The organism is Kitasatospora sp. NPDC008115 (genome assembly GCF_042957205.1).
Classification (GTDB): domain Bacteria; phylum Actinomycetota; class Actinomycetes; order Streptomycetales; family Streptomycetaceae; genus Kitasatospora.
Genome location: NZ_JBIBHU010000028.1, coordinates 42337 through 98730, shown reverse-complemented (window position 1 = coordinate 98730; position 56394 = coordinate 42337). Strand labels below are relative to the sequence as shown.

Below are 56394 nucleotides of genomic sequence, written 5' to 3'. Positions count from 1 at the left end.
CGGGGCCGGGCCAGCTTAGTCATGACCCGCCGGTCAGTGGGCGCCCAGCCCGGTGAGTGAGCGGACCTCCAGTTCAGCGTACTTCGCCGGGTCGGCCTCGTGGCGGGAGAGCACGGTGCCGACCCAGCCGGCCAGGAAGCCGACCGGGATGGAGACCAGGCCGGGGTTCTCCAGCGGGAACCAGTGGAAGTCGGAGTGCGGGAAGAGCGAGTTCTTCGCGCCCGAGACGACCGGGGAGAAGACCACCAGCAGCACCGAGGAGAGCAGTCCGGCGTAGACGGAGCTGACGGCGCCGGTAGTGGTGAACCGCTTCCAGAACAGGGAGTACAGCAGGGTGGGCAGGTTCGCCGAGGCGGCCACCGCGAAGGCCAGGGCGACCAGGGCGGCGGCGTTGAGCTTGTCGGCGAACAGGCTGAGCACGATCGCGACCGCGCCGATCCCGGCGGCGGCCCACTTGGCGACGTGCACCTCCTCGCGCTCGGAGACCTTGCCGCGCCGGATGACGTTGGCGTAGAGGTCATGGGCGAAGGAGGCCGAGGAGGCCAGGGTGAGCCCGGCGACGACGGCGAGGATGGTGGCGAAGGCGACCGCGGAGATCACCGCGAGCAGCACCGCCCCGCCGGTGGTGCCCGGGCCGCCGCCGAGCTGCTCGGCGAGCTGCGGGGCGGCGGTGTTGCCGGCCGCGTTGGCGGCCTTGATCGCCTTGGGGCCGACCAGGGCGGCGGCGCCGAAGCCGAGCGCCAGGGTCATCAGGTAGAAGCCGCCGATGATGCCGATCGCCCAGAGCACCGACTTCCGGGCGGCCTTGGCGGTGGGCACCGTGTAGAAGCGGACCAGGATGTGCGGCAGGCCGGCGGTGCCGAGCACCAGGGCGAGGCCGAGGCTGAGGAAGTCGAGTTTGCTGGTGCCGGTGATCCCGTACTTCAGGCCCGGTTCGAGGAAGGCGTTGGCCTTGCCGCTGGCGTCGGCGGCGGCCCCGAGCAGCGTGGAGAGGTTGAAGTGGTACTTGGCCAGCACCAGTACGGTCATCAGCGCGGTGCCGGCGATCAGCAGCACGGCCTTGACGATCTGCACCCAGGTGGTGCCCTTCATGCCCCCTATGGCGACGTAGAGGACCATCAGCGCGCCGACCGCGACGATGGTCCACCGCTTGGCGGCGTCGCCGCTGACCCCGAGGAGCAGGGCGACCAGGCTGCCGGCGCCGACCATCTGGGCGAGCAGGTAGAAGATCGACACCACGATGGTGGAGATGCCGGCGGCGGTGCGCACCGGGCGCTGGCGCATCCGGAAGGCCAGCACGTCGGCCATGGTGTAGCGGCCGGAGTTGCGCAGCGGTTCGGCGACCAGCAGCAGCGCGACCAGCCAGGCGACCAGGAAGCCGATGGAGTAGAGGAAGCCGTCGTAGCCGAAGAGCGCGATGGCGCCGGCGATGCCGAGGAAGGACGCGGCGGACATGTAGTCGCCGGAGATGGCGAGGCCGTTCTGGAAGCCGGAGAAGGCGCGCCCGCCGGCGTAGAAGTCGGCGGCGTCCTTGGTCTGCCGGCCGGCCCAGACGGTGATGCCGAGGGTGGCGAGCACGAAGACCCCGAACAGGGTCATGGTGAGGCCGCGGTGGTCGGTGGCGGAGCTGGCGAGCAGGTTCATTCGGTGGCCTCCCGGGGACCGTGGACGACCGCACCGCGCGCCTCGCGGATCGCGGCCGCGCTCGGGTCGATCCTCCGGTCGGCGTAGCGCGCGTACCAGGCGGCGATGGCGAAGGTGGTGAGGAACTGCAGCAGCCCGAGCACCAGGGCGACGTTGATGTGCCCGACGACCTTGGTGCCCATCAGCGCGGGCGCGTAGCCGGAGAGCAGCACGTAGAGCAGGTACCAGAGCACGAAGCCGATGGTGACCGGGAACGCGAAGTTCCGGAACGAGCGCCGGAGGGTGCGGAACTCCGCGCTCTCCTCGATGAGTTGGTTTTCGCTGGGGGTGGTGGTGATCGGCGGCGATTCCACTCTGACTCCTCACTCCTTCGGCGTAGCGGTCGCACCAGTGGAAACGATCGGACGTGAGCGAAGTCACAAGCCCGATGCGCGCCGCGCCATGCTAGGAGGGCCTCGCTTCACCCGAAAGGGTTTGACCGTGATCAGCCAAACCTTCACCCCTTCGCCGCAACCGAGTGACCGAAAACCACCTGTCCGGGCACACTTGAGGGGTGGCCCGGCGAGCCGGACCACCCCTGGCGGTGCGTCAACAGCGGTACGTCAGAAAGCGATCCGCACCTTCAGGGCCGAACGGTCGTCCATCGCCCGGTAGCCGTCCGGGACGCCGTCCAGGTCCACCACGCGGTCGAAGACCAGGCCCGGCTCGATGGCGCCGGACAGGACGTCCGGCAGCAGCTCGGGGATGTAGGCGCGGGCCGGCGCCACACCGCCGCCCAGCGAGACGTTCCGGCCGAACATCTGACCGATGTCGACGCCCGCACTGCCGCCGTGCGGCACGCCCACGTAGCCGACCGCACCGCCGTCCCGGGCGATCGACACGGCGGTGCGCATCGACTCCTCGGTGCCGACCGCCTCCAGCACGGAGTGCGCGCCCAGTCCGCCGGTCAGTTCCCGGACCGCCTCGACCGCCGCCTCGCCGCGCTCGGCCACCACGTCGGTCGCGCCGAACCGGCGGGCCAGGTCGGTGCGGGCGGCGTGCCGGCCCAGCGCGATGATCCGGCCGGCGCCCAGCCGGTTCGCGGCCAGCACCCCGCACAGGCCCACCGCCCCGTCGCCGACCACCGCCACCGTGCCGCCCGGCCGTACCCGCGCCGAGACCGCCGCGTGGTGCCCGGTCGCCATCACGTCGGAGAGCGCCAGCAGGCCCGGCAGCAGCTTCTCGTCGCCCTGCGCCTCCTTGGGCAGCTTCACCAGGGTGCCGTCCGCGAACGGCACACGCACCGCCTCGCCCTGCCCGCCGTCCGAGCCGACCTGCCCCCAGAAGCCGCCGTGCGGGCAGGAGGTCTGCAGGCCCTCGCGACAGAAATCACATGTGCCGTCGGACCAGACGAACGGCGCCACCACCAGGTCGCCCCGCCGCACGCCGCGCACCTCGGCGCCGGTCTCCTCCACCACCCCGAGGAACTCGTGTCCGATCCGCTGCCCGGCCACCCGCGACGCGACGCCGCGGTACGCCCACAGGTCGCTGCCGCAGATGCAGGCGTTCACCACCCGCACCACCGCGTCGGTCGGTTGCCGCACGACCGGGTCCGGCACCTCCTCGATCCGGATGTCGCTGGGACCGTGGATGACGGTGGCGCGCATGAGGGTTCGTCCTTCGCAGAGGTGCCCGCCGGGGTGCCGCGGGCGACCGGAGAACAATCGACCAGGTGTACGACGACTGCACCGTCCACTCTATTCCGGGCGGCCCCGGCCAACCTTCCGGACGACCCCGGACCTCGGCGAACCGCCGTCCGCGGTCGGCGGAGGGCCTTATTCTGTTGGACCATGTACGCGATCCAGCCCGAGACCCCCGGCGCGGCCCCGCGGAGCACCGCGGTCCCGGCCCAGCGCTCCGCCGCCCCCGCCGGCGGTTTCGCGGTGGTCGACGTCGAGACCACCGGCCTCGGCCGCACGGACCGCGTCATCTCGGCGGGCGTCTACCGGCTGGACGAGGACGGCGACGTCGTCGACCACTGGTACACCCTGGTCAACCCGGAGCGCGATCCCGGCCCGGTCTGGATCCACGGCCTCACCGGCGACCAGCTGGCCGACGCGCCCACCTTCCCGCAGATCGCCGGCGAGTTCGCCGAGCGGCTGCGCGGCCGGGTGATGGTCGCCCACAACGCGCTCTTCGACTGGAACATGATCTCCCGCGAGTTCTCCCGGGCCGGTCTGCACGCCCCGGTCGAGCAGCGGCTCTGCACCATGGTGCTGGCCCGCGACCTGCGGCTGCCGCTGCCCAACGGCAAGCTGTCCTCGCTCGCCGAGTACTTCGGCGTCCACCAGCGCCAGGCGCACAACGCGCTGGACGACGCCCGGGTGCTCGCCGAGGCGTTCCGCCCCAGCCTGGCGCTGGCCCGCTCGGGAGGCGTCCCGCTGCCGTTGCAGGCCTGCGTGGCCGTCACCGACCTCGGCGAGGACGCGCCCGCCTCCCCCGCCCGCGCCTCCTGGACCGGCGCCGCCTACCGGCAGGCCAGGAAGCGCCCGCCGTGCCCGTACCCGAACCCCGGGCGCTGGCAGGACGGCAGGCCGCTCGTCCAGGGCATGCGGGTGGCCATCACCGGCGACACCGCCACCGACCGCGAGCTGCTGGAGGACCGCGCCGTCGAGGCCGGCCTGCACATCGCCACCTCGGTGAGCCGGCTCACCAGCCTGCTGGTCACCAACGAGCCGGACAGCTGGAGCGGCAAGGCCCGCAAGGCCCGCGAGGTCGGCACCCCGGTGGTCGGCGAGGACGCCTTCCTCCAGCTGCTGCGCGAGGTCGCCCCGCACCCCGGTGCGTGAGGCGGTTGTGAGCAGGGCGTACCGTGCCCATGTGTACCGTTTTCTGCTCTCCCGGCGCTGGCTGATCGCCCTGCTGATCGCCCTGCTGCTGATCCCCACCACCATCCGTCTGGGGTTCTGGCAGCTGCACCGCCACGAGGCGCGGGTGGACCGCAACGAACTGGTCGCCCGGTCCCTCGCCGCCGAACCCGTGCCGTACGACACCCTGTCGGCCGCGCCCGGGTCCGCCGTGCCCAAGGACCTCACCTGGCGCCCCGTGACGGCCACCGGACAGTACGACCCGGCGCACGAGTTCGTGGTCCGCAAGCGGACCGACTCCAGCGGGGACAAGATCGGCTACTTCGTGGTCACCCCGCTGGTGCTCGCCGACGGTGGGGGGACCGTCCTGGTCAACCGCGGCTGGGTGCCCTCCGGCACCTCCGCCGCCGACTACCCGGCCGTCCCCGCCGCACCGGCCGGCCAGGTCACCCTGACCGGCCGGCTGCGCGCCGACGAGACCGCCACCGGCAGCCTCAAGGACCGGGCCGGCCTGCCGGACCGGCAGTTCAACCTGATCAGCACCGCCCAGCAGACCAAGGAGAGCGGCGCCGCGCTGCTCGGCGGCTACCTGGAGCTCACCGCCACCGAGCCGGCCCCCGCCGACCAGCCCGAGCTGCTGCCCGAGCCCAACCACTCCGACATCGGCCCGCACATGGCGTACGCGATCCAGTGGTGGCTGTTCACCGCGATGATCCCGGTCGGGTTCGTGGTGATGGCGCGGCGCGAGGCCAAGGACCGCCGCCAGGAGGCCGCCGGGGCCGAGGGCCCCGCGGTCGCCGTCCCCGCCTGAGCCGGGTCAGCCTGCGCCGTCCCCGGCTGAGCCGGCCGGCCTGAGCCGCGCCCGGCCGATCGGCGTAGGCGTCAGAGCACGTCGTCCAGCTCGCGCAGCAGCCGGGCCTTGGCCCGGGCGCCGACCACCGACTTCACCGGCTCGCCGCCGCGGAAGACCATCAGCGTCGGCATCGACAGCACCCCGTACGCCGCCTGGGTCTGCGGGTTGTGGTCGACGTCCAGGCTGACCACGGTCAGCCGGTGCGCCTCATCCCGGGCGATCTCCGCCAGCACCGGCACCATCTGGCGGCACGGCGGGCACCAGTCGGCCGTGAAGTCCACCAGCACCGGCCCCTCGGCCGCCAGCACCTCCGCGGCGAACGTCTCGTCCGTCACCGCCGCCACCCCTGCGATCCGCACCATGGTCTACCTCTTCTCCCACTCGTCCCGGTCGAGGGCCGCCGGTGCGGCGGCCCATTCGCACTGCGGCGGCTCCGCGGCGGCCCCCGCGGCGAGCGCGTCGCGCTCCCGCTCGGCCCGGGCGTACTGCTCGGACACCCGGGTACGGACCTCCTGGAGCCGGGCGATGCACTCGTCCAGCTCGGACAGCTTCTTCCGGTAGACCTCCAGCGAGGCCGGGCAGGAGTCGCCGTGCGGATGGCCCGCTTGCAGGCACTCGACGAACGGCCTGGTCTCCTCCAGGCCGAAGCCGGAGTCCTGCAAGGCGCGGATCTGCCGCAGCAGCCGCAGGTCCTCCTCGCCGTACGCGCGGTAGCCGTTGCCGGCCCGGCGGGCCGGGAGCAGCCCGAGCTGCTCGTAGTACCGCAACGCCCTGGTGGTGGTCCCCGCCCGCTTCGCCAGTTCACCGATCCGCATGTCCGGACCCTGCCCTTCCGGCAGCCGTTCGAACGCCGCCGGGAACGACGGTAGACCTTGACGCGGGCGTCAACGCCAGCGCCGGAGCGGCGGAGGGGTCAGTGCCGGCTGTTGTGGAAGCCGATCAGCACCGCGCCCCACCATCCGGTCTGCGAGACCAGCGCGGAGGCCGCGCCCCGGGCGAGCAGCCCGGCCGGCGGGCGGCGCTCCCCGTACGCGGCGAGCCGGCGGTGCAGGGTGCCGGCGTACACGCCGTTCAGCGCGATCACCAGCACCAGGACCAGCTTCAGCCGGGTCAGCCCCGCGTCCAGGTGCGGCTCCAGCAGGGCGCCGGTGAGCGTCAGCCCGAGCAACCCGCCCCAGACCGGCACGTGCAGCGGTGAGGTGAAGTCCACCACCTCGCGCAGCGGGCGGCGGCCCAGCAGCCAGAGCAGCCCGTAGTAGTCGATCGCCAGCACCGCGCCGAAGCCGACCACCAGCGCGGCCAGGTGGCCGAAGAGCGCGACGGTGTGCAGCGTCGGGTCGGTGTGCAGGTGGCCTGCCGTCCAGGCGCCGGCCGCCCAGAGCAGGCAGACGGCGGCGGCCGCTCCGGCGACGGATCGTCATGATTCGGCCACGGACCACCCGGCCGGCGTCGCCGGGTCCCGTTTCCCGCCCTCCGGGCCGACCCGGCAGGATGGCTCCATGGATCTTGGACTGCAGAACAAGGTGTACGTGGTCACCGGCGCGACCCGGGGCCTGGGCCTGGCCACCGCCCGCGAGCTCGCCGCCGACGGCGCCCGGGTGCTGGTCACCGGCCGGAGCCGGGAGTCCGTCGACGCGGCGGTCGCCGGACTCGCCGCCCTCGGCGGGGAGCCGGACGCGGTGCACGGGCTGGTGGCCGACAACGCCGACCCGGCGACCGCCGAGCGGCTGGTCACGGCGGCCGTCGAGCGCTTCGGCCGGCTGGACGGCGTGCTGATCAGCGTCGGCGGACCGCAGGCCGGCCCGGTCGCCACCGCCCCCGAGGAGGCCTGGCGGGGCGCCTTCGAGTCGGTCTTCCTCGGCGCCCTGCGGATCGCCCGCGCCGCCGCCGGGACCCTCGGCGAGGGCGGGGTGATCGGCTTCGTGCTCTCCGGCTCCGTCCGCCAGCCCATCGCGGGCCTCGGCATCTCCAACGGTCTGCGCCCGGGCCTGGCGATGGCCGCCAAGTCGCTCGCCGACGAACTCGGCCCGCGCGGCATCCGGGTGGTCGGCCTGCTCCCGGCCCGCATCGACACCGACCGGGTGCGCGAACTCGACGCCCTGGGCGGCGACGCCGAGGCCGCCCGCGCCCGCAACAGCGCCGACATCCCGCTCGGCCGCTACGGCACCCCCGAGGAGTTCGGCAAGGTCGCCGCCTTCGTGCTCTCCCCCGCCGCCTCCTACCTCACCGGTGTGATGATCCCGGTCGACGGCGGCGCGCTGCGCGGCCTCTGAGCACCGCCGGCGAGCACTGCCCGTGAGCACCCGCCGGGCGGCGTCACACCACCCGCGGCCTCCCGCCGCGGTGGCGGTGGCGCCGCCCGGTGACCTCCGGCCGGGCCGCGACCACCCGGATCCGCAGGTCCGCGGGCAGCTCCGGCAGACCCATGCTGGCCAGCACCCCGGTGCGCGGGCCGGTCTCGAAGTGCTCGGCGAGCGCGGCCGGATCACCGCCCGGCGTCATCCGGACGGCCGCCCGCAACCGCTGCCGCCCGGACCCGCGCACCAGCCGCACCCCCACCCGCTCGACCTCCGGCAGCGCGACCGCCTCGGTCTCCACCGCCTCCTCCAGCGCCCTGGTCCGCAGCCGCAGCCGCAGTCCCGACGCGCCGGGCGTCGGCAGTACGACGGTCGTCGGGCCGCTGCGGCGCAGCTGCGCCAGCAGCCACCAGGCGGTGCCCGCCACCACCACGGCCAGCCCGGCGATCACCACCGGCCACCACCAGGACTCGCCCGTCCACCGGGTGCGCGAGCCCGCGCTCACCACCGGCTGGTCGGGCGAGGTGAGCGGCCACCAGGACGGCGGGTCGACGCCGAGGTGCCCGTACAGGTCCAGCCCGCCGGCCAGCACCAGCACCCCGGCCGCCAGCAGCGCCGCCCCGGCCACGGCCAGCAGCAGCCGGTTGACGGTTCCCCGGTTCACTCGGCGCCACCGCCCGCCTCGATGTCCTCCGCCTTCCCGGCCCGCTTGCGACGGCCCGCCGTCCGCACGTCCAGCCGCAGCGGCCGGGCCAGCGTGACCGCCGCCAGCTCCTCCCGCAGCCGGCGCTCCACCGAGGCCGGGTCGGCCGGGCCGGAGAGCGCGATCCGCACCCGGCGCCGGCCGACCCGCACCCGCAGGTGCTCGACGCCCGGGAGCCCGGCGGCCCGGTCGGCCAGCAGCGCGGCCACCCCGGAGCGGTCGATGACCACGGCGGTCTCCCCGTGCGGGCGCAGCGGCAGCCACCGCCGCAGACCGGGCGCGAGGGCCAGCCAGAGCAGCCAGCCGCCGATCAGCACCCCGGCACCCGCACCGATCAGCACGGCCGGATCGTCCAGGTGCCGAGTGGCCAGCTCATCGGCCAACTCCGCCCGCCACCGCCGCGCCTGATGCCCGGTCCGAACGGCGACCACGTCGTACAGCAGCCCCCCGGCCACCACCAGCAACACGGTCGCCACCACCGCCGCGGCCACCGTACGCGGAGCCCGCAACCGCCGCACCTTCACCTGCCCGCCCCCATCAACGCCCCGCCCGCCCCCACCCCCCACCTCCACCGGCGCCCTCACCGGACCACCTCCACAACCCGCACTCCGCCGGTCGACGAGTGGCCCCCGAAACGGCCGCCGAACGCAGGGCGCGGCCCGACAACGACTGCCGCCCCCACCCACGCGCTCACCCGGTCACCTCCACAGCCGCCGGCCTCCGGCCGCGCTCCGGAAATCACCGGGCGGCCCCCGGAGCCGCCGCCGAACGCAGGGCGCGACACGGCGACGACCGCCGCCGCCCGCCGCACGCTCACCCGGTCAGCTCCGCGACCAACCGCCCAACCCCTGGATGCCGGGCGCGGCCCGACCGCATCCGCCGCCCGGCCACCTCCACGGGCTCCGGCGATCATCGGGCGGCGACCGGGTACAGGTACCCGACCACCAGCACCCCCAGATGCCGGGCATGGTCCGGCCGCATCCACCACCGGGCCACCTCCACGGGCTCCGGCAGTCATCGGGCAGCCACCGAAAGCAGGCACCCGGCCGCCACAGCCACCTGGCCCCGGGCGCGACACGGCGACGACCACCGCCCCCACCCGCGCCCTCACCGGACCACCTCCACGGCCAAGGCCTCCAGCCGCGCTCCGGCAATCATCGGGCGGCCACCGGAAACCGGCACCCGACCACGACGGCCGCCACTCGGCCGCGTCCGCCGCCCGGCCACCTCCACGGGCTCCGGCGATCATCGCGCGGGCCCCGGACACAGGCACCCGGCCACCACAGCCACCTGGCCCCGGGCGCGGCACGGCGACGACCACCGCCCCCACCCACACCCTCACCGGACCACCTCCACCTCCACGGCCGCCGGCCTCAGACCGCGCTCCGGCGGTCATCGGGCGGGCTCCGGGAGCAGGTGCTCGATCACGACGACGACTTCGGCCACTCGGGTGCCGGTCAGGGTGCGGGTGTCGGTGGTGATGCGGTCGCGGACGGCGCGGCCGAGGGTGGCGAGGTCGGACGGGAAGGGGAGGTCGACGGAGACGCGGACGGTGATCGGGGCGCCGGGGTGGGCGGGGCCGCCGACCGAGACCTTCGGCGGGCCGCCGCGCGCGGTGCGGCCGTGCCAGGCGTCGGCGAGTGCCTCGCGGGCGGCGCGGGCGGCGATCCGGGCGTAGACGCGGTCGGCTATCCGCAACCGGCCGCGGTCGCCGGGTTCCCGGTGGGCGGGGACCGGCGCCAGGGCCGCCATCAGCGGCGCCGGTCGCGGCCGCGCAGCAGGTCGCCGAGCTCGCCGGGTTCGATGTCCCCCTCCAGCAGGCGGCCGACCACGAAGCCGGCCGCCCCGAGCACCGCCACCAGCAGGAAGGCCGCGAAGCCGCCGAAGTATCCGGCGAAGCCGAGGGCCATTCCCACCACCAGGCCGACGATGGCCAGGTTCATCCGTTCCACCTCGTCTTACGGTCTTGCGCCGGGTACCGCTACGGACTACTTCAGCTTGGGCCGCTGCCCGGAGGAGGGTTCCTCCTCTTCCTCCTCCTCGACGTCGGGCTCGTCGGGCAGGTGGACGTCGTTGACGGCGATGTTGACCTCGACGACTTCCAGCCCGGTCATCCGCTCGACCGCGTCGATGATGTTCTCCCGCACCTGGCGGGCGAGTTCGGGGATGACGACGCCGTACTCGACGACCAGCGCGATGTCGATGGCGGTCTGCTTCTCCCCCACCTCGGCCTTGATGCCGCGCCCGACGCTGCCGCGCCCGCCCGGGACCCGGTCGCGCATCGCGCCGAAGGTGCGGGCGAGGCCGGAGCCGAGGGCGTGGATGCCGCCGATCTCGCGCGCGGCCATCCCGGCGATCTTCTCGACCACGCCGACGGCCAGCGCGGTGCGGCCGCGCTCGCCGACTCTGGCGGCCTCCGTGCTCGCCGCCGACGCGGCGGAGGCGGCGGCGGAGGCGGTGGGCGTGGCGGCGCCGTGCGGGGCGTTCTTGTGCAGGGTGGCGGGCGTCGGAGTGTCAGGCATGGCTCATCTCCCGTCGTGCGGCTCCAGCTATATCGCAAATCGCTCCAACTCTGGCATTTCGCCACGAATCCCGCCCCCGGAGCAGCCGGAAGGCCCGAACGCCGGGAGGCCCGGCCCCGCGGGTCGTCCCACGGGGCCGGGCCTCCCGGCGCGGTCGCGGCCGGTCAGTCGCCGATGCCGGCGAGGTCGCGCAGCCGGCGGGCCTGGGCCGCCCGTTCGGCCGAACGCTGCTCGTCGTAGGTGCGGTCGGCGGCGCCCTGGAGCAGGGCCTTGGTCTCGATGACCGCGTTGCGCGGGGCGGCGAGCAGGGCGGCGGCGAGGTCACGGGCGGCGGCGTCCAGCTCGGCGGCCGGGACGGCGAGGTTGGCGAGGCCGATCGCGGCGGCCTCGGCCGCGCCGACCCAGCGGCCGGTGGCGCAGATCTCCAGGGCCCGGGCGTAGCCGACCAGTTCGGTCAGCGGCTTGGTGCCGGCCAGGTCGGGGACCAGCCCGAGCGAGGTCTCCTTCATGGAGAACTGAACGTCCTCGGCGACCACCCGCAGGTCGCAGCCGAGGGCGAGCTGGAAGCCGGCACCGACGGCGTGGCCCTGGACGGCGACGACGGTGACCAGGTCGGGGCGGCGCCACCAGGTGAAGGCCTCCTGGTAGCCGGCGATGGTCTCGTCCAGCTCCTCGTCCCCGGCGGCGGCCAGCTGGAGGAAGCTCGGCTCGCCGGGGATGCCCTCGGGGGTGAACATCGCGCGGTCGAGACCGGCGGAGAAGGAGACGCCCTCGGCGCGCAGCAGCACCACCCGGACGGTCCCGGGCAGCTCGCGGCCGATGGCGGTGAGGGCTCGCCAGAGGGCGGGCGACTGGGCGTTGCGCCGCTTGGGCTGACAGAGGGTGACGACGGCGAGTTCACCGTCGATCTCCAGGCGGACGCCGTCCTGCTCCCGGTGCGGGGTCTGCGGATCGGTGGCGGGAGCGGTCATGCGGGGACCTCCGGTGGCGAGGGTGCTTGGCTACCGGAGAGTAACAAAACTGGCGGCGCGACGGCAGGGGCAGGCCCGCGGACGCCTCCCGACGGCGGACGACGGAGCCGGCGCGCGGCCCCGGCATGACGATCGGCGGCCGGTTCGCCCTGGCCGGGGGCGGACGATCAACGGTCGTCCCCCCGGACGGCGCCCTGCCGCCGAGTCATCCGTCCAGTGAATTGACGGGGCGTCAGGAACCAGCTCCAGCAGTAGCTTTGTTCTTGCCCCGCGTGGCACCGCCGCGGCCCCGGAGAATCACCCCGGACTCGCTCAGCATGCGGTGCACGAAGCCGTACGAGCGACCGGTCTCCTCCGCGAGGGCGCGAATGCTCGCCCCGGAGTCGTACTTCCTCTTGAGATCGGCCGCGAGCTTCTCACGCGCGGCACCGGTCACCCGGCTGCCCTTTTTCAGAGTCTCGGCCACCCGTGCCTCCTCGTAGCGTTGCTCGGTCAGATTCCCATGATCACCCATCCACCGCGTCCTGGCCACCCATTCGACAAGGTCCATGTCCGCAACGGGCGGTCCTGCGGTGGTGATCCGAGCGCACAAGGGCGCTCACGCTGAGTGCACGCCCCCGGGGGCGTACCGCCGTTCGATGCGAAAGGGCTGATCAGCAGCGTGGGCCCGACCACGATCGAGTGGCGGGCCAACGGAAGCTCCTCAAACGGAATGCAGGACCCCTTCATTCCCGGACACGCCGAAAGGACTAGTTTTTCTGGCTCAAAGAGCGGATGCCATGTCTACACCCGGCCGGGCGGGACGCCGAAGGCCCGGTCCTCCGTACGGACGACCGGGCCTTCGGGCAGAAGCGGCCAGCGGAAGCGGCGGGCGGGATCAGGCCAGCGTGACCAGGTCCGCGTAGGCCGGGCTCCAGAGGTCCTCGACGCCGTCCGGGAGCAGGATGATCCGCTCCGGCTGGAGCGCGTCGACCGCGCCCTCGTCGTGGGTGACCAGCACGACCGCGCCGCTGAACTCGCGCAGCGCGCCGAGGATCTCCTCGCGGCTGGCCGGGTCCAGGTTGTTGGTCGGCTCGTCGAGCAGCAGCACATTGGCGCTGGAGACCACCAGGGTGGCCAGCGCGAGCCGGGTCTTCTCACCGCCGGAGAGCACTCCGGCCGGCTTGTCCACGTCGTCCCCGGAGAACAGGAAGGAGCCGAGGATCTTGCGGACCGCGACCAGGTCCATGTCCGGTGCCGACGAGCGCATGTTCTCCAGGACCGTGCGCTCCGGGTCCAGCGTCTCGTGCTCCTGGGCGTAGTAGCCGATCTTCAGGCCGTGGCCCGGGATCACCTCGCCGGTGTCCGGCTGCTCCACCCCGGCCAGCATCCGGAGCAGGGTGGTCTTGCCGGCGCCGTTGAGGCCGAGGATGACGACCCGCGAGCCGCGGTCGATGGCCAGGCCCACGTCCGTGAAGATCTCCAGCGAGCCGTAGGACTTGGAGAGGCCGCTGGCCGTCAGCGGGGTCTTGCCGCACGGGGCCGGGTCCGGGAACCGCAGCTTGGCGACCTTGTCGTTGGCCCGGACGGTCTCCAGGCCGGACAGCAGCTTCTCGGCCCGGCGGGCCATGTTCTGCGCGGCCACCGTCTTGGTCGCCTTGGCGCGCATCTTGTCCGCCTGCGCGTTCAGCGTGGCGGCCTTCTTCTCGGCGTTGGCCCGCTCGCGCTTGCGGCGCTTCTCGTCGTCCTCGCGCTGCTGCTGGTACTGCTTCCAGCCCATGTTGTAGACGTCGATCGCGGAGCGGTTGGCGTCCAGGTAGAAGACCTTGTTGACGACCGTCTCGACCAGGTCGACATCGTGCGAGATGACGATGAAGCCGCCCTTGTAGGTCTTCAGGAAGTCCCGCAGCCAGGCGATCGAGTCGGCGTCGAGGTGGTTGGTCGGCTCGTCGAGCAGCAGCACATCGGAGTCCGAGAACAGGATCCGGGCCAGCTCGACGCGGCGGCGCTGACCACCCGACAGGGTGTGCAGCTGCTGGTTGAGGATGCGGTCCGGCAGGCCGAGCGCGGCGGCGATGGTGGCGGCCTCGGCCTCGGCGGCGTACCCGCCCTTGGTGAGGAACTCGGTCTCCAGTCGCGCGTACTTCTTCATCGCGTTGTCGCGGGTGGCGCCCTTGCCGTTCGCCATCCGCTCCTCGTTCTCGCGCATCTTGCGCAGCACGCTGTCCAGGCCGCGCGCGGAGAGGATGCGGTCCTTGGCCAGGACGTCGAGGTCGCCGGTGCGCGGGTCCTGCGGGAGGTAGCCGACCTCGCCCGAGCGGGTCACCGTGCCGGCAGCCGGGATGCCCTCGCCGGCCAGCACCTTGGTCAGCGTGGTCTTGCCGGCGCCGTTGCGCCCGACCAGGCCGATCCGGTCACCGGGGGCGACCTTGAAGCTCGCGGACTCGATCAGGATCCGGGCACCGGCGCGCAGTTCGAGGCCGTTGGCGGAAATCATGGCTGGGACAACTCCTGGGACGTGGGCGGGCGACCGGACGGGATCCGGGCCGGAAGCGGGAAGGGGCGTCGTCGACGGGGCGCTGCGGGACCGCCCGGGGGCGGCGCCGTTCGCCCGTCACACACCGGAGAAATCAGCCATGGCGGCAAGTCTACCGGGCCGCGCGAGCGACCCGGGAGAGTTACCCGACCGGGGTACCCCGCCGCTACTGCCCCCGGGCCTCCTGCGCCCCGTCCGCCGGGCAGCCCGCGTCCGGGCGGACGGCCGCGAACGGCTCGGCCGGGCTGCCGCAGGCCGCCTCGGGCGCCGCCGCCCAGGTGTCGAAGACCTTGGGCGCGACGATCGGCCCGTCCGAGATCAGCACCCGCCGCTCGTCCAGCGCCTTCATCTCCACGCCCGGACCGGCGTTGAGCTGCCAGCCGGTGCTGTCCAGCCGGTAGCCGGAGATCCCGCCGGAGACCTGCTGCCCGGTGCTGTTGGCGCAGCTGCGCGGCACCAGCACCGCGAAGTCGGTGGACACCGTGCGCTCCGGGTCGTAGACGCAGTTGCCGGCCGGCTTGGAGTTGTAGCGCAGGTCGCCGTCGGCGTCCCGGAAACCCATCGTCAGCTCCGGTGTGACCACCGCCACCCAGGGCGTGGACTCCCGGACGGTGTGCAGCGAGGCCGCGGCCCGCTCGGTCGCCAGCTGCTTGCGCTGCTCCTCGGTGCGCTTGTCGGCGCCGGGCTCGCCCGCGCCGCGCAGCCAGTCGGCCAGGCCGGGCACCGCGCGGTGCCAGCGCACCTGGTGGTCGCCGGGCCGCACCGAGGTGACCAGGCCGTCGTCCCAGACCACCACCGCGTTCTCCCCCGCCATCGACAGGTGGAGCGCGGTGGCGCCCTCGCGCTGGTACGACCAGGCGTGCTCGCCACTGGCCCGGTGGTACGCCTCCAGGCCCGGGCCCACCCGCAGGTCCAGGTCGGCCGAGGCCAGTGAGGCGGTGGGGTCGGCGCTCGCCTCCGCGGTGCCCTTCGCGGCCACCCGGTCGCCGAACGGGACCGGCTTGTTGGCGTGCGCGGCGGCGCCCGCCACAAGGACCAGCAGCACCGCCAGGGCAGGGAGGATCGATCGGGGGCTGAGGGCACGCGACTTCCAGGACACGGGCGGAGCGTACCTTTCGGCACCCTTGCGAGTCAGCCGGACTTTCCCGTACGGGCGAACGGCCGAACCCGGTCCGGGGGTTCCCGGCGCCCCGCGCCCGCCCGCCCGGCGACCTGCGCCGTCGGGCCCCACGCCGCCCGGCCGGGCCCGGGGAGGGGCCGTCACGGTAGGGCCCCCGGGGCCGCCAGGACTGTTACGGAGGTGATACACGGCACACCGCCGGACGGCGTTCGAATATCGCCCACTTTAGGGTGACATTCGGCATTTCCTCGCCCGGTCGGCCCTACTGTCGGCGAAGGGTCCGCCACGCAGCGTGCCCCTCCCCGCTCCGCCCTGCCCTGCTCCGCCCAGCCCGTGGCACCGTCCGGGGGCGCCGCCCGAGGAGACACCATGCGATTCGGCCGCCTGGCGCTGGCCGCCGCCACCCTGCTGCTGCTCACCACCGCCAGCGTCCCCGCCGGGACACCGCTGGGCCAGACCGAGCGGCACTCGCTCTCCTCCGACGCGATCGCCCCGCGCGGCGCCGCCCCCCGCCCAGCGGTCCAGCGCCCGGCGCACGAGCCGCCGTTCGGGGCGTTCGTCGGCTCCTGGGACAACTACATCCCGCAGATCGGCCGGTTCGCCCAGTGGCTGGGCGACGCCAACCTCCAGGTCGGCCACACCTACCTGGCGGGCAACGGCTGGGGGGACATCGAGGGCGAGCCGGCGGTGCTCGCCATGTGGTCGCAGTGGCGGCAGGCCGACCCGTCCCGGGTGCTCGTGCTCGGCGTGCCGATGCTGGTGCCGAGCGAGGCGGACGTGCCGGACGGCGAGGTGGCCCGGCTGCTCGGCGAGGGCGCCCGCGGCGACTTCGACCGGCACTTCCTGCGGCTGGCCCACCGGCTGGTCACCCTCGGCGGCGCGGACACCGTGCTCACCCTCGGCTGGGAGATGAACGGCGTCACCTACACCCACCGCTGCAAGCCCGACCCGGCCGCCTGGAAGACCTACTGGCGGCGGATCGTCACGGTGATGCGCTCGGTGCCCGGGCAGCGCTTCCGCTTCGACTTCGCGCCCAACCGGGGGCTGGACGCGATCCCGTGGACCAAGTGCTACCCGGGCGACGACGTGGTGGACATCATCGGCATGGACAACTACGACCAGCCGGCCGGCGGCACCTTCGACGACTACGTGCGCGAGCCGTACGGGCTGCAGGACCAGGTCGAGTTCGCCGCCAAGCGCGGCAAGCAGGTCTCGTACCCGGAGTGGGGGCTGTTCCGCAACGGGGACAACCCGGAGTTCGTGCAGCGGATGGTGGAGTGGATCCGCACCCATGACACCGCGTACCAGACCGTCACCGACTACTGTCCGCACGGCTTCTGGCAGTGCGACCGCAACCCGCGCGCCGGCGCCCGGTTCCGGCAGCTGATGTCGGGCTCCGCGGGGGCCCCGGTGCCGGGCGCCCCGACGGCACCGGCCGCACCCACGGCTCCGGCCGCGCCCACGGCTCCGACCGCCCCGGCGCTGCCCGGAGGGCGGTAGCGGGGCGGCCGGGCGGGCGGTCAGCCGCCGCGACGGGCGGCCAGCGCCTCCTTGAGCCGCGGCGCCCGGGTGTCGAGCAGGTGCACCGCCTTCCGCCGGGCGCGCACCGCGCCGCTGCGGGCCGCCGCCGCCGGGGCGGCGCCGCGCGGGCCGAACAGCAGCCGCTGGTTGGGCAGCCGGTCCGGACGCCAGCGCTGCTTGTACGGCTCCTGGCCGCGCAGCAGGCTTATCACCGGGATCCCGGCGCCCAGCGTCTCGTCCAGCGCGGCGCCGAACAGCAGGCCCGCGATGTCCAGCCGCTCCCGCAGCCCCGGGTGAGCGCCGTACAGGTAGAGGCCGCTGAAGGACGGGCAGAGCAGCACCAGGTCGACCGCCACCAGCTCGCCGTCCAGCCAGAACTGGTGGACGGCCGCCCGGCCGGTGGCGACCAGCCCGGCGGTGGACTCGGCGAGGTGGCGGCGGAACCGCTCGGTGCGGTGCTCCGGGGTGACCCCGCGGTCCCGCCACTGCTGGAAGTGCAGCCCCAGCAGCCCGTCCAGCGCCTGCGGCACGTCCTGTGGGGCGGTCGCGCGCACCTCCACGCCCGACTCGGCGATCTTGCGCAGCTTGACCCGGCTGCGCTGGGCGGTCTTTCCCGGTACCCGCTTGAGCAACTGGTCCATCGGGGCGGCCGGGAGGTACTGGCAGAGCGAGTCGGGGTACCGGCGGCGCCGGCCGCGCCAGTGCTCGAAGACCCGTTGGACGGCGGCCTCCGGGTGGACCTCGCGCAGTTCCAGGCTGTGCCAGGGGCGGGTGAGCGGGAGGGCGGCGGCGAACTCGGCGGCGGCGCGGTCGGCGCAGTCGTCGTCGAGCAGGACGTCGGTGAAGTCGGCCAGTCCGGCGCCCAGGCCGGTCAGCCCGCCGAGCGGGCCGCCGCGCCGGTGGAACGCGCCCGCGCCGACCAGCCGGCCGTCCCGGCGCACCAGCACCACCAGCAGGGCGCCCGGGCTGCCGTACTGGCGCCACCAGGAGCGCTGCCAGACGGCGGACTGGAAGAAGGTGGCCGTCCGGCAGCGGGCGACCAGGTCGTCCCACTCCCCGGCCAGGGTGTCCAGGGCGTCGTCCTCGCGGCGCAGTTCGGTGGTCCAGCGCGCGGCGCGGGCCTGGGCGGGGAGACCGGCGGTGGAGGTGGCGGCCCCGGTGCTCATCGCCCGCTCCCGGCGGCGGCCCCAACCTCCGCGAGCTCGGGTTCGACGGGGCCCGGTCCGGCGGGCTCGGGCGCAGCGGGCTCGGGCTCGGCGGCGCGCGGGCGCGGGGTGGTCGCGGCGGGCGGCTCCCCGTCGACGGCCCCGGCGGGCGCGGCGTTGCGGCGCCGGGTCATCATCACCAGCGCGCCGATCAGCAGTCCGGCCGCGCCGCCGACCGCGACGTCCAGCCGGCCGGAGGGCGTGGTCGGTTCGGCGGGCTCGGCGGCGGCGGCCAGCGGGACCAGCCGGACGCCGGTCTCCCTGCTGTTGGTGTTGGCGAAGGCGACCAGCGAGCGGGCCACCGCGTCCGCCGCCCGGACGGCCTCCTGCCGGTCGGCGCCGGTGCCGGTGATCTCGATCACCGGGGCGTCCGGCGAGGTGGTGCCGTGCACCAGGGACTCCAGCTCGGCCAGCCGGTGCCCGGTCTCGGCGGCGGCGGGCGCGAGCACCTGCGGCCGGCCTGCCAGTCGGCCGTAGGCCTGGGCGAAGTTGACCGCGGTGGCGGCCTCACCCTGCATCTCGGGCACCACGATCACGTAGGAGTTGGCGGCGTACGAGGGGTGGGCGACGACGGCGTACCCGGCGCCGGCGACGGCGCCCAGCGGCACCGCGAGGACCACCGGCCACCAGTGGCTGACCAGCCGGCGGACACTCCTGCGCGGTTCGGTCATGGGGGACTCCTTGGCTGTGGGGGCCGCCCGGCCGGCGGCCCGGCGTCTGTGGGGGTGCTGCCGTCTCAAGCCCGGGCCAGCCGGTCGTAGAGGGCGCCGAGGTCGGCGGCCACCCGGACGATGTCGTAGTGGCCGACCGCGGGGGGCCGGGGCAGCGGGTCGGGGCGGTGGTCGCCGAGGTGGCGCAGGTCGCGCAGCGCGGCCGTGTAGGCGGTGGCCTCGGAGGGGATCCGGCGGGCCTGCGGGGCGGCGCCGGGCGGCAGTTCGTCCAGCGCCGGGCAGGCGCTGTGGCGCACCGGCAGTCCGGCCGCGAGCCCCTCCAGCACGCCGAGGCCGAAGGTCTCCTCGGTGGAGGGGGCGGCCAGTGCGTCCAGGGCGGTGAGCAGGTCGGGTACGTCGTCGCGCTCACCGGTGAGCACCAGGCGGTCGCGGACGCCGAGGGCGGCGGCCCGCTCCTCCAGCGCGGACCGCTCGGGGCCCTCGCCGATCAGCACCAGGCGGGCCGCTTCGTCCAACCCGGCCAGCGCCTCCAGCAGGACGTGGAAGCGCTTGCCCGGGACCAGCCGGCCGATCCCCCCGACCACCCGGCTCCCCGGCGGCAGGCCGAGTTCGGCGCGCACCCGGGCGCGGGTGGCGGCCCGGTCGGCGGGCGGGAGCCGGTAGCGGGCGGCGTCGATGCCGTTCGGGATCAGCTCGACCCGGGCCGGCGGGACGCCCCAGGCGTACAGGGTCTGCGCGACCTGCCGGGAGACCGCGACGGTGGTGGTGCCGAGGCGTTCGGCGGCCAGGTAGAGGCCCCTGACGCCGCGGGTGACCGGGCGCCCCTCGATCACCCGGGCGTGCAGCGAGTGCTCGGTGGCGACCACCGCCCGCACCCCGGCCAGCCGGGCGGCCAGCCGGCCGTACAGCCCGGCCCGGTAGAGGTGGGTGTGCACCAGGTCGTAGCGCCCGGCGCGGACCCGGCGGACCAGCCGGGGCAGCGCGCCGAGGTCCCGGTTGCCGCCCATGCCGAGGTGGTGGACGGTGACGCCCTCGGCGCGCAGCGCGTCGGCCACCGTGCCGGGGTTGGTCAGCGCGAGCACCTCGCAGTGCTGGTGGGGCGGCAGATGGCGGAGCAGCAGCTGGAGCTGGCGTTCGGCGCCGCCGGAGGCGAGCCCGGTGACGATGTGCAGGACCCTCACGGCGTGCTCGCCCGCTCGCCGTCGGGGTGCTCGGAGCGGGCACGGCCCTTGCTCGCCCAGTCGCGCAGGCGGTGGCGGCCGCGCTTGGCGCGCAGGCGCCAGGCGCCGTCGCGGTCGCCGACGTAGCAGCGCGGCAGCGCGTAGCGGCCGGTGAGCGGGGAGTGCGCGATCGCGCAGGCGTAGTCGTAGCCGGCGTCCCGGACGGCCTGGGTGGCGGCGAGGTCGACCGCGCCGTAGGGGTAGCAGAAGCCGGTGACCGGGCCGCCGACCACCTCCTCCAGGACCCGCCGGCTCTCCCTGGTCTGGGCGGCGAGCACATCGGCGGGCAGGCCGGGCAGCGCCCGGTGGCCGAGGCCGTGCGAGCCGATCTCCCAGCCGGCGGCGGCGAGGTCGGTGACCTCCTGGACGGTGAGCAGGGTCTTCCTGGGGCCCTCGGCGTCCCAGTCGTTGGCGCGGCCGAGCAGGTCGGCGACCACGTACGCGGTCGCGGTGAAGCCGTACGCCTGGAGAATCGGTACGGCATGGCGGGCGAAGTCGGCGTAGCCGTCGTCGAAGGTGAGGCCGACCAGCCGGTCGGCCCGCCCGGCCGCCCTGGCCCGCATCAGCTCGCGCACCGAGACCCCGCGCCGCCCGCGCCGGTGCAGCCAGGCGATCTGCTCGGCGAACCGCTCGGGGCTGACGGTCAGCTGGTACGGGTCCTCCTTCTCGACCGCCACCGAGTGGTACATCAGGATCCACGGCGAGGTGTCCCCGAGGACCGGCGCCTCGGGCGGCGGGCGCCGGCTTCCGGGCAGTCGCGCCGGTGGTCGGTGGACACCGGAGCGCGGCAGGTCGGTGCGCGGCAGGTCGGTGCGCCGGGCGCCGGCCGCCGGTGCGGCGGGGCGGAGTGTGCCCGACGGGACCGACCGGACTGATCCCCGTTCAGCTTCCATGGGGAGGCTTCCCTTCATCGGCGACAGGAGACGGGCCGGGGACCGGTCCCAGGACCCGGAGGGCGGCCCGGACCGGGCCGCGCACCTCGCGGGCGCCGAGGCCGGCACCCAGGGCGGCGAAGGCCAGCGCGACGGTGAGACCGCCGAGCGCGGTGGACAGCAGGGGGTCGGCGGCGAGGCCGGCGGCCGGCATGCCGAGCGCGGTGGCGCCGGCGGCGGCGGCCAGCAGTCGGGCGTGGCCGCCGAGGACCAGGCGCAGCCGCAGCGGGATGCCGCGCAGGACCAGGCCGTGCAGCAGCAGCGCCGCCGTGGTGGTGATGCCGGCCGCGTTGCCGGCGGCCAGGCCGAGGGCGCCGAACCGGGGGGTGGCGAGCACGCCGACGACGACGGTGACGACCAGGCCGAACGCCATGGCGCCCGCCGGGTACCAGTCGAGCAGCCGGCGGCCGCCGTCCTCGGGGCTGGGGTCGCCGGCCCGGCGGACCACCGGGCGCAGCGAGAAGTAGGGGCGGATCATCACCCCGATCAGCGCCTGGGCGAGCAGTCCGAAGCTGTAGACCCGGATGACGGCGGCGGTGGCGGCGGTGTCCCGGGGGCCGAAGGCGCCGCGTTCGAAGAGCAGTTCGACCACCGAGGGGGCGCAGGCCATCAGGAAGGCGGTGCCCAGCAGGACGACGGCCGCCGCCTGGCCGAGGTCCTTCTCCACCCGGTCGCGGGCGGTGGTGAGGTCCCCGGCGGCGAGCGCCCGGGCGACCAGCGGGAAGGTGACGGTACAGATCAGGATCCCGGCCGTCATGGCGAGTTGGGAGACCTTGGCCGCGTAGTTGAGGTGCGAGATGGTGCCGGGCGGCAGCGCCGAGCCGAGGAACCGTTCGATGAAGACCTGGGCCTGGCGGGTCAGGGTGAACACACCGACCGGCAACAGGGCGAGCGGGATCAGCACCAGGGCGTTGCGCGAGCGCCGGCCGCGGCTCGGGCGGCCGCCGCCGGCCCGCAGCCTGCGCAGGAACGGGCCGACCAGCAGGCCGGCCATCAGCAGGCTGCCGAAGGCCACGCCGATCGCGGCGGCCCGTACGCCCCACAGCGCGTGGCAGGTGAGCAGCACGCCGAGGATGCCGAGGTTGTAGGCGACGTAGATGCCGGCCGGGGCGGTGAACCGGTGGTGGGCGCGCAGCGCGGCGGCGAGGTAGCCGGCCACGCCGAACGGCAGCACGGTGATCGCGGTGATCCGGGTGCAGGTGACGGCGAGGCCGGGGTTGGCCAGGCCGGGGGCGAGCAGTTCGACCAGCCGGGGGGCGCCGAGCGCGGCACCCAGGGAGAGGGTGGAGAGGGCGAGCAGCAGCCAGGGCAGGGTGGCGCGGACCAGTTGGCGGACCGGGTCGGGGCCGTCGGGGCGCTCCTCGCGGAGCACCAGGGCGAGCGCGAAGGCGGGCACCATCAGGAAGGACATGGCGTCCTCGATGAGCAGCGGTGCGGCGGTCTCGGGGACGGTCCAGGCGACGAGGAAGGCGTCGGTGCCCTGGTTGGCGCCGAAGTAGCGGGCGAGCAGGAGGTCGCGGAGCAGGCCGAGGGCGGAGCCGGCGGCGCTGAGCACGGCGGTGACGCCGAAGGCCTTGGCGAGGAAGCCGCGGCGCGGGCCGGCGCCGCTCGGCGCCTGCCGGGGGGCGGGCAGCGTGGTGGACCCGAGGGCGGTGGGCTGTTCCGTCGTCATGCGGTCGCCCCGCGGTGCCGCGCGGTGTGGGCGGCGAGGCCGAGGATGACCGAGGTCAGCACGGTGGTGGTGCCGCCGATGTCGGCGTAGAGGAAGTCGACCAGGACCCAGGTGAGCAGGGCGAGGGCGGCGAGGCCGGGGCCGCGGGCGCCGCGCAGGCAGCCGAGGAGGAGTCCGAGGAAGAGCATGCCGTAGGCGGCGATGCCGATGAGACCCTGCTCGCTGAGCACCAGGAAGTACATGTTGTGCGGGGAGAGCAGCGGTTCGCGCTGGAAGCCGATGGTGGCGTCGGCGGCGTCGCTGCCGGAGGAGAGCCGCAACGGGGCGTGGCTGTCGCGCAGTTGCTGGAAGGCCTTGGGGCCGGCGCCGGAGACGGGGTGGTCCTGCCAGATCCGCCCGGCGGTGGACCAGAGGTCGTAGCGGTCGGAGACCGACTGGTCGGGGGCCTCGGAGACGGAGCCGATCGAGGTGAGCCGGGCGGTGACACCGGAGCCGCCGAGGCCGAACCCGCCGACCAGGACGACGGCGGCGGCCGTGCCGAGGACGGCGCCGCGGACGGCGAGCCGGGCGTCGGCGCGCAGCAGCAGGACGGTGGCGGCCGCGGCGGTGGCGATCCAGCTGCCCCGGCTGAAGGAGACGGCGAGCGGGAAGGCGAGGAAGCCGGCGGTGGCGAACAGCGCCCGCCGCAGCCGGGCGTTGCCGTCGGGCCCCCGCTCGGCCAGGCCGAGGGCCAGCGCGGCGAGCAGGCCGTAGCTGACGACGGTGGACATCGCCATGATGTCGAGGGCGCCGAAGGTGCCGACGGCGCGGATCGGGCGGCCGGTGTAGGAGGCGCCGGTGCCGGTGAGGAACTGGTGGGCGCCGACCACGCCCTGGATCAGCGCGGCGATCACGAAGGAGCCGAGCACCAGCCGCTGGTCGGTGCGGTCGCGCAGGGCGCACAGCACGGCGGCCGGGACGAGCACGAAGACCTGGGTGAGCCGGACGAAGCCGGTGAGGCTGGTCGCCGGGTCGGTCGAGCCGACGGTGGCGACGGCGGCGGCGAGCACGATCGCGCCGAACCGGACGGCGTCGGCGCGGCCGATCGCGGGGGTGCGGCCGCGCAGCAGGTGGACGGCGGTGAGCGCGACCAGGGCGAGCGAGGCGAGGTCCGCGGCGGTGACGTGGACGGCGGCGGCGACGTCCTTCTCCCCGGTGGGGACGCAGACCAGCAGCACGGTGGCGGCGGCCGGCAGGCTGGGGCGTTGGCGGACGACGCCCCCCGCGCGCCGTAACAGCCCGGCGGGGCGCGGGGGTGCGGCGAGGGTCAGGGCCACGGCGTTGATCAGCTCCCGTCCGGGTGGAGCATGAGGGCCGCGGTGCGGCACAGGATCTTGACGTCCTGCCAGAGGCTCCAGCTCTCGATGTAGCGGTTGTCGAAGCGGGCCCGGTCCTCGATGGAGGTGTCCCCGCGCAGGCCGTTGACCTGGGCGAGGCCGGTGAGGCCGACCGGGACGCGGTGGCGGTCCGCGTACTCGGGGTAGGCCTGGCTGAACCGCATGACGAAGTAGGGGCGTTCGGGGCGCGGGCCGACCAGGCTCATGTCGCCGCGCAGCACGTTCCACAGCTGCGGGAGCTCGTCCAGCGAGCTGCGGCGCATCAGTCGGCCGACGGCGCCCATCCGGTGGTCCTGGGAGATGTTCCAGCGGGTGGCGGACTCGTGCTCGTTGCTGGGCCGCAGGGTGCGGAACTTGAGGACGGTGAAGACCCGGCCGTCGAGTCCGGTGCGCTGCTGGCGGAAGAGCACGCCGGGGCCGGTGTCGAAGCGGACGGCGAGCGCGCACAGGGCGAGGACGGGGGCGAGCAGGAGCAGGCCGGTCGCGGCGGCGGTCACGTCCAGGGTCCGCTTCGCGGCCCAGCCGGGGCGGCGCATCGCGGCGCGGCCGACCCGCAGGCAGGGGAAGCCCCAGAGGTGGTCGGCGCCGGCCAGCCGCCCGGCGGCGAGCGAGCCGTACTCGCGCAGTGCGGGGACCAGCCAGACCTGGCAGCCGAGCCGGGCCGCGTCGCGCAGGGTGGCGGCGGTCTCGGCCTCGTCGGCGGCGCCGGCGGTGGCGACCACGTGGTGGACGTGGTGGCGGCGGACCTCGCGCTCCAGGACCTCGCGGCCGCCCAGCACCGGCAGGTCGGTGTCGCCGGCGAGCAGCGGCGGGTCGGCGTCCAGGAAGCCGACGGGGCGCATCCCGTACTCGCCGCGCTCGCTGAGGGCGGCGGCGACCCGGCGGCCGAGCCGGCCGGCGCCGAGCACCAGGACTGGGCTGGGGCGGCTGCGGCGGATCCGGCGGACCAGGTGGTAGAGGACGGCGCGGAAGCAGACGGCGAGCACCAGTTGGGTGCCGAGCAGGACGGTGAGCCGGGCCGGGGTGGCGGGTCCGGAGTCGGGCCAGCGGCCTTCCAGGCAGCCGGCCAGGGTGATCGCGAAGGCGGCGGCGACCAGGGCCCGCGTGGTGAGGGCGGGCAGTTCGTCGAGCACGGACAGGGTGAGCCGGGTGCGGTAGAGGCCGCCGGCCAGGTTGAGCAGGACCAGCAGGGGCAGCAGGGCGGCGACGCCGAGCAGCGGCGCGACCCGGACTGCGGGGTCGAGGACCCGGTTGGCGGTGCCGGTGGCGGTGCACAGGGCGAGCGCGTCGACGGCGACCAGGGCGACGGGCAGCGCGAACCGGGCCCGGACCGGGCGGCGGTGCCGCCGCGCCGGCGCGGCGGTGCGGGGCTGCGCGGAGCGCGTCGGGCGGTCGAGCAGCCCGGTGGCGGGCCGGCTGGGGCCGGTCAGGGGCCGGCCGGGCCGTGGCACGCTGTCGTGGTCAATGGTCATCGGCGGACGAACTCCCCTGCTGTGTGCCCGGGGTGACGGCGGTCCGGCTCCGGTTGGCCCGGGGAGGCCGTCCAGGCCCGGTGAGTGCGGTCCTGACAGCACCTGCTACCGCTGGCGGGTTTCGGTTTTCTCGCGAATTCCCGGCGTGAAATCGAAACGAAGCAGGCAGAATCAGACGTTACCGAAAACCGGCTTGAATGCTGGAAGTTGACTTGCCGTTTCATTCCAGCCGCCCATTAATAGGTATTTCTGATTTGGCCCCTCGCCCACAACCGGTGGAGGGTGCGAATACGGGAGCGCCGAGCCGGCGGCGCATTCACGGCATGTGAAACGATCAGATCCGCTGCGGGACACGGGCGCGGCGCCGCCCGGGCGCCCGGCCGGCGCCCAGCAGGTCGCGGTAGAGCGCGTCGACCTGTTCGACCACCGATCGAACGTCATGACGGGCCGCGGCGTGCTCGCGCAGCCGGGCGCCGCGCCGCTCGCAGTCGATCGGATCGGACAACGCTTCCGCCATTCGGGTGATGAGCGCGGACACGTCCTCCGCGGGCACCAGGGCGCCCGCGCGTTCGGACGGCGGCAGGCACTCCCGGGCCCCGGGCACGTCGGTCAGCAGCACCGGCCGCCCGCAGGCCATCGCCTCCAGCGGGGCCAGCGCCATGCCCTCCCAGCGCGAGGGCAGCACCACCAGGTCGGCGGCGGCCAGCCAGGGCCTCGGGTCCGCGACGTCCCCGACCATCCGGACCCGGGACGGCTCGGCGCCCTCCCGGACCATCGCGGCCAGCCGGGCCTCCTCCGGACCGCCGCCGACCAGCGCCAGCCGGGCCCCCGGCACCCGCCGCCGCACCTCGCGCCAGGCGGTGAGCAGCACGTCCTGCCCCTTCTGGCGGCAGAGCCGGCCCACGCAGACCGCCAGCGGGGCGGTCGGCTCCAGGCCGAGCGAGATCCGGGCGGCCCGGCGGTCGGCGGGCGCGTAGTGGCGCACGTCCACGCCGTTGGGCACCACCGCCCAGTCGGCGTGCAGGCCGGCCGTGACGCCGTCGGTCCGCTCCTGGACCGAGACGCAGAGCAGCCGGTGCGCCCAGCGGGTCGCGTACCGCTCCCAGCGCAGGGTGGCCGTGGCGAGCGCGCCGTCCACGGCGGCGAAGGACCAGGCGTGCGGCTGGAAGACGGTCGGCACCGCGCCGCGCACGGCCAGCCGACCGGCCAACCCGGCCTTGGAGCTGTGCAGATGGAGCACGTCGGGCCCGGCGGCCCGGACGATCCGGCGCAACCGCCAGGCCTCCGCGGCGGTGGCGGGTCCCGGTGAGCGCCGGGCCGGCCAGTCCTGGACCAGCGCGCCGACGGCGGCGGCCTCGTCGGCGAGCCGGCCGCCGCGCGGACAGGCGACCAGCACCCGGTGGCCGGCCTCGCGTTGGCCGCGGACCAGGTCGACCACGACGCGGGCCACTCCGCCGTCGACGGGCTGCGAAATGTGAAGGATCGTCATATGCACGGCGGCGAGCCTAGGGTGGCCGCGGTGCGCCCGGGGGCGTCGTCACCCGCAGGTGGCGGGGCGTCCACCCGTACGGCACGCGGCTCGCACGGGTGGACGAACTCGTCGAATTCCTGGACGAGTTGAGGGTGAGGTCCGGAAGGCCGGAACTCAGCGCACCTCGGCGGCCAGATTGGCGAGCACCTCGCCGTGGATCCGGTTCAGGCCCTTGGGGGCGAAGGTCCGCTCGAAGAAGCCGCCGATGCCGGTCGCGCCCTGCCAGGTGGCCGTGACGGTGACCTTCGAACGGCCCTCGCCGGCCGCCGAGACGGTCCAGGTGATCACCATGGTGGAGTTGGCGTCCTTCTCCACCAGCTGGTCCGGCCGCGGCGACGAGACGGTGAACAGGCAGTCGCGGATCCGCTTCTCGGTGGCCTGGAGCTTCCAGTGCACCTGGGTGCCGGCGCCGGTGCCGCCGACCCGGACCTCGTACTCGCTGTACTGCCCGGGCAGCAGCTTGGGGCGGGTCACCTGGTAGTCGGCCAGGGCCTCGTACACCCGCTCGGGGGCCGCGTCGTAGACCCGCTCGGTGGTGGCCTGCACCTGTCCCATGGTCGTGCTCTCCTTGTACGGTCGCCCGGCGCCGGGTGGTCCGGGGTGGTACCGGCAAGCCAATCACAGCGGGCCGCGGACGGCGGGCGGCGCCCTCCCCGGCGGAGCGGACGTTAGGCTGGCGGGCGTGCTCGAACAGGTGACAGCAGTGCGCTACGTCGACCCGCTGCGGGCCGGCGGTTCCGTCCCCGGCGTGGTGGAGACCGACGACCTGGGCACCTATGTGGTGAAGTTCCTCGGGTCCGCCCAGGGGCGCAAGGCGCTGGTGGCCGAGGTGATCGTCGGCGAGCTGGCGCGGCGGCTCGGCCTGCCGGTGCCCGAGCTGCGACTGGTGGACTTCGACCCGGCGGTCGCCGACGGCGAGCCGGACCCGGAGATCCAGGAGATCCTGCGGGCCAGCCGCGGGCTCAACCTCGGCATGGACCTGCTGCCCGGCGCCCGCGACTTCCGGCCCGGCATGATCGACGTCGACCCGGTGGACGCCGGGCGGGTGATCTGGCTGGACGCGCTCACCGGGAACGTCGACCGGACGGTGCACAATCCCAATCTCATGGTCTGGCACCGGCGGCTGTGGCTGATCGACAACGGCGCCGCGCTGGTCTTCCACCACCGCTGGTCGGCCGCCGAGGGGTCGGTCGGCAAGCGGTACGACCTCAGCGCCCACGCCCTCGGCGGGTACCGCCCGGACGTCCGGCTGGCCGACGAGGAGCTCGGGCCGCTGGTCACCGTCGGGCTGCTGGAGGAGGTGGTCGCGCTGGTGCCGGACGCCTGGCTGGCCGACGAGCCGGGGTTCGGCTCGGTCGGGGAGCTGCGCCGGGCCTATGTGAACCACCTGGCGGCGCGGGCGGTGCTCTCGGCCGAATGGCTGCCGGAGGGGTTCGCCACCTCCGAGCAGCTGCGCGAGGCGGAGCGGCGGCGGGCCGCGCGGAGCAGGGCGGGGCGGCCGGCCTGGTTGCAGGAGGTGCCCGACCTGCACGGCAAGCCGTCGGTGGAGACGGTCTGGGAGCACCACTTCGAGTGAGCCGGTCCCGCCGGTCCCGCCGGCGGACACGCGGACGGGGGCGGGACCCGGAGTCCCGCCCCCGTCCGACGGTTCAGGCCGTCAGCCGGTCAGCCGTGGCTCAGCGCCACCACTGGGCCGCCTTCTCGGCGTTGATGATGCCGGCGCCGTAGAAGCCGTTGTCGTCCACGCCGCCCTCGCAGGTGGCGGTCCACTCGCCGGCGCCGCCCGGGTTGTACGGGGCGGACGGGCAGGCGTGCGACTCGGCCTGGTTGGTCAGCAGCTCGGTCAGCTCGTCCGCGCTGGCCCACGGGTGGGTGCTGGCGAGCAGGGCGAGCACGCCGGCGGCGTGCGGCGAGGCCATCGAGGTGCCCTGCATGTAGCCGTACTGGCCACCGGGGATGGTGGACAGCACGCGGCCGTTCTGGTCCGGGGTGTTCGGGATCTGGTAACGGCGGTCGCCACCGGGGGCGGCCACGGTGACCTTGTTCTTGCCGTAGCTGGAGTAGTACGACTTCTCGCCGTTGACACCCACCGAGGAGACCACGACCACGCCGTCCAGCTCGGTCGGCAGGTTGAGGCAGTCCTGGGTGATCGGGCGCTCGCCCGGGGTGGTGTCGTCCGGGCTGGCGACGTCCTTGGTCTTGTGGGCCAGGTCGATGTTCTCGTTGCCGGCCGCGGCGACGTTGAGGACGCCCTTGCGCTGCGAGAACTCGACGGCGCGGCGGACGGCGGTGGTGATCGCCGCCTGGTCGGCGTCGTTCTGGCAGTTGAACATCCACGGGTCGACGAAGTAGCTGTTGTTCGTGATCTTGAACTTGTGCTCGCCGGCCCAGACGAAGCCGCAGATGGCGTACTCCGGGTAGATGAAGCCGCCGTCGTCGACCACCTTCACCGCGGCGAGCTTGACGTTCGGGGCGATGCCCTCGATGCCCTTGCCGTTCTTGGCGGCGGCGATGCTGCCGGCCACGTGGGTACCGTGGTCGCCGTCGACGCCCGGCTGCCAGGCGTCCCAGGCGGTGTTCGGCTTGCCGCCGTCGATGCAGGAGACCGACTGCGAGGCGTCGATGTTGGCGGCGAGGTCCTCGTGGGTGCCGTCGATGCCGGAGTCCAGCACGCCGACGGTGACCTTGTTGCTGCCCAGGGACAGCTTGTGGGCCTTGTCCACGCCGATCTGGCGCATGTCCCACTGGTTGGCCCAGAGGGGCTCCTCGCCCGCGACGGGGGCGGCGGCCGGAGCGGGGGCGACCTCGGCCACCCGGTCCTCGGAGGCGGTGATGCCCTTGGTGCGGCTGGCGCCGACCGACTCGACGCCCTTGGCCTGCCGCAGCTTGGCGGCGAACTGGGTGTCGGTGGAGCGCGCGATCACCACACCGATCTGCTCGTAGGAGTACACCACGGTGCCGCCGAGGGTGGTGATCGCCTTCTCGACCTTCTGCACCTGACCGTGGTTGGCCTTGGTGTTGACGACGTAGCTGAGCAGCGGACCGGTCGTCGACTCCGGCCCGGAGGCGGCGACGGCGGTGCCGGACGGCAGCGCGAGGGCGCCGGCGGTGGCGAGGACGACGCCCACCGCCGCATACCGGGTCCGGCTGATCCGAGGAACACTCATAGGGGTTGGCCCTCCCGAGTCGTCATGCAGCAGCTGCGGTTGGCAGGTGCATTTGGAATGATCGGGACGCTAGTGAACAAGTGTGGCAATCCGCAAGAGGTAGTCATCTAATCGTCACAAGTCGGCCACCCGCGGAAGGTATGACTCCGCTTCTGCCGGGCAGGACCGTGCGACCGGACGACGGCGGAGGCGCACCGCACCGGGAGCCACACCCTAGTCAGCGCGGGCACGGGCGGAACAGGAGTCCGGGGCGGCCGGAAGCGGCCAGTGGCGGATCGTCGCCAAGCCCGGACGGCGGACGGTCAGAGCGCGTACAGTCGCCGGGCGTTGCCCGCCAGGGCGCGGGCGGCACGGGCGAAGCGGGTGTGGTCGGCGAGCGCGTCGGCGGCGAGGGCGTCGGCGGCGGGTCCGGCCGTCGACAGGTCACGGCAGCGGCCGTCGGCCGCCGCGGGAAGGTCCGGCGGGTCAGTACCGCCAGCGGGTGGCGGAGGCCAACTCCTCGGGGGTCGCGTCGGCGTACTGCTCGCGCTCGGCCTCCCGGACGGCGAGCACGGCCCCGTACAGCGGCTCGCCGAGCGCCTCGCGCAGCAGGGCGGAGCGGCGGTACGCGGCGAGCGCCTCGTCCGGGCCGGCCGGCAGCCGGGGAACGCCGTCGGGCCCGGCCTGCGCCGGGTCGTCGGTGACCTCGGGCGGCAGCGCCAGCCGCTGGTCCAGCCCGGCGAGGCCGGCCGCGAGCACCCCGCCGACCGCGAGGTAGGGGTTGGCGGTCGCGTCGAAGCACTTGATCTCGGCGTTGGCGGCCGAGGCGCGCTCGCCGGAGGAGCCGGTGACCAGGCGCAGCGCGGCCTCCCGGTTCTCCAGGCCCCAGCACTGGTAGGCGCCGGCCCAGTGCGAGGGGACCAGCCGCAGGTAGCCGGCCGGGCTGGAGCAGCCGAGCACCAGCAGTGCGGGCAGTTCGCCGAGCACCCCGGCGAGGAAGCCCTCGGCCTCGGCGGTGAGGCCGTGCGGGCCCGGTCCGCCGTGGGTGAGGTTGTGCCCGTCCCGCCAGAGGCTGAGGTGGAGGTGGCCGCCGTTGCCGACCCCGCCGGCCTCGACCGCCGGGGCGAAGGAGACCCGCAGGCCGTGCCGGGCGGAGACGGCGCGGATGGTGTGCCGGACCAGCACCGAGGTGTCGGCGGCCTCGACCGGGCCCTCGGGGGCGACCGAGACCTCGAACTGGCCGGCCGCGTACTCGGGGTGGATCTGGAGCACGGTCAGGCCCTGCTCGCCGAGGGCGCGGAGCACGTCGCGCAGGTAGTCGGACAGCTCGGTGAGCCGCTGCATGCCGTAGGCCGGGCCGGCCGTCGGGTAGCGGGGCTCCTCGTGCGGCGGGCCGGCCAGCGCGGCCACCCATTCGATCTCGATGCCGGCCTTCAGGGTCAGCCCGCGCTCGGCGGCGGCCGCGACCGTCCGGCGGGCGAACAGCCGCTGGCAGCCCGGGTGCGGGGCGCCGCCCTGGGTGTAGCGGTCCCCCGGCGCCCAGGCCCAGCCCGGCTGGGCGGCGAGCGGGACGATCCGCTCGACGTCGGGATAGAGCCGCAGGTCCCCGGTGGGGCCGCCGATCAGCGGGCTGGTGACGATGGTGTCGTCGGCGAGGAAGACGTCGAAGCAGGGCGCGGCGCCGACGCCCCACTGGGCGGCGTGCACCAGGCCGCCGAGCGGCACCGCCTTGACCCGGGCGATGCCGGCGTTGTCCACCCAGGTGACGGCGACCGCCTCGACCCCGGCGGCGCGCAGCCGCTCCACCGCCGCCTGGGCGCGCTCCCCGCGCTCGGCCCGGTCGGCCCGGGGCGACGGCACCGCGCCGTCGTCGGCGTGCCCGGCCGCCCCGGGGGTGGCGGGCTCGGGACGGTCCGTGGCAACGGCTCCACTGGTCATGCCCCCATGCTGCCCAGCGGCGCGGGCACGCGTAACTCCCCTATCGGGTGGTCCGAACGGACGTCCGTCCACCGCCCTCACCCGCACGGGTGATCGCCCGCCGGTGAGCGGTGGAGAATCAGCGCCCCACCCCCTTCCTACCGGCGAGTAGCTTCGCTACAGTGTCGGCACGCACCACCGTCGGGCTTCGGGAGCCGCACCGACGGGGGCGCCGTCCGCCGTGCGGGACTCGCGCGGAGCGGGCGGCGCGTGGCGGTGCCTCTCTTCCACCGGCCGGTGCCGCGGACCGCGGTCACCACCGGGACTTCTCCTCCTCCGTGTTCGGCGCCGCCTCCGTGGCCGCGCGCCCGAGTACCACGGCACACCCGCAGCAGCGCCGGAGCGGACCGGCGGCTGCGCGGTGGCCGCAACCGTCATCCCCCCGCCCCCGCGCGCGGACCCTCCTCCGGGGGCGCGCCCTCCGGAGCGCGCGCGGGCCTTCCATGACAAGGAGTCAGGACTGATGGAGCGTCCCTTCCCCACGGTGGCCGTGGTCGGCCTCGGCACGATGGGCGCCGGCGTCGCGGTCGCGGTCGCCCGGAGCGGCCGCCGGGTGATCGGCATCGAGGCCGACGAGGCCTCCGCCGCCCGGGCACTGGCCCGGATCCAGGAGGCGACCGCGCACGCGGTGGCCCGTGAGCGGCTGACCGCCGAGGAGCGCACCGGGCTGCTCGCCCGGATCGCCGTCGGCCACGCGCTGGACGCCGCCGCCGGGGCGGACCTGGTGATCGAGGAGGTCCCCGAGCGGCTGGAGCTGAAGCGGGAGGTCTTCGCCGAGCTGGACCGGATCTGCCCGGCCTCGACGGTGCTGGCCACCGGCACCACCGCGCTGTCGGTGACCCGGATCGCCGCCGCCACCGCCCGCCCGGAGCGGGTGCTGGGCCTGCACTTCTTCAACCCCGTGCACAGCATGAAGCTGGTCGAGGTGGTGCGCACCGTCCTCACCGCCCCGCAGGTGGCCGAGGACGCCGCGGCCTTCGCCCGGGACCTCGGCAAGGAGCCGGTGGCGGCCGGCGACCGGGCCGGCTTCGTGGTCAACGGCCTGCTCTTCGCCTACCTCAACCAGGCCGCCGCGATGTACGAGTCCAAGTACGCCACCCGGGAGGACATCGACGCGGCGATGCGGCTCGGCTGCGGCCTGCCGATGGGCCCGCTGGCGCTGCTCGACCTGATCGGCGTGGACACCGCCCGCACCGTCCTGGAGGCGATGTACGAGCAGTCGAAGGACCGGCTGCACGCGCCCGCGCCGATCCTCGGCCAGCTGGTCGCGGCCGGGCTGCTGGGCCGCAAGAGCGGCCGCGGCTTCTACACCTACGAGGCGCCCGGCTCCTCCAAGGCGGTCGACGCCGCCGCCGGCCCGGCCCGGCCGAAGGCCCCCGGCCGGGAGGTGCGCACCGTCGGCGTCTGCGGCTCGGGCACCATGGCCACCGGCATCGTCGAGGTGTTCGCCAAGGCCGGCCACCCGGTGCTGCTGGCCGCCCGCAGCCGGGAGAAGGCGGAGCGGGCCAAGGCGCGGCTGGCGAAGTCGCTGGAGCGCTCGGTGGCCAGGGGCCGGCTGACCGAGGAGCAGCGGGACGCCGCGCTGGGCCTGGTCACGCCGGTCGGGCGGTACGAGGAGCTGGCCGGGGTGGACCTGGTGGTGGAGGCGGTGGCCGAGGACCTCGCGGTCAAGCGCGAGCTGTTCGCCACCCTGGACGCGATCGTCCGGCCGGGCGCGGTGCTGGCCACCACCACCTCCTCGCTGCCGGTGATCAGCTGCGCCTCGGCGACCTCGCGGCCGCAGGACGTCATCGGCATGCACTTCTTCAACCCGGCGCCCGCGATGCGGCTGGTCGAGGTGGTCTCCACGGTGCTGACCGCGCCGGACGTCACCGCGACCGTGCTGGAGCTGTGCGCGAAGGTCCGCAAGCACCCGGTGGAGTGCGGGGACCGTGCCGGGTTCATCGTCAACGCGCTGCTCTTCCCCTACCTGAACGACGCGGTGCGGATGCTCCAGGAGCACTACGCGACGGTGGACGACATCGACACCGCGATGAAGCTCGGCTGCGGGTACCCGATGGGCCCGTTCGAGCTGCTGGACGTGGTCGGCCTGGACGTCTCGCTGACCATCGAGCAGGTGCTGCACCAGGAGTTCCGCGAGCCGGGCCTGGCGGCGGCGCCGCTGCTGGAGCACCTGGTGGCGGCCGGCTGCCTGGGCCGCAAGACCGGCCGCGGCTTCCGCGACCACGCCCGCCGATGACCACCCCGCCGTCCCCCGGGGGACAGCCCGGCCGGCCGCCGCTGCGCCCGGAGCGGGCCGGCCGGGGGCTCGGCGCGGTCCCGGCGCACCGCCCGGGGCCCGCGGCCGGCGGCCCGCTCCCCCCGGTGCGCCGGGCAAGGCCCGTGGGCGCGGCGCCCGGGGCGTGTAGCGTTCCGGGCATGGATCGGGTTCAGTCAGTCTCCCCGCAGCAATCCGCCCCGGCGCGGGACGGCCGGCCGGCCGGGAACGGCCAGGACGGGGGCCCGGGCGGCCGCCGGGCGGCGGCGCAGCGCCAGCAGATGCGCCAGGACCTGGCCACCGCGGCCATGGAGCTGTTCGCCTCGCAGGGCTACGAGGAGACCACCGTCGACCAGATCGCGGCGGCCGCCGGGGTGGCCCGGCGGACCTTCTTCCGGTACTTCCGCTCCAAGGAGGAGGCGATCTTCCCGGACCACGACGACACCCTGGTCCGGGTGGCCGACCTGCTGGCCAGCGCCGAGCCCGAGGAGCACCCGCTGGACGTGGTCTGCCGGGGCATCAAGGAGGTGCTGCGGATGTACGCCTCCACGCCCGGGGTCTCGGTGGCCCGGTACCAGCTGATCCGTCAGGTGCCGGCGCTGCGGGAGCGGGAGATCGCCGTGGTGGCCCGCTACGAGCGGCTGTTCACCCGCTACCTGCTGGGCCGGTTCGACACCGCCGGGGAGATCCCCTCGGGCTGGCAGCGCGGCGGCGAGGACGACTCGATGCTGGCCGAGGTGTCGGCGGCGGCCGTGGTCGCGGCCCACAACCACGTGCTGCGGCGCTGGCTGCGGGCGGGCGGGCGCGGCGACGTGGAGGCGCAGCTGGACCACTCCTTCGAGGTGATCCGGCGGACCTTCTGGGCTTCCAGCGAGCCGGGGGCGCGCCGGCGTGGTGCACTGATGGCACCCGGTGCCAGTGTGACGGAGGCGGAGGCCGCGACGGCCGGCGCACTGAGTGCCAGTCCCGGAGGTGAGGTGCTCATCACAGTCGCCCGGACGGACGCTCCGCTGGACGTCGTGGTGGAGGCCGTGAGAGCCGCCCTGGAGGGCGCCAAGCAGGCCTGAGTACAGGCTTTTTCGCAGGTCACAGTGGTTTCAGGGGCCCGTGCCGGATTGCCGGCACGGGCCCTTTCGCCACCCCCGGCGGGCCCCGCGGAGGGGGTGGCGACCGGCCGGAATTGCTGGCACCCCGTGTCTTTACGAGTGGCACAGGGTGCCACTACCTTGTTACCCACCAGTCGCGGCGCCGCGGCTCCCCACCTCGGCGCGCCGTCGTACCGGCGTTCCCCGACCCCGGGAGCGACCCACCGCAGTGCCAGGCCCACCAGCCACCACCCACCACCCCGTTCAGCGAAGCCGGTGTCCGCTCCCGGCTCCCCCAGACGCCCTGTGCCCTCACACAGGTACGCCTTCGGAGGCAGCCATGAAGGAAATCCTCGACGCGATCCTCAGCCCCGACAGCACCTCGGCGGACTTCGCCGCCGTGAAGCTGCCGGAGTCCTACCGGGCGGTGACGCTCCACAAGGACGAGGAGCAGATGTTCGCCGGCCTCGACAGCCGCGACAAGGACCCCCGCGAGTCCCTCCACCTCGACGACGTCCCGCTGCCCGAACTGGGCCCGGGCGAGGCCCTGGTCGCCGTCATGGCGAGCGCCGTGAACTACAACACCGTGTGGAGCTCGATCTTCGAGCCGGTCTCCACCTTCGGCTTCCTGGAGCGCTACGGCCGGCTCTCCCCGCTCACCAGCCGCCACGACCTGCCGTACCACGTGGTCGGCTCCGACCTCGCCGGCGTGGTGCTGCGCACCGGCGCCGGGGTCAACGCCTGGAAGCCGGGCGACGAGGTGGTCGCGCACTGCCTCTCCGTCGAACTGGAGTCCTCCGACGGCCACAACGACACGATGATGGACCCGGAGCAGCGGATCTGGGGCTTCGAGACCAACTTCGGCGGCCTGGCCCAACTGGCCCTGGTGAAGACCAACCAGCTGATGCCCAAGCCCGCCCACCTGACCTGGGAGGAGGCCGCCTCCCCCGGCCTGGTCAACTCCACCGCCTACCGCCAGCTGGTCTCGCAGAACGGCGCGGGCATGAAGCAGGGCGACAACGTGCTGATCTGGGGCGCCAGCGGCGGCCTCGGCTCCTACGCCACCCAGTACGCGCTGGCCGGCGGCGCCACCCCGATCTGCGTCGTCTCCAGCCCGCAGAAGGCCGGGATCTGCCGGGCGATGGGCGCCGAGGCGATCATCGACCGCTCCGCCGAGGGCTACCGGTTCTGGAAGGACGAGCAGACCCAGGACCAGCGCGAGTGGAAGCGGCTCGGCGGGCGGATCCGCGAGCTGACCGGCGGCGAGGACGTCGACATCGTCTTCGAGCACCCCGGCCGGGAGACCTTCGGCGCGAGCGTCTACGTCACCCGCAAGGGCGGCACCATCGTCACCTGCGCCTCCACCTCCGGCTACATGCACCAGTACGACAACCGGTACCTGTGGATGTCGCTCAAGCGGATCGTCGGCTCGCACTTCGCCAACTACCGCGAGGCCTGGGAGGCCAACCGCCTGGTCGCCAAGGGGAAGATCCACCCGACCGTCTCCAAGGTGTACCCGCTGGAGCAGACCGGCCAGGCCGCGCTGGACGTGCACCACAACAAGCACCAGGGCAAGGTCGGCGTGCTCTGCCTGGCCCCCGAGGAGGGCCTGGGCGTGCGCGACGCCGAACTGCGGGCCAGGCACCTGCCGGCCATCAATCGCTTCCGGAACATCTGAGGACGATCCGATGACCGATCAGAAGCGCGACCGCCCCTGGCTGATGCGCACCTACGCCGGGCACTCCACCGCCGAGGACTCCAACGCCCTCTACCGGCGGAACCTGGCCAAGGGCCAGACCGGCCTCTCGGTGGCGTTCGACCTGCCGACCCAGACCGGCTACGACTCCGACCACGTCCTCGCCCGCGGCGAGGTCGGCCGGGTCGGCGTGCCGGTCGGCCACGTCGGCGACATGCGGACCCTGTTCGACGGCATCCCGCTCGAACAGACCAACACCTCGATGACCATCAACGCCACCGCGATGTGGCTGCTGGCGCTCTACCAGGTGGTCGCCGAGGAGCAGGGCGCCGACATCGCCAAGCTCACCGGCACCACCCAGAACGACATCGTCAAGGAGTACCTGTCGCGCGGGACGCACGTCTTCCCGCCCGGCCCCTCGGTGCGCCTGATCACCGACATGATCGCCTACACGGTCGGGAACATCCCGAAGTGGAACCCGATCAACATCTGCAGCTACCACCTCCAGGAGGCCGGGGCCACCCCGGTCCAGGAGATCGCCTACGCGATGTGCACGGCGATCGAGGTGCTGGACGCCGTCCGCGACTCGGGCCAGGTGCCGGCCGAGCGGATGGGCGAGGTCGTCGCCCGGATCTCCTTCTTCGTCAACGCCGGCGTGCGGTTCGTCGAGGAGATGTGCAAGATGCGGGCCTTCGGCCGGCTCTGGGAGAAGGTCACCCGCGAGCGGTACGGCGTCGAGGACCCCCGTCAGCGCCGGTTCCGCTACGGCGTCCAGGTCAACTCGCTCGGCCTGACCGAGGCGCAGCCGGAGAACAACGTCCAGCGGATCGTGCTGGAGATGCTCGCCGTCACCCTCTCCAAGGACGCCCGCGCCCGCGCCGTCCAGCTGCCCGCCTGGAACGAGGCGCTCGGCCTGCCCCGCCCCTGGGACCAGCAGTGGTCGCTGCGGATCCAGCAGGTGCTCGCCTACGAGTCCGACCTGCTGGAGTACGGGGACCTCTTCAACGGCTCCGAGGTCGTCGAGGCCAAGACCGCCGAACTGCTGGCCGGCGCCGAGGCGGAGATCGCCAAGGTGCTGGGGATGGGCGGGGTCATCCCGGCCGTCGAGTCCGGCTACCTCAAGTCCGCCCTGGTCGCCTCGCACGCCGCCCGCCGGGCCCGGATCGAGTCCGGCGAGGACCGGATCGTCGGGGTGAACTGCTTCGACACCACCGAGGAGAGCCCGCTGACGGCCGACCTCGACACCGCGATCATGGTCGTCGACCCGGCCTCCGAGCCCTCCGTGCTGTCCGCCCTGGAGGCCTGGCGCGGGCAGCGCGAGGAGGCCGCCGCGCTGCGCGCCCTGGAGGAGCTCAAGGCCGTCGCCGCCACCGACCGGAACCTGATGCCGGCCACCCTGGCCTGCGCCCGCGCCGGGGTCACCACCGGCGAGTGGGCCTTCGCACTGCGCGAGGTGTTCGGCGAGTACCGCGCGCCCACCGGCGTCGGCGGCGCCCCGGTCGCGGTCGCCGCCGAACCGGGCGGCGAGCTGGCCGCGGTCCGCGAGGCCGTCGCCGCGACCGCCGCCGAGCTGGGCGCCGGCAAGCTGCGCCTGCTGGTCGGCAAGCCCGGCCTGGACGGGCACTCCAACGGCGCCGAGCAGATCGCCGTGCGGGCCCGCGACGCCGGGTTCGAGGTGGTCTACCAGGGCATCCGGCTCACCCCCGAGCAGATCGTCTCGGCCGCCGTCGCCGAGGACGTCCACTGCGTCGGCCTGTCGATCCTCTCCGGCGCCCACTCCGAGCTGGTCCCGGACGTGCTGCACCGGCTGCGCCGGGCCGGGGTGGAGGATGTCCCGGTGATCGTGGGTGGCATCATCCCGGCAGCGGACGGCGAGGCCCTCAAGGCCGCCGGCGTCGCCGCCGTGTTCACCCCGAAGGACTTCGGCATCACGACCATCATCGGCCGGATCGTGGACGAGATCCGGCTGGCCAACAGGCTCCAGCCCTGGACGCCCGCCCCGGCCGCCACGACCAGCTGACACCGGAAGGACCCCACCCATGTCCCACCCGTCGCCCGCCACCACCCTTCTTTCGAGCGGCTCCGCCGCAACCCCCGACCGCCTGCGCCCGCGCCGCTCCTGCCTGGCCGTACCCGGCAGCAACCCGCGCTTCCTGGAGAAGGCCCAGGGCCTGCCCGCCGACCAGGTCTTCCTCGACCTGGAGGACGCCTGCGCCCCGCTGGTCAAGGAGAGCGCCCGGCACACCATCGTCGACGCGCTGAACAACGGCGACTGGGGCGGCAAGACCCGCGTCGTGCGGGTCAACGACTGGACCACCCACTGGACCTACCGCGACGTGATCACCGTGGTCGAGGGCGCGGGCCCGAACCTCGACTGCATCATGCTGCCCAAGGTCCAGGACGCCGAGCAGGTCAGGGCGCTCGACCTGCTGCTCACCCAGATCGAGAAGACCATGGGCTTCGAGGTCGGCCGGATCGGCATCGAGGCGCAGATCGAGAACGCCAAGGGCCTCATCAACGTCGACGCCATCGCCCAGGCCTCGCCCCGGCTGGAGACCATCATCTTCGGCCCGGCCGACTTCATGGCCTCGATCAACATGAAGTCCCTGGTCGTCGGCGAGCAGCCGCCCGGCTACCCGGCCGACGCCTACCACTACATCCTGATGCGCATCCTGATGGCCGCCCGCGCCCACGACCTCCAGGCGATCGACGGCCCCTACCTCCAGATCCGCAACCAGGAGGGCTACCGCGAGGTGGCCGGCCGCGCCGCCGCGCTGGGCTTCGACGGCAAGTGGGTGCTGCACCCGGACCAGGTCGCCGCCGCCAACGAGATCTTCTCGCCCTCGCAGGAGGACTACGACCACGCCGAGCTGATCCTCGACGCCTACGACTGGTGCACCTCCGAGGCCGGCGGCTTCAAGGGCTCGGCGATGCTCGGCGACGAGATGATCGACGAGGCCAGCCGCAAGATGGCGCTGGTCGTCTCCGGCAAGGGCCGCGCCGCCGGCCTGCAGCGCACCTCCAAGTTCGAGCCCCCGCAGGCCTGAGAACCGCCGACCCCAAGGAGCCACTGAGACATGCAGTTCGGACGCACCTACGAGGAGTTCGAGGTCGGCGCGGTCTACAAGCACTGGCCCGGCAAGACGGTCACCGAGTACGACGACCACCTCTTCTGCCTCCTCACCATGAACCACCACCCGCTCCACCTGGACACCAACTACGCCGAGCGGACCACCGACTTCGGCCGGAACGTGGTGGTGGGCAACTACGTCTACTCGCTGCTACTCGGCATGTCCGTCCCGGACGTCTCCGGCAAGGCGATCGCCAACCTGGAGATCGAGTCGCTGCGGCACGTCGCGCCGACCTTCCACGGCGACACGGTCTACGGCGAGACCACCGTGCTCGACAAGTGGCCGTCCAAGTCCAAGGACGACCGCGGCATCGTGTACGTCGAGACCAAGGGCTACAAGCAGGACGGCACGGTCGTCTGCATCTTCCGCCGCAAGGTGATGGTGCCGACCGCGACGTACACCGAGGCGCGCGGCGGCGAGCAGCCCGGCCGCCCGACCCCGCTCGGCTGAGCCCGGCTCCTCCCCCCCAGAGCCCCGGACGGGCCGGCCGCCGTCATCGGCCGCGCCCGACCCGGTCCACGGGGGCTCCGCGGAAGCCACGCCCGCGGAGCCCCCGCCCCCCACACTCCTCTTTTCCCTCAGGCATGACAGGAGCCGCACGATGGGACGCCTCGCACAGACCGACGGCCTCACCGAGATCCAGCGGGACATCCTCGCCACCGTGCGCGAGTTCGTCGACAAGGAGATCATCCCGGTCGCGACCGAGCTGGAGCACAAGGACGAGTACCCGGCCGCGATCGTCGAGGGCATGAAGCAGCTCGGCCTCTTCGGCCTGACCATCCCCGAGGAGTACGGCGGCCTCGGCGAGTCGCTGCTCACCTACGCCCTGGTGGTGGAGGAGATCGCCCGCGGCTGGATGTCCGTCTCCGGCATCGTCAACACCCACTTCATCGTGGCGCACATGATCAACGCGCACGGCACCCGGGAGCAGAAGGAGTACTTCCTGCCGAGGATGGCCGCCGGCGAGATCCGCGGCGCCTTCTCGATGTCCGAGCCGGGCCTGGGCTCCGACGTCGCCGCGATCAGCACCAAGGGCGTCAAGGACGGGGAGTTCTACGTCCTCAACGGCCAGAAGATGTGGCTGACCAACGGCGGCACCTCCACCCTGGTCGCGGTGCTGTGCAAGACCGACGAGGGCGGCTCCACCCCCTACAGGAACATGACCACCTTCCTGATCGAGAAGACGCCGGGCTTCGGGCCGAACCCGACCGTCCCGGGCCTCACCGTGCCCGGCAAGATCGAGAAGATGGGCTACAAGGGCGTCGACACCACCGAGCTGGTCCTCCAGGACGTCCGCGTCCCGGCCGACCGGATCCTCGGCGGCGTCCCCGGCCGCGGCTTCTACCAGATGATGGACGGCGTCGAGGTCGGCCGGGTCAACGTGGCCGCGCGCGGCTGCGGCGTCGCCCGGCGCGCCTTCGAGCTGGGCGTCGCCTACGCCCAGCAGCGCACCACCTTCGGCAAGCGGATCGCCGAGCACCAGGCCATCCAGTTCAAGCTCGCCGAGATGGCCACCAAGGTCGAGGCCGCCCACCAGATGATGGTGATGGCCGCCCGCAGGAAGGACGGCGGCGAGCGCAACGACCTCGAAGCGGGCATGGCCAAGTACCTCGCCTCCGAGTACTGCAAGGAGGTCGTCGAGGACTCCTTCCGGATCCACGGCGGCTACGGCTTCTCCAAGGAGTACGAGATCGAGCGGCTCTACCGGGAGGCCCCGATGCTGCTGATCGGTGAAGGTACTGCGGAGATCCAGAAGATGATCGTCGGGCGCCGGCTGCTGGAGGAGTACCGCATCGCGGAGTGATCCGCGGCCTCGCGAGCCGCCGGTCGACGGGCGTGCGGGCCCGTCCCGGCACCGCGCCGTGCCCCCGCCCGGTGGCCTGGTCCGCCCCGGGTCCGGCACGGCCCGCCCGGGCGGCCGCAGGGCGTACGGCTGCCGCCACACGCCCTGCGGCCGCTTCGGCGTACCCCGGGCCGCTCCCCGGCGGCCCTTCCCGGCTCCCCGACGGGCAGCCGCGCACCGGCCGCCCGGGCACGGTTGAGACATGAGTCACCAGCTTCGCCCGGTCCCTTGGGAACCGGAGCGGGGCGAGCTACGGTCGTAGGGAAGGGGCGCGGCTGCGCCTCCGCCAGGTCACATGACGAGCAGGCGGGTTGCCCACCCACCGTCTGCTCCCGATAGCATCCACCGGGACAGCAGACGTCCCTCTATTACCCGATCCCGCGGTGGCCCCCGTCCAGCGGCCATGATCCCCCGCGACAAAGGTCTTCGATGCCCATCAGCCCGTCCCCTCACACCTCCGTCACGGACCGCGACGCCCTCGCAGCCACGACGGCCGGTCGTCGGCCCCGCGTGTCCATCGCGCGCGGAGCCACCCCCTGGTTCGTCCCCACCCTCGCCACGGCCGCCGTGACCACCGCCCTCACCCGGCGCAGTGGCGCGTGGGCCCTGGCGGCGGTACCCGCCTGTGCGCTCGGCGCCGGCATGCTGTGGTTCTTCCGCGACCCCGAGCGTGAGATCGGCACGGGCAGAGTGATCTCCCCCGCCGACGGCGTGGTCCAGAGCATCGACGCGTGGCCGGACGGCCGGACCCGCGTGGCGATCTTCATGAGCCCGCTCAACGTCCACGTGAACCGGGCCCCGCTGCCCGGCACCGTGACCTCCGTCGAGCACGTGCCCGGTGGCTTCGTGCCCGCGTTCAACAAGGACAGCGACCAGAACGAGCGGGTCGTCTGGCACTTCGACACCGAGCTCGGCGACATCGAGATGGTGCAGATCGCGGGCGCCGTGGCGCGCCGGATCGTGCCGTACGTGGACGCCGGTACCAAGGTCGAGCAGGGCGAGCGGATCGGTCTGATCCGGTTCGGGTCCCGGGTCGACACCTACCTGCCGGCCGGCGTCGAGGTCGGCGTCGAGGTCGGCCAGAAGACCACCGCCGGGGTGACACGCCTTGACCGTGACTGATCCTGAGACGATCGTCGGCCTGGACGACGAGGAGACGGCCCTGCGCCGCCGCCGCTGGGCCCGCGACCGCGAGCTGCGCGCGCCGCGCTCGCCGCAGCACCTGTCCACCGCCGACTTCCTGACCCTGGGGAACGCCGTCTGCGGCTTCCTGGCGATCTACTCGATCACCACCGGGGTGCTGGTCCCGCACATCACCAACCCGGACGCCGCGCCGGACAAGCACAGCGCCGCCACCGCGGTCACGCTGCTGCTGATCGGCTCGATGTGCGACCTGTTCGACGGGCTGGTGGCGCGCAAGCTGCGCTCCTCCGCGCTCGGGGCCGAGCTCGACAACCTGGCCGACCTGATCAGCTTCGGCATCGCGCCGGCCTACTTCGTCGCGGTCTGGGGCATGGTCTCGCCCGGCTCCAACAGCCGGCTCTCCGCGCTGATCGCGCTGACCGTGCTGCTGGCGGTGGTGCTGCGGCTCGCCCGCTTCTCCGCCGTGAAGATGCGGCCGGGGGTGTTCCAGGGCATGCCCTGCCCGATGGGCGCCATGACGGTGATCGCCATCGTGCTGCTCGACCCGCCGTTCCTGCCCGGTCTGCTCGCCATCTTCGGCGCGGCGTACCTCATGGTCAGCCGGATCGAGTACCCGAAGCCGCAGGGTCTGCTGGCCACCGCGACGCTCTGCTGGATCGTCGTCTCGATCGGCTGCCTGGCGGCCTGGGCGACCGGTCTGCCGGGCGGCGACAACCTGCTGCACATCGGCGCGTTCGCGCAGATCGCGCTCGCCGCGATGGCGCCGCTGCTGGTCATCCGCCGCAAGGTGGGGCAGAAGGTCGGCGACGTCCGGGCGCGCCGCGCGGAGTCGCGGATCGGCTGACGTCCCTCCTCGGGCATGCGGAAGGGCCCGGTTCCCCTCGGGGAGCCGGGCCCTTCCGCATGCGGTGCGCGCGGGCGGCTACGCGCCGCCGCGGTGGACGCTGAAGGCCGAGCGGCGGGCCGCGCGGGCCACGCCCGGGTCCGGGTGGACGCCGGAGACGGCGGTCAGCACCGAGGCCGCCCGCGGGTGCCCGGACTGCCGGGCCCGGGCGAACAGCCGCACCGGGTCGCCGGCCGAGGCGCCCTCGACGTGGCCGACGAGCAGTTCCGTTTCACCGTGGTCGAGCACGGCCGCGGCGGTGTCCACCCAGAGCCAGGCGGCGTCCTCCGCGCCCAGCACATCGGCCGGGGAGACCCCCTCGTCCGAGCGCTCGGCCAGCCAGAGCAGCGCGTAGGGGCGCAGCACCGCCTCGTCGACGACGGCCCGGACGGCCTGCTCGGCGGTCACGCCGGCCACCCGCAGCGCCTCGAAGGCCAGGCCGCGCACCAGCGCGTCCTCGCCCTGCGCGGCCTCCAGCAGCTCGGCCACCGCCCGGTCGGCCGGGCGGGCGGCCAGCCAGGCCCGGTACTCGGCGCGGGCCGGTCCGGGCGAGTAGTCGGCGCAGGCGCTGAGCAGCTCCAGGGCGCTCTGCTCGATGTGGCCGGCGGCGGTCTGCGCGACGGTGCAGATCTCCTCCAGCTTGGCCCGCACCGCCCAGTGCCCGAGCGGGGAGAGCTCGGCCGCGTTGTCCCGGCGGGCCAGCGCGCCGACGGCGGCCAGGCCGTCCAGCATCCAGTCCAGGACGGCGGCGACGTCGGCGGGCGCGGCCGGGGTGTCGATCTGCGGCTCGCGGCAGGTGCCGCGGACGGCGGAGACGGCGGAGGCCGCGTGCGGGACGGGCGAGAGGCCGAAGGCACCCTCGCCGCCGCCGACCCGGCGCTCGTCCAGGCCGCGCCTGAGCAGCTCCAGCAGCTCGACGTCGGCCACCGGGCCGTCCACCAGGTGGAGGAAGGAGAGCAGCTGCGGCGCCTGGTCGACGGCCTGCCCGGCGAGCACCGCGAAGACGCCGCGCAGGGCGGCGGGCGGCACCGGGGCGAGCAGCGTCCAGGCGTCGAACAGGGCCGACCAGCCGCGGACCACCGCCTCGTCGTCGTGCTCCCAGGCGTGCAGGCGCCAGCCGGGGCCGGCACCGCCGTCCCGGGCCTCGACCAGGCCGACCAGCAGGGCCTGGCCCCACGCCTTGGCGGCGGCGCCCACCGTCATGGCGAGGGCGCGGCCGGCGGCGCGGGCGTCGTCGGGGAGCAGCTCGCCGCGCTTGTCGACCTCGTCGAGATCGCCGGCCCAGCGGGCGATCCGGACGGCGTCGACCAGCATGCGGCGGGCCAGCGGGGCGAGTTCGGCGGGGGCCGGGAAGCCCTCCGGCACGGGGACCCGGCCACGGCCGGGTGCGGGGGCGGGGCCTCGTCGGCGGGGTACGCCCGGGGCCCCCGGCCTGGCGCCGGCGGGGCGGTGGGCCGTTCCGGGGAGACGGGTCACCGTCGCACCGGTACCGATCGTCGGCGGGAGCGGGGCATCACGGTCGCGCGGATTCCGAGACGTCACGTCGAGCAGTCTTCCCCTTGTACCGGCCATCTGTCACATCCGGTTGTCCGCGCGGGGCGGGCGGAGGGCGCGGGGGCTCGACAAGATCGGGCAACAGAGGCCAAACCGGCTGGCTTGATCTTTGTGGCGGGTCCATGCCAGGTGGAACCGGGTGTGCCGCGCGTTCCGGACGCGACGGGGGTGAGTGCCGGGCGGGAGGGGGTCAGCAGAACGGGGTGAGCCAGCGGCGCAGGGTCTCGGCGTAGCGGTCCGGGGCGGTGTTCCAGAGAGCCGCGTGGTCACCCCCGGGGAAGGCCTGGAGGTTGACGACGTCCGGGCGGCGGTGGGCGAGGCGCTCGGCGGCGGCGAACGGGGCCACCGGGTCGTCGGGGCCGTGCAGCACCAGGGTGGGCACCCGCAGGTCGGTGCCCTCGGCGAGGCGGGCGAAGTCGGCCAGATCCACGCCGGTGCGGCCCTGGGCGGCGAGCGCGCCGAGTTCGGCGGCCGCGCCCCGGAAGCCGGAGCGGGCCGCGCCCCGGCGGGCGGTGGCCGGCCAGTCCAGCACCGGCGAGTCCAGGACCAGGCTGCTGATCGAGGAGGCGAGGTCCGAGCGGGCGGCGGTGTGCAGGGCCATCGTGGCGCCGAGCGACCAGCCGTAGAGGACGACCCGGCCCGCGCCGGCCTCCAGGGCGGTGCGCACCGCCGCCTCGACGTCGCGCCACTCCGCCTCGCCGAAGTGGCCGAGGCCGTCCGGGGAGGCCGGGGCGCCCGCGTCGCCGCGGTAGGTGACGGCCAGGGCGGGCAGGCCGAGGCGCTGCAGCTCCGGCAGGACCGGCAGGGTCTGCGCCCGGTCGGCGTCGGGGCCGTGCACCAGGACCACCCAGGTGCCGCGCTTGCCGTCCAGGCGCCAGGCGGGCATCGCGCCCAGCTCGCCCTCGACGGCGGTGTCGGCGAACGGCAGGCCGAGCGCCCGGGCCGGGTCGCCGAGGTGGACGCGCGGGGTGAAGCGGACCTCGGTACCGGGGGTGAGGGTGCCGCGGTCGGCGCGCACCAGGCGCCGGGTGACGTCCTTCTCGTCGAGCTCCAGGACCTCCTCGACCACCGCGTGGCCGTCCTCGCCCCACTCGACGGCCCAGCGGCCCGGGCGCTCGCTCACCGCGGTGCGGGTGAAGGTGGCCCGACCGGCGCCGAGGCCGCGCACCAGCACCGGGCCGGTCCGGGCGCGGTCCCTCCCGGCCGGACGGACCATCCGCTCGGACGCCCTGCGGCCGATCACCAGGACGGCGGCCCCGGTGCCGACGGCGGCGGCCGCCACGGTGGCCGCGATTCCCCAACGCATACTCGCTCCCCGCTGCTCGGTGTCCGGCCCGGTGTCTGGACCCACCCCTCAGTCCACTCGCGCGGGCGGGGGGAAGCCAGCAGGACACGGCCGTCCGGGTAGTTCCGGGAGGAAAGTCACACAGGTCCGCCGGGGTGGCCCGGCGTGTGACCAACACCCTCCACGACCTCGGTTGACTCCCGGTTCGGGCCCGTGATGGGATCCTTCAGCCAATACGGAGGCATGCAGAGGAAGCCGGTGCGAGTCCGGCGCGGTCCCGCCACTGTCACCGGGGAGCACGACCGGAACACGCCACGGCGGGCCGTCAGAAGCCGCTGGAAGGCCCGGATCGCGCGTACGACCCGGAAGCCAGGAGACTCTCGCCCCCGGTTCGTCGATCCAGGGCGCGGACCCTGAGTGAGGACACGCACGCGATGCTGCGCCCTGCCGTGCGCCCGCTGGGCCGGGCCGCCGCCTTCGGCGCCGGCGCCGTCGCCGGCTACCTGGCCGACGCCCGGTTCGCCGACCCGCGCCGCGGCCACCCGGTGGCCGGCTTCGGCTCCGCCGCCGGCCGGCTGGAGCGCCTCCTGTGGCGCGACCACCGGGCCGCCGGCACCGCCTTCACCGCCCTGGCCGTGGGCACCGTCGCGGCCGGCGCGCTCGCCGCCGACCGGCTGCTGGCCCGCCGTCCGCTCGGCCGGGCCGCCCTCGCCGCCGCCGCGACCTGGACCGTGCTCGGCGGCACCTCGCTGACCCGGGAGGCCCGCACCATCGGCCGCTCGCTGACGGCGGGCGATCTGACGGCGGCCCGGGAGCGGCTGCCGCACCTGTGCGGGCGCGACCCGAGCGCACTGGACGAGCGGCAGCTGGCCCGCGCGGTCGTCGAGTCGGTGGCCGAGAACACCGCCGACGCCGTGGTCAACGCCCTGGTCTGGGGCGGCGTCGCCGGCACGCCCGGCCTGCTGGCGTTCCGCGCGGTGAACACCCTGGACGCGATGGTCGGTCACCGCTCCCCCCGCTACGCCCGGTTCGGCTGGGCCTCGGCGCGGCTGGACGACCTGGCGGGCTGGCCGGGCGCGCGGCTGACCGCGCTGCTGACGGTCGCCGCCGCCCCCGAACCGCGCACCGCCTGGCGGGTCTGGCGGCGCGACGGCTCGGCGCACCCCAGCCCGAACGCCGGTCAGGCCGAGTCGGCCTTCGCGGGCGCGGTGGGCGTGCGCCTGGGCGGGACGCTGCGGTATGGCGCGAGGGTGGAGCACCGTCCCGTGCTGGGCGGGGAGCTGCGGCCGGTCGGGGTGGACGACATCGAACGCGCCTGTGTGCTCTCCCGGCGGGTGAGCGCGCTGGCCCTGGGTACGACCGTCGCCGGGCACCTGCTGCTCCGGGCGGCGCTGATCAGGAATCGGAGGGGTGGGGCATGAGCAAGGCGCTGCTGGTCGCCGGGACGACCTCGGACGCCGGCAAGAGCGTGGTCACCGCGGGCATCTGCCGCTGGCTGGCCCGGCAGGGTGTCGCGGTCGCGCCGTTCAAGGCGCAGAACATGTCGCTGAACTCCTTCGTCACCGCCGACGGCGCCGAGATCGGCCGCGCGCAGGCGATGCAGGCACAGGCGGCCCGGGTGGAGCCGGAGGCGGCGATGAACCCGGTGCTGCTCAAGCCCGGAGCCGACGGTCGCAGCCAGGTGGTGCTGCTGGGCCGGCCGGTCGCCGAGGTCGGCGCGCTGGACTACCGCGAGCGCAAGCCGGTGCTGCTGGAGCGCGCCCTGGAGTGCCTGGCGGACCTGCGCCGGCGCTTCGACGTGGTGGTCTGCGAGGGCGCGGGATCGCCCGCCGAGATCAACCTGCGCGACCGCGACATCGCCAACATGGGCCTGGCCACCGCCGCCGGGCTGCCGGTCGTCGTGGTCGGCGACATCGACCGGGGCGGCGTCTTCGCGGCGATGTACGGGACGCTGGCGCTGCTGTCGGCGGAGGACCAGCGGCACGTGGCGGGCTGGTTCGTCAACAAGTTCCGCGGCGACGCGCGGCTGCTCGCCCCCGGCCTGGAGATGCTGCGCGAGCTGACCGGCCGTCCGGTGCTCGGCACCCTGCCGATGCTGCCGGACCTGTGGCTGGACGCCGAGGACTCGCTCGACCTGTCCACCGTCGTCGACCGGACCGCCGCGCGCGGCCCGCTCGGCGCGGACGTGCTGCGGGTGGCGGTGCTGCGCCTCCCCCGGCTGTCCAACTTCACCGACCTGGACGCGCTCGCCCAGGAGCCCGGCGTGCTGGTCCGCTGGGCCACCCGCCCGGAGGAGTTGGCCGACGCCGACCTCGTCGTGCTGCCCGGCACCCGGGCCACCGTCGCGGACCTCGCCTGGCTGCGCGAACGCGGCCTGGAACCGGTGCTCAAGGCGCGGGCGGCGGCCGGGCGGCCGCTGCTCGGCGTCTGCGGCGGCTACCAGATGCTGGCGCACTCGATCGTCGACGAGGTCGAGTCGAAGGCGGGATCGGTGGACGGCCTCGGGCTGCTGCCGACCCGGGTGCGGTTCGGCGCGGAGAAGGTGCTCGGCCGGCCCGTCGGCGAGGCGTTCGGGGAGCGGGTCGAGGGCTACGAGATCCACCACGGCGTCGTCACGGTGGAGGGCGGCGACGCGTTCATCTCTGATGACAATGGACACAGCCTGGACGGCTGCCGGGCGGGCCAGGTGTGGGGAACCACCTGGCACGGCGCGCTGGAGAACGACGGCTTCCGGCGCGCCCTGCTGCGGGAGGTCGCGGCGGCCGCCGGCCGGGCGTTCGTCCCCGCGCCGGACACCTCGTTCGCGGCCGCACGGGAGGCCCGGCTGGACCGGCTGGGCGAACTGATCGAGGAGCACGCGGACACCGACGCGTTGTGGAAGCTGATCGAGGGCGGGGTACCGGCGGCCGGATCGCTGCCGTTCCTGGCGCCCGGGGCCCCTGGGAGCATGCATGAGTGACGTCCGTTATCCGTTCACCGCGATCGTCGGCATGGCCGACCTGCGGCTCGGCCTGCTGCTGAACGCCGTCTCCCCGGCGGTCGGCGGGGTGCTGGTGCGCGGCGAGAAGGGCACCGCCAAGTCGACCATGGTGCGGGCGCTGGCCGGGCTGCTGCCGTCCATCACCGCCGTCGACGGCTGCCGCTTCGCCTGCGACCCGGCGGCGCCGGACCCGCAGTGCCCGGACGGCGCGCACGCCAGAGCGCCGGGCTCCGCGCGCCCGGCCCGGCTGGTCGAACTGCCGGTCGGCGTGTCCGAGGACCGGATCGTCGGCTCGCTGGACCTGGAGCGGGCGCTCGCCGAGGGCGTCAAGGCGTACGAGCCGGGCCTGCTCGCCCAGGCGCACCGCGGCGTGCTCTACATCGACGAGGTGAACCTGCTCCAGGACCACGTGGTGGACCTGCTGCTGGACGCCGCCGCGATGGGCCGCTCCTACGTCGAGCGCGAGGGCGTCTCGGTGCGCCACGCGGCGCGCTTCCTGCTGGTGGGCACCATGAACCCGGAGGAGGGCGAGCTGCGGCCGCAGCTGCTCGACCGGTTCGGCCTGACGGTGGAGATCGCCGCGACCCGGGAGCCGGTGGAGCGCGCCGAGGTGGTGCGCCGGCGGCTCGCCTACGACGCCGACCCGGCCGGCTTCGCCGCCCGCTTCGCCGAGGACGAGCGGGCGCTGGCGGCGCGGATCACCGCCGCGCGGGAGCTGCTCGCGGCGGTGGAGCTGACCGACACGGCGCTGCGCCAGATCACCGCCGTCTGCGCGGCCTTCGAGGTGGACGGCCTGCGCGCCGACATCGTGATGGCCCGCACCGCCGTCGCCCTGGCCGCCTGGGACGGGCGCACCGAGGTGCTGGCGGAGGACGTCCGCAAGGCCGCCCAGCTGGCGCTGCCGCACCGCCGCCGGCGCAACCCGTTCGACGCGCCCGGCCTGGACGAGGAGCAGCTGGACCGGCTGCTGGAGGAGCACGCCCAGCAGGAGCCCGAGCCCGAGCCGGAGCCCGCGCCCCCGGCCGCCGAGGGGTCCCAGGACGACGACCCGGACCCGGAGGGCGGCCCGGACGGCGGTGGACCGCAGGACGGCGGCCCGGACGGCGGTCCCGACGGCGGCGGGGGCGGCGGCGCGCCGGAGCCCTCCGGTCCGGACGGCCCGCCCGTCGAGGCGCCCGGCCCGGAGGCCGGGGAGGACGCCGCCGCCCCGCAGCCCGTCCCGGCCCAGCACCCCTCGCCCGCCCGGGAGTCGGCGCCGGTCGCGGCCGGCGACCCGTACCGCACCCGGCTGTTCGCGGTGGACGGCACCGGACGCGGCGCCCAGGGCCGCCGCTCCCCCGCCGAGACCGACGGCGGCCACACCGTCCGGGCCCGCCGCCCGCGCGGCCGGCTCACCCGGCTGCACCTGAGCGCCACGCTGCGCGCCGCCGCCCCGCACCAGGTGGCGCGCGGACGCTCCTCGCGCGCGCTGGTGCTGCACAAGGACGACTTCCGCGAGCAGGTGCGCCAGGGCCGGGAGTCCAACCTGGTGCTGTTCGTGGTGGACGCCTCCGGCTCGATGGCGGCCCGGCAGCGGATGACCGCCGTCAAGGGCGCGGTGCTGTCGCTGCTGATGGACGCCTACCAGCGCCGCGACAAGATCGGCATGATCACCTTCCGCGGCGCCGCGGCCGATCTGGCGCTGCCCCCCACCTCCTCGGTGGAGGTCGGCGCGGCCCGGCTGGAGTCGCTGCCCACCGGTGGGCGCACCCCGCTGGCGGCCGGCCTGCTGCGCGCGCACGAGGTGCTGCGGGTCGAGCGGCTGCGCGACCCGGACCGCCGCCCGCTGCTGGTCGTGGTGACCGACGGCCGGGCCACCGGCGGCGGCCGGGACGCCGTCGCCCAGGCGCACCGGGCGGCCGGCCTGCTGGCCGCGCAGGGCGTGGCGAGCGTGGTGCTGGACTGCGAGTCCGGCCCGGTCCGGCTCGGCCTGGCCCGCACCCTGGCGACCCGGCTGCGCGCCACCGCCGTGACCCTGGACGAGCTGCGCGCCGACGGCGTCGCCTCACTCGTCCGCGAGAACCGTCCGACCACCACCGCATCGCGAAAGGCGGCCTGAGCCCCATGCCCAAGGGTGTCCCCGAGAGCGTCCCCGACGACGGCCTGACGACCCGCCAGCGCCGTACCCTGCCGATCACCGCCGTGCACACCGGCCCCGGCAAGGGCAAGTCCACCGCCGCGTTCGGCATGGCGCTGCGCGCCTGGAACCAGGGCTGGCCGGTCGGGGTGTTCCAGTTCGTGAAGTCCGCCAAGTGGAAGGTCGGCGAGGAGAACGCGCTGCGGGTGCTCGGCGCCTCCGGCGAGGGCGGCACCGTCGACTGGCACAAGATGGGCTCCGGCTGGTCCTGGATCCAGCGCACCGACGCGATGGAGCTGGACAGCGAGGCGGCGGCCAAGGAGGGCTGGGAGCAGGTCAAGCGCGACCTGGCCGCCGAGACCTACCGCTTCTACGTGCTGGACGAGTTCACCTACCCGATGCACTGGGGCTGGATCGACCCGGAGGAGGTGGTGGCCGTGCTGAAGGACCGCCCGGGCAGCCAGCACGTCGTCATCACCGGCCGGTACGCCCCGGAGGCGCTGACCGGGTTCGCCGACCTGGTCACCGAGATGACCAAGGTCAAGCACCCGATGGACGCCGGCCGCAAGGGCCAGCGCGGCATCGAGTGGTAGCCGTCGAGTCATAGCCGGAGAGCACTGAGAGCCCCATGGACATCCCCCGTCTCGTCGTCGCGGCGCCCTCCTCGGGCGCCGGCAAGACCACCATCGCCACCGGCCTGATCGCCGCGCTCACCGCGCGCGGGCTGGCCGTCTCCCCGCACAAGGTCGGCCCGGACTACATCGACCCGGGCTACCACGGGCTGGCCGCCGGGCGGCCGGGCCGCAACCTGGACGCGTTCATGTGCGGGCCGGAGCGGATCGCCCCGCTCCTGCTGCACGGCGCGGCCGGGGCGGACGTGGCGGTGGTCGAGGGCGTGATGGGCCTGTTCGACGGCGCCTCCGGGCGCGGCGAGCTGGCGTCCACCGCGCACGTGGCCAAGCTGCTGCGGGCGCCGGTGGTGCTGGTGGTGGACGCCTCCTCGCAGTCCCGGTCGGTGGCGGCGCTGGTGCACGGCTTCGCCTCCTGGGACCCTGAGGTGCGGCTGGCCGGGGTGATCCTCAACCGGGTCGCCTCCGACCGGCACGAGCAGCTGCTGCGCGAGGCCCTGGAGGAGGGCTCGGGCGTGCCGGTGCTGGGCGCGGTGCGGCGCTCGGCGGCGGTCGCCACGCCGTCCCGGCACCTGGGGCTGATCCCGGCCGTGGAGCGGTCGGCGGAGGCGCTGCGGGCGGTGGCGGACATGGGCGGGCTGGTCGCCGCCTCGGTGGACCTGGACGCGGTGCTGGCGCTGGCCCGGACGGCGCCGCCGCTGGCCGGCGTCGAGCCGTGGGACCCGGCGGCGGAGGTGGGCGGGCCCGTGACCGTGGCGGCCGGCGCGTCGGGCGGGGGTACATCGGGCAGGGGTACATCGGGCGGGGGCGCGCCGCGGATCGCGGTGGCCGGGGGCGCGGCGTTCTCCTTCTCGTACGCCGAGAACGCCGAGCTGCTGGCCGCCGCCGGCGCCGAGGTGGTGCCGTTCGACCCGCTGCACGCCGAGGGCCTGCCGGAGGGCACGGCCGGCCTGGTGATCGGCGGCGGGTTCCCCGAGCTGTACGTCCGGGAACTCAGTGCGAACGATCAACTGCGGGCCGCGATCGCCGCGTTCGCGGCCTCGGGCGGCCCGGTCTCCGCCGAGTGCGCCGGACTGCTCTACCTCGGGCGCGAGTTGGACGGCCTGCCGATGTGCGGGGTGCTGGACACCGCGGCCCGGATGACCGAGCGGCTGACCCTCGGGTACCGGGAGGCGGTCGCGCTGCACGACTCGCCGCTGGCGCCGACCGGGGCCAGGCTGCGCGGGCACGAGTTCCACCGGACGGTCTGCGAGCCGGGCGCCGGCGAACGGCCCGCCTGGGGCTGGCGGTTGCCGACCGGTCCGCGCACCGAGGGATTCGCGGGTGCGGCGGGCGCCGACAATGTTCACGCTTCGTATCTGCACCTGCACTGGGCGGGATACCCGCAGCTCGCCGCCTCCTTCACGGCCGCCGCCGCCGCGTACCGGGCGGGCTGAGCCCCGCCCGGCGGAAACCGACAGGCCCTCGGGTCTGGTCAGGCGGCTGTGCGGGGCGTCAAAATAGGGACAGACAACCGCATATCGCCCCATTCGCAACCGGTACCGGCCAGACCCGACCACCTTTCGGCGAGCCGACCGATTGCCGGCGACCGCCCACTCGGCGGGGCGCCGAACACGCCCCAGTGGCGCCGCACACGCCCCGGCGGGGCGAGCAGGCTCGAAGGAGCCGTCACGATGCGTTACACATTAACCCCGCTGCGTCCCAGCCCCATCACCGACCTCCCCACCCCCCACGAACCGCACGTCTGTCCGGTGCCGCTGTCACCGGAGGCGTTCCAGGGACTCTACGACGAGTACCGGAACCTGATCGAGACCCGCCGGCTGCCCAAGCACATCACCTTCGGCCAGTACTTCTACGTCTGGCGTTCCCGGGTGCGCGGCGAGAACGTCATCGGCCTCGACGACGGATCGCCCCGCCCCGGTCCCAGCACCGACGCCCAGCTGATCACCCGTCCGAGCAAGAAGCTCACGGGCGTGGTCCGCACCATGGTGCTGCTGGTCGACTTCCCCGACCACCCGCACGACCCCGCGAACACCCCCGCGCACTTCGAGGAGCTGCTGTTCAGCTCCGGCACCTTCGCCACCGGCTCGATGCGCGACTACTACCGGTTGATCAGCGGCTTCGACCCCGCCGACCCGGGAGCCGGCGGCATCGACGTCCAGGGCGAGGTGCACGGCTGGTTCACGCTGCCGCACCCGCTGTCCTTCTACGCGGACAACCAGTCCGGCCTCGGCCGAAGGCCCAGGAACGAGCAGGGCATGGCCGCCGACGCGCTGGACATCGCCATCAAGCAGGGCGTCAAGTTCACCAAGGACCTCGATGCCCTCGACGACGGCAGGGTCACCGCGCTGTTCATCGTCCACGCGGGCACCGGCGCCGAGGCGGTCCAGAAGCCGGCCCTGGCGCAGGCCGCCCTGTGGAGCGCCAAGTGGGTCAACGAGACCCCCACCCCGGTCGCGCCCGGCCTGGCCGTGCAGACCTTCCTGACCGTCCCCGAGGACTGCAAGGTCGGCGTCTGCTGCCACGAGTGGGGCCACCTGGCCTGCGGCTTCGCCGACTTCTACGACACCGGCGACATCGAGTTCACCCAGTCCAACGGCCTCGGCAACTACTGCCTGATGGCGGCCGGCTCCTGGGGCAACAAGGGCGTCACCCCGGTGTACCCGAGCGGCATGCTGCGGATGTTCCAGGGCTGGACCACCCCGCAGGCCGTCACCAGCACCACCAAGGACATCACCCTGCGCCCCGTCTCCGAGGGCGGCGACGTCCTGTTCGTCCGCAGCCCGCGGATGACCCGCACGCAGTACATCATCGTCGAGTACCGCCGCCAGAGCGGGCAGGACAAGTTCCTGCCGGACCAGGGCATCGCCGCGTACGTCGTCGACGAGAGCATCGACAACGTCAACGACGAGAGGCACCTCGCCATCGAGCTGATGCAGGCCGACGGCCGGCGCGACCTGGCGAAGATCTTCAGCACGGGCAACCGCGGTGACGACACCGACCTCTACCCGTCGCTCGGCAACACCAGCATCGGCGAGCACACCCGCCCGGCGCTGAACGAGCCCGACGGCACCTGGAGCGGCGTCACCCTCGACATCGCCGGCACACCCGGAGCGGACCGGATGGAGGTGAGCGTGACCATCGAGTGACCCGGTCAGTGCGCCCGGTCCTCCGCCGGACCGCCCCTCCAGAGTGAACGGATGACCGCTTGTCAGGTGATCGTCCTCAACGGGGGCTCCGGCTCTGGGAAGCCCGGCATCGCCCGCCGTCCGCAGGAGGTGCCGCCGGATCCCTGGCCGGCCCTCGGGGTGGACACGCTGATCGCCGCCCTGCCCGCCGCGTTGCGCGGCTCCGACGGTGGCTCCGGCGGAGCCGCACCGGGCGCGGATGGTGAGGCCGGACCGGGCAGCGGCGGCGGTCCCGGCGTGTCCGCGGACGGTCCGGCCGGTCCGGCGGGTCCGGCGGGTCCGGCGGCTCCGGCGGGTCCGGCGGGTCCGGCGGCTCCGGCGGCTCCGGCGGCTCCGGCGGCTCCGGCGGCTCCGGCGGCTCCGGCGGCTCCGGCGGCTCCGGCGGCTCCGGCGGCTCCGGCGGCTCCGGC

48 protein-coding genes, 1 pseudogene and 1 riboswitch are annotated in these 56394 nt (G+C 74.5%); of the genes and pseudogenes, 21 read left to right on the top strand and 28 right to left on the bottom strand.

Annotated elements, in window-relative coordinates; genetic code table 11:
- Positions 1 to 33 precede the first annotated feature (33 nt).
- From ACFZBX_RS29750 to ACFZBX_RS29740, 3 genes are all read right to left on the bottom strand, one after another.
- A complete protein-coding gene (locus ACFZBX_RS29750) occupies positions 34 to 1644 on the bottom strand; it encodes a cation acetate symporter (protein WP_391536912.1) in 1611 nt (536 codons plus the stop codon).
- Complete coding sequence (locus tag ACFZBX_RS29745) at positions 1641 to 1997, bottom strand: DUF485 domain-containing protein (protein ID WP_391536911.1); 357 nt, start codon at positions 1995 to 1997, stop codon at positions 1641 to 1643. The genes ACFZBX_RS29750 and ACFZBX_RS29745 overlap by 4 nt, the downstream gene beginning before the upstream one ends.
- A gap of 249 nt (positions 1998 to 2246) precedes the next feature.
- Entirely contained in the window at positions 2247 to 3290 is a 1044-nt protein-coding gene (locus ACFZBX_RS29740) for a zinc-dependent alcohol dehydrogenase family protein (protein ID WP_391536910.1), read from the bottom strand.
- A 183-nt stretch (positions 3291 to 3473) separates the two neighbouring features.
- On the opposite strand from ACFZBX_RS29740, the gene ACFZBX_RS29735 reads away from it, so the two are divergent.
- Together ACFZBX_RS29735 and ACFZBX_RS29730 are read left to right on the top strand one after the other, a co-directional pair.
- Entirely contained in the window at positions 3474 to 4472 is a 999-nt protein-coding gene (locus tag ACFZBX_RS29735) for a DEDDh family exonuclease (RefSeq protein WP_391536909.1), read from the top strand.
- 31 nt (positions 4473 to 4503) lie between these two features.
- Positions 4504 to 5301, top strand: a complete 798-nt coding sequence (locus tag ACFZBX_RS29730; protein WP_391536908.1) for an SURF1 family protein — start codon at positions 4504 to 4506, stop codon at positions 5299 to 5301.
- Positions 5302 to 5372: 71 nt separating this feature from the next.
- Here ACFZBX_RS29730 and trxA read toward each other — a convergent pair whose 3' ends face one another.
- The 3 genes from trxA to ACFZBX_RS29715 form a co-directional block, all read right to left on the bottom strand.
- A complete protein-coding gene (gene trxA / locus ACFZBX_RS29725) occupies positions 5373 to 5705 on the bottom strand; it encodes a thioredoxin (RefSeq protein WP_391536907.1) in 333 nt (110 codons plus the stop codon).
- 3 nt (positions 5706 to 5708) lie between these two features.
- Positions 5709 to 6158, bottom strand: coding sequence for a MerR family transcriptional regulator (locus tag ACFZBX_RS29720; RefSeq protein ID WP_391536906.1), 450 nt, complete (start codon positions 6156 to 6158; stop codon positions 5709 to 5711).
- A gap of 98 nt (positions 6159 to 6256) precedes the next feature.
- Positions 6257 to 6634: a hypothetical protein gene (locus tag ACFZBX_RS29715; RefSeq protein WP_391536905.1), complete on the bottom strand. Its 378-nt coding sequence runs from the start codon at positions 6632 to 6634 to the stop codon at positions 6257 to 6259.
- Between the two features lie 208 nt (positions 6635 to 6842).
- Here ACFZBX_RS29715 and ACFZBX_RS29710 point away from each other — a divergent pair, with 208 nt between their 5' ends.
- Entirely contained in the window at positions 6843 to 7616 is a 774-nt protein-coding gene (locus ACFZBX_RS29710) for an SDR family oxidoreductase (protein WP_391536904.1), read from the top strand.
- 43 nt (positions 7617 to 7659) lie between these two features.
- On the opposite strand, the gene ACFZBX_RS29705 is transcribed toward ACFZBX_RS29710, so the two are convergent.
- The 9 genes from ACFZBX_RS29705 to ACFZBX_RS29665 all read right to left on the bottom strand — a co-directional run bounded on the left by ACFZBX_RS29705 (position 7660) and on the right by ACFZBX_RS29665 (position 15450).
- The gene (locus ACFZBX_RS29705) at positions 7660 to 8304 is read right to left on the bottom strand and encodes an alkaline shock response membrane anchor protein AmaP (RefSeq protein ID WP_391536903.1); all 645 of its coding nucleotides are present in this window, start codon (positions 8302 to 8304) and stop codon (positions 7660 to 7662) included.
- Positions 8301 to 8861 carry a DUF6286 domain-containing protein gene (locus tag ACFZBX_RS29700; RefSeq protein WP_391536926.1) on the bottom strand — a complete coding sequence of 187 codons (561 nt, stop codon included), beginning with the start codon at positions 8859 to 8861 and terminating at the stop codon, positions 8301 to 8303. The genes ACFZBX_RS29705 and ACFZBX_RS29700 overlap by 4 nt, the downstream gene beginning before the upstream one ends.
- Positions 8862 to 9735: 874 nt before the next feature.
- Entirely contained in the window at positions 9736 to 10095 is a 360-nt protein-coding gene (locus ACFZBX_RS29695) for a hypothetical protein (protein ID WP_391536902.1), read from the bottom strand.
- Complete coding sequence (locus ACFZBX_RS29690) at positions 10095 to 10286, bottom strand: hypothetical protein (RefSeq protein ID WP_350548396.1); 192 nt, start codon at positions 10284 to 10286, stop codon at positions 10095 to 10097. The genes ACFZBX_RS29695 and ACFZBX_RS29690 overlap by 1 nt, the downstream gene beginning before the upstream one ends.
- A gap of 45 nt (positions 10287 to 10331) precedes the next feature.
- Positions 10332 to 10865, bottom strand: coding sequence for an Asp23/Gls24 family envelope stress response protein (locus ACFZBX_RS29685; RefSeq protein WP_391536901.1), 534 nt, complete (start codon positions 10863 to 10865; stop codon positions 10332 to 10334).
- A gap of 164 nt (positions 10866 to 11029) precedes the next feature.
- Positions 11030 to 11836, bottom strand: a complete 807-nt coding sequence (locus tag ACFZBX_RS29680; RefSeq protein ID WP_391536900.1) for an enoyl-CoA hydratase/isomerase family protein — start codon at positions 11834 to 11836, stop codon at positions 11030 to 11032.
- Between the two features lie 232 nt (positions 11837 to 12068).
- Positions 12069 to 12302, bottom strand: coding sequence for a helix-turn-helix domain-containing protein (locus tag ACFZBX_RS29675; RefSeq protein ID WP_344338847.1), 234 nt, complete (start codon positions 12300 to 12302; stop codon positions 12069 to 12071).
- Between the two features lie 411 nt (positions 12303 to 12713).
- Complete coding sequence (locus ACFZBX_RS29670; protein WP_391536899.1) at positions 12714 to 14312, bottom strand: ABC-F family ATP-binding cassette domain-containing protein; 1599 nt, start codon at positions 14310 to 14312, stop codon at positions 12714 to 12716.
- 205 nt (positions 14313 to 14517) lie between these two features.
- The gene (locus ACFZBX_RS29665) at positions 14518 to 15450 is read right to left on the bottom strand and encodes a hypothetical protein (protein ID WP_391536898.1); all 933 of its coding nucleotides are present in this window, start codon (positions 15448 to 15450) and stop codon (positions 14518 to 14520) included.
- Positions 15451 to 15840: 390 nt separating this feature from the next.
- On the opposite strand from ACFZBX_RS29665, the gene ACFZBX_RS29660 reads away from it, so the two are divergent.
- The gene (locus tag ACFZBX_RS29660) at positions 15841 to 16971 is read left to right on the top strand and encodes a glycoside hydrolase family 26 protein (RefSeq protein ID WP_391536897.1); all 1131 of its coding nucleotides are present in this window, start codon (positions 15841 to 15843) and stop codon (positions 16969 to 16971) included.
- A 20-nt stretch (positions 16972 to 16991) separates the two neighbouring features.
- Here ACFZBX_RS29660 and ACFZBX_RS29655 read toward each other — a convergent pair whose 3' ends face one another.
- The 9 genes from ACFZBX_RS29655 to ACFZBX_RS29615 form a co-directional block, all read right to left on the bottom strand.
- Positions 16992 to 18158: a GNAT family N-acetyltransferase gene (locus tag ACFZBX_RS29655; protein ID WP_391536896.1), complete on the bottom strand. Its 1167-nt coding sequence runs from the start codon at positions 18156 to 18158 to the stop codon at positions 16992 to 16994.
- Positions 18155 to 18868, bottom strand: a complete 714-nt coding sequence (locus ACFZBX_RS29650) for a hypothetical protein (protein ID WP_391536895.1) — start codon at positions 18866 to 18868, stop codon at positions 18155 to 18157. Before ACFZBX_RS29650 ends, ACFZBX_RS29655 begins: the two co-directional genes overlap by 4 nt.
- 65 nt (positions 18869 to 18933) lie before the next feature.
- Positions 18934 to 20049 (bottom strand): glycosyltransferase, encoded by a 1116-nt coding sequence (locus tag ACFZBX_RS29645; protein WP_391536894.1) that lies wholly within the window; start codon positions 20047 to 20049, stop codon positions 18934 to 18936.
- Positions 20046 to 20981: a polysaccharide deacetylase family protein gene (locus tag ACFZBX_RS29640; RefSeq protein ID WP_391536893.1), complete on the bottom strand. Its 936-nt coding sequence runs from the start codon at positions 20979 to 20981 to the stop codon at positions 20046 to 20048. The genes ACFZBX_RS29645 and ACFZBX_RS29640 overlap by 4 nt, the downstream gene beginning before the upstream one ends.
- Entirely contained in the window at positions 20971 to 22692 is a 1722-nt protein-coding gene (locus ACFZBX_RS29635; protein ID WP_391536891.1) for a lipid II flippase MurJ, read from the bottom strand. The genes ACFZBX_RS29640 and ACFZBX_RS29635 overlap by 11 nt, the downstream gene beginning before the upstream one ends.
- Positions 22689 to 24008, bottom strand: coding sequence for an O-antigen ligase family protein (locus ACFZBX_RS29630; protein ID WP_391536890.1), 1320 nt, complete (start codon positions 24006 to 24008; stop codon positions 22689 to 22691). Before ACFZBX_RS29630 ends, ACFZBX_RS29635 begins: the two co-directional genes overlap by 4 nt.
- A gap of 8 nt (positions 24009 to 24016) precedes the next feature.
- Positions 24017 to 25540 (bottom strand): exopolysaccharide biosynthesis polyprenyl glycosylphosphotransferase, encoded by a 1524-nt coding sequence (locus ACFZBX_RS29625; RefSeq protein ID WP_391536889.1) that lies wholly within the window; start codon positions 25538 to 25540, stop codon positions 24017 to 24019.
- A 334-nt stretch (positions 25541 to 25874) separates the two neighbouring features.
- Complete coding sequence (locus ACFZBX_RS29620) at positions 25875 to 27029, bottom strand: glycosyltransferase (RefSeq protein WP_391536888.1); 1155 nt, start codon at positions 27027 to 27029, stop codon at positions 25875 to 25877.
- Between the two features lie 156 nt (positions 27030 to 27185).
- Positions 27186 to 27626 (bottom strand): SRPBCC family protein, encoded by a 441-nt coding sequence (locus ACFZBX_RS29615; protein WP_391536887.1) that lies wholly within the window; start codon positions 27624 to 27626, stop codon positions 27186 to 27188.
- Positions 27627 to 27753: 127 nt separating this feature from the next.
- On the opposite strand from ACFZBX_RS29615, the gene ACFZBX_RS29610 reads away from it, so the two are divergent.
- Positions 27754 to 28647, top strand: a complete 894-nt coding sequence (locus ACFZBX_RS29610; protein ID WP_391536886.1) for a HipA family kinase — start codon at positions 27754 to 27756, stop codon at positions 28645 to 28647.
- Between the two features lie 100 nt (positions 28648 to 28747).
- Here ACFZBX_RS29610 and ACFZBX_RS29605 read toward each other — a convergent pair whose 3' ends face one another.
- Entirely contained in the window at positions 28748 to 30238 is a 1491-nt protein-coding gene (locus ACFZBX_RS29605) for a S8 family serine peptidase (protein WP_391536885.1), read from the bottom strand.
- 465 nt (positions 30239 to 30703) lie between these two features.
- Positions 30704 to 32155, bottom strand: a complete 1452-nt coding sequence (locus ACFZBX_RS29600; protein WP_391536884.1) for a glutamine synthetase — start codon at positions 32153 to 32155, stop codon at positions 30704 to 30706.
- Between the two features lie 502 nt (positions 32156 to 32657).
- Between ACFZBX_RS29600 and ACFZBX_RS29595 the strand changes: the two genes are divergently transcribed.
- The 9 genes from ACFZBX_RS29595 to ACFZBX_RS29555 all read left to right on the top strand — a co-directional run bounded on the left by ACFZBX_RS29595 (position 32658) and on the right by ACFZBX_RS29555 (position 44193).
- Positions 32658 to 34433, top strand: coding sequence for a 3-hydroxyacyl-CoA dehydrogenase family protein (locus ACFZBX_RS29595; protein ID WP_391536883.1), 1776 nt, complete (start codon positions 32658 to 32660; stop codon positions 34431 to 34433).
- Between the two features lie 179 nt (positions 34434 to 34612).
- Positions 34613 to 35518, top strand: coding sequence for a TetR family transcriptional regulator (locus ACFZBX_RS29590; RefSeq protein WP_391536882.1), 906 nt, complete (start codon positions 34613 to 34615; stop codon positions 35516 to 35518).
- Positions 35519 to 35876: 358 nt separating this feature from the next.
- Entirely contained in the window at positions 35877 to 37214 is a 1338-nt protein-coding gene (gene ccrA / locus ACFZBX_RS29585; RefSeq protein WP_391536881.1) for a crotonyl-CoA carboxylase/reductase, read from the top strand.
- 10 nt (positions 37215 to 37224) lie between these two features.
- Positions 37225 to 39252 (top strand): protein meaA, encoded by a 2028-nt coding sequence (locus ACFZBX_RS29580; RefSeq protein WP_391536880.1) that lies wholly within the window; start codon positions 37225 to 37227, stop codon positions 39250 to 39252.
- A 19-nt stretch (positions 39253 to 39271) separates the two neighbouring features.
- A complete protein-coding gene (locus ACFZBX_RS29575) occupies positions 39272 to 40279 on the top strand; it encodes an HpcH/HpaI aldolase/citrate lyase family protein (protein WP_391536879.1) in 1008 nt (335 codons plus the stop codon).
- Positions 40280 to 40309: 30 nt separating this feature from the next.
- Positions 40310 to 40813, top strand: coding sequence for a MaoC family dehydratase (locus tag ACFZBX_RS29570; RefSeq protein ID WP_380753691.1), 504 nt, complete (start codon positions 40310 to 40312; stop codon positions 40811 to 40813).
- Positions 40814 to 40964: 151 nt separating this feature from the next.
- Positions 40965 to 42167: an acyl-CoA dehydrogenase family protein gene (locus tag ACFZBX_RS29565; protein WP_391536878.1), complete on the top strand. Its 1203-nt coding sequence runs from the start codon at positions 40965 to 40967 to the stop codon at positions 42165 to 42167.
- Positions 42168 to 42635: 468 nt separating this feature from the next.
- Entirely contained in the window at positions 42636 to 43328 is a 693-nt protein-coding gene (locus ACFZBX_RS29560; protein ID WP_391536877.1) for a phosphatidylserine decarboxylase, read from the top strand.
- Entirely contained in the window at positions 43315 to 44193 is an 879-nt protein-coding gene (locus ACFZBX_RS29555) for a CDP-alcohol phosphatidyltransferase family protein (RefSeq protein WP_391502180.1), read from the top strand. Before ACFZBX_RS29560 ends, ACFZBX_RS29555 begins: the two co-directional genes overlap by 14 nt.
- Positions 44194 to 44271: 78 nt before the next feature.
- Here ACFZBX_RS29555 and ACFZBX_RS29550 read toward each other — a convergent pair whose 3' ends face one another.
- Positions 44272 to 45597 carry a hypothetical protein gene (locus tag ACFZBX_RS29550; RefSeq protein WP_391536876.1) on the bottom strand — a complete coding sequence of 442 codons (1326 nt, stop codon included), beginning with the start codon at positions 45595 to 45597 and terminating at the stop codon, positions 44272 to 44274.
- Between the two features lie 379 nt (positions 45598 to 45976).
- Positions 45977 to 47092, bottom strand: coding sequence for an alpha/beta hydrolase family protein (locus ACFZBX_RS29545; protein WP_391536875.1), 1116 nt, complete (start codon positions 47090 to 47092; stop codon positions 45977 to 45979).
- Positions 47093 to 47259: 167 nt separating this feature from the next.
- Positions 47260 to 47472, top strand: a riboswitch (cobalamin riboswitch).
- 33 nt (positions 47473 to 47505) lie between these two features.
- Here ACFZBX_RS29545 and ACFZBX_RS29540 point away from each other — a divergent pair.
- The 7 genes and pseudogenes from ACFZBX_RS29540 to ACFZBX_RS29510 form a co-directional block, all read left to right on the top strand.
- On the top strand, positions 47506 to 48492 hold the full coding sequence (locus ACFZBX_RS29540; protein WP_391536874.1) for a cobalamin biosynthesis protein: 987 nt from the start codon (positions 47506 to 47508) through the stop codon (positions 48490 to 48492).
- On the top strand, positions 48489 to 50030 hold the full coding sequence (locus tag ACFZBX_RS29535) for a cobyric acid synthase (RefSeq protein ID WP_391536873.1): 1542 nt from the start codon (positions 48489 to 48491) through the stop codon (positions 50028 to 50030). The genes ACFZBX_RS29540 and ACFZBX_RS29535 overlap by 4 nt, the downstream gene beginning before the upstream one ends.
- Positions 50023 to 52149 carry a putative cobaltochelatase gene (locus ACFZBX_RS29530; RefSeq protein WP_391536872.1) on the top strand — a complete coding sequence of 709 codons (2127 nt, stop codon included), beginning with the start codon at positions 50023 to 50025 and terminating at the stop codon, positions 52147 to 52149. The genes ACFZBX_RS29535 and ACFZBX_RS29530 overlap by 8 nt, the downstream gene beginning before the upstream one ends.
- Before the next feature lie 5 nt (positions 52150 to 52154).
- Positions 52155 to 52760, top strand: a complete 606-nt coding sequence (cobO, locus tag ACFZBX_RS29525; protein ID WP_380763029.1) for a cob(I)yrinic acid a,c-diamide adenosyltransferase — start codon at positions 52155 to 52157, stop codon at positions 52758 to 52760.
- Positions 52761 to 52795: 35 nt separating this feature from the next.
- Positions 52796 to 54232 carry a cobyrinate a,c-diamide synthase gene (locus tag ACFZBX_RS29520; protein WP_391536871.1) on the top strand — a complete coding sequence of 479 codons (1437 nt, stop codon included), beginning with the start codon at positions 52796 to 52798 and terminating at the stop codon, positions 54230 to 54232.
- Positions 54233 to 54469: 237 nt separating this feature from the next.
- Positions 54470 to 55945: a M6 family metalloprotease domain-containing protein gene (locus ACFZBX_RS29515; protein ID WP_391536870.1), complete on the top strand. Its 1476-nt coding sequence runs from the start codon at positions 54470 to 54472 to the stop codon at positions 55943 to 55945.
- A gap of 51 nt (positions 55946 to 55996) precedes the next feature.
- Positions 55997 to 56394, top strand: a pseudogene (locus ACFZBX_RS29510) (hypothetical protein); the annotation flags it as partial.

Excerpts from the sequence above, each read along its gene's own strand:
- ACFZBX_RS29750 (WP_391536912.1), bottom strand. The coding sequence starts at position 1,644 with ATGAACCTGCTCGCCAGCTCCGCCACCGACCACCGCGGCCTCACCATG.
- ACFZBX_RS29740 (WP_391536910.1), bottom strand. The coding sequence starts at position 3,290 with ATGCGCGCCACCGTCATCCACGGTCCCAGCGACATCCGGATCGAGGAG.
- ACFZBX_RS29735 (WP_391536909.1), top strand. The coding sequence starts at position 3,474 with ATGTACGCGATCCAGCCCGAGACCCCCGGCGCGGCCCCGCGGAGCACC.
- trxA (WP_391536907.1), bottom strand. The coding sequence starts at position 5,705 with ATGGTGCGGATCGCAGGGGTGGCGGCGGTGACGGACGAGACGTTCGCC.
- ACFZBX_RS29720 (WP_391536906.1), bottom strand. The coding sequence starts at position 6,158 with ATGCGGATCGGTGAACTGGCGAAGCGGGCGGGGACCACCACCAGGGCG.
- ACFZBX_RS29710 (WP_391536904.1), top strand. The coding sequence starts at position 6,843 with ATGGATCTTGGACTGCAGAACAAGGTGTACGTGGTCACCGGCGCGACC.
- ACFZBX_RS29695 (WP_391536902.1), bottom strand. The coding sequence starts at position 10,095 with ATGGCGGCCCTGGCGCCGGTCCCCGCCCACCGGGAACCCGGCGACCGC.
- ACFZBX_RS29690 (WP_350548396.1), bottom strand. The coding sequence starts at position 10,286 with ATGAACCTGGCCATCGTCGGCCTGGTGGTGGGAATGGCCCTCGGCTTC.
- ACFZBX_RS29685 (WP_391536901.1), bottom strand. The coding sequence starts at position 10,865 with ATGCCTGACACTCCGACGCCCGCCACCCTGCACAAGAACGCCCCGCAC.
- ACFZBX_RS29680 (WP_391536900.1), bottom strand. The coding sequence starts at position 11,836 with ATGACCGCTCCCGCCACCGATCCGCAGACCCCGCACCGGGAGCAGGAC.
- ACFZBX_RS29670 (WP_391536899.1), bottom strand. The coding sequence starts at position 14,312 with ATGATTTCCGCCAACGGCCTCGAACTGCGCGCCGGTGCCCGGATCCTG.
- ACFZBX_RS29660 (WP_391536897.1), top strand. The coding sequence starts at position 15,841 with ATGCGATTCGGCCGCCTGGCGCTGGCCGCCGCCACCCTGCTGCTGCTC.
- ACFZBX_RS29655 (WP_391536896.1), bottom strand. The coding sequence starts at position 18,158 with ATGAGCACCGGGGCCGCCACCTCCACCGCCGGTCTCCCCGCCCAGGCC.
- ACFZBX_RS29650 (WP_391536895.1), bottom strand. The coding sequence starts at position 18,868 with ATGACCGAACCGCGCAGGAGTGTCCGCCGGCTGGTCAGCCACTGGTGG.
- ACFZBX_RS29640 (WP_391536893.1), bottom strand. The coding sequence starts at position 20,981 with ATGGAAGCTGAACGGGGATCAGTCCGGTCGGTCCCGTCGGGCACACTC.
- ACFZBX_RS29635 (WP_391536891.1), bottom strand. The coding sequence starts at position 22,692 with ATGACGACGGAACAGCCCACCGCCCTCGGGTCCACCACGCTGCCCGCC.
- ACFZBX_RS29625 (WP_391536889.1), bottom strand. The coding sequence starts at position 25,540 with ATGACCATTGACCACGACAGCGTGCCACGGCCCGGCCGGCCCCTGACC.
- ACFZBX_RS29620 (WP_391536888.1), bottom strand. The coding sequence starts at position 27,029 with ATGACGATCCTTCACATTTCGCAGCCCGTCGACGGCGGAGTGGCCCGC.
- ACFZBX_RS29615 (WP_391536887.1), bottom strand. The coding sequence starts at position 27,626 with ATGGGACAGGTGCAGGCCACCACCGAGCGGGTCTACGACGCGGCCCCC.
- ACFZBX_RS29605 (WP_391536885.1), bottom strand. The coding sequence starts at position 30,238 with ATGAGTGTTCCTCGGATCAGCCGGACCCGGTATGCGGCGGTGGGCGTC.
- ACFZBX_RS29600 (WP_391536884.1), bottom strand. The coding sequence starts at position 32,155 with ATGACCAGTGGAGCCGTTGCCACGGACCGTCCCGAGCCCGCCACCCCC.
- ACFZBX_RS29595 (WP_391536883.1), top strand. The coding sequence starts at position 32,658 with ATGGAGCGTCCCTTCCCCACGGTGGCCGTGGTCGGCCTCGGCACGATG.
- ACFZBX_RS29590 (WP_391536882.1), top strand. The coding sequence starts at position 34,613 with ATGGATCGGGTTCAGTCAGTCTCCCCGCAGCAATCCGCCCCGGCGCGG.
- ccrA (WP_391536881.1), top strand. The coding sequence starts at position 35,877 with ATGAAGGAAATCCTCGACGCGATCCTCAGCCCCGACAGCACCTCGGCG.
- ACFZBX_RS29580 (WP_391536880.1), top strand. The coding sequence starts at position 37,225 with ATGACCGATCAGAAGCGCGACCGCCCCTGGCTGATGCGCACCTACGCC.
- ACFZBX_RS29575 (WP_391536879.1), top strand. The coding sequence starts at position 39,272 with ATGTCCCACCCGTCGCCCGCCACCACCCTTCTTTCGAGCGGCTCCGCC.
- ACFZBX_RS29570 (WP_380753691.1), top strand. The coding sequence starts at position 40,310 with ATGCAGTTCGGACGCACCTACGAGGAGTTCGAGGTCGGCGCGGTCTAC.
- ACFZBX_RS29565 (WP_391536878.1), top strand. The coding sequence starts at position 40,965 with ATGGGACGCCTCGCACAGACCGACGGCCTCACCGAGATCCAGCGGGAC.
- ACFZBX_RS29560 (WP_391536877.1), top strand. The coding sequence starts at position 42,636 with ATGCCCATCAGCCCGTCCCCTCACACCTCCGTCACGGACCGCGACGCC.
- ACFZBX_RS29545 (WP_391536875.1), bottom strand. The coding sequence starts at position 47,092 with ATGCGTTGGGGAATCGCGGCCACCGTGGCGGCCGCCGCCGTCGGCACC.
- ACFZBX_RS29540 (WP_391536874.1), top strand. The coding sequence starts at position 47,506 with ATGCTGCGCCCTGCCGTGCGCCCGCTGGGCCGGGCCGCCGCCTTCGGC.
- ACFZBX_RS29535 (WP_391536873.1), top strand. The coding sequence starts at position 48,489 with ATGAGCAAGGCGCTGCTGGTCGCCGGGACGACCTCGGACGCCGGCAAG.
- ACFZBX_RS29530 (WP_391536872.1), top strand. The coding sequence starts at position 50,023 with ATGAGTGACGTCCGTTATCCGTTCACCGCGATCGTCGGCATGGCCGAC.
- cobO (WP_380763029.1), top strand. The coding sequence starts at position 52,155 with ATGCCCAAGGGTGTCCCCGAGAGCGTCCCCGACGACGGCCTGACGACC.
- ACFZBX_RS29520 (WP_391536871.1), top strand. The coding sequence starts at position 52,796 with ATGGACATCCCCCGTCTCGTCGTCGCGGCGCCCTCCTCGGGCGCCGGC.
- ACFZBX_RS29515 (WP_391536870.1), top strand. The coding sequence starts at position 54,470 with ATGCGTTACACATTAACCCCGCTGCGTCCCAGCCCCATCACCGACCTC.